This window comes from Thermoactinomyces sp. DSM 45891 (genome assembly GCF_900119485.1).
Taxonomy (GTDB): Bacteria; Bacillota; Bacilli; order Thermoactinomycetales; family Thermoactinomycetaceae; genus Baia.
This window is the reverse complement of the sequence record NZ_FPJZ01000002.1, coordinates 65,368-123,038: the sequence shown is the minus strand read 5'-3', so window position 1 is coordinate 123,038 and position 57,671 is coordinate 65,368. Positions and strand designations below refer to the sequence as shown.

Here is a 57,671-nt window from a genome sequence, read left to right as displayed (position 1 = left end):
GATGGTTCTAGAAGCAGGAAAAAGTTGGGCAGAAGCGGATGCGGATACAGCAGAAGCAATCGATTTCATGGAGTTTTATGGCCGTGAAATGATCCGTATTAGTGAAAGCCAACCTTTAACACGAATCCCAGGTGAGGACAATGAGCTAACTTATATTCCTCTTGGCGTAGGTGTTGTGATCCCGCCTTGGAACTTCCCACTTGCGATTACAGTCGGAATGACCACAGCGGCGATCGTATCAGGTAACACCGTTGTTCTAAAACCAGCAAGCCCAACGAACGTGATTGCGGCTAAATTTATGGAGATCCTCGAAGAAGCTGGTTGTCCATCAGGTGTTGTTAGCTACCTACCAGGTCCTGGTGCTGAAGTGGGCGAGTACTTGGTGACACATCCAAAAACCCGTTTCATCTCCTTCACTGGTTCTCGTGCAGTAGGTCTTCGTATCAACGAGCTCGCGGCGAAAACGGTGCCGGGTCAAAAATGGATTAAGCGTGTGGTTGCAGAGATGGGGGGTAAAGATGCAATCGTCGTAAATAACGATGCAGATCTAGGCCTTGCAGTTGATTCTATCGTGAAAGCAGCGTTTAGCTTTGCTGGACAGAAGTGCTCTGCATGCTCCCGTGCGATTATCCATCAAGACGTATATGATCAAGTTCTAGAAGGTGTTGTAGCGAAAGCGAAGGAACTAAAAGTAGGTAATACGACTGATCTTGGAGTCGATCTAGGTCCAGTAGTAGATGATAAAGCGTATAATAAGATCTTGGAATACATCGAGATTGGGAAGCAAGAAGGTCGTCTTATGGCGGGCGGTGGCAAAGCAGCAGGAAACGGATACTACATCCAACCAACTGTATTTGCAGATGTGGATCCACAAGCCCGTATTTCCCAAGAAGAAATCTTTGGACCGGTTGTTGCATTCCATAAAGCAAACGATTTCGATCATGCGCTTGAAATTGCAAACAACACAGACTACGGTTTAACAGGTGCAGTGCTTACAAGAAGCCGTGCGAACTTAGAAAAAGCTCGTGAAGAGTTTCATGTAGGGAATCTATACTTTAACCGTAAGTGTACAGGAGCTCTTGTAGGGGTTCATCCATTCGGCGGATTTAACATGTCTGGTACAGACTCTAAAGCAGGTGGACGTGACTACTTGTTACTCTTTACGCAAGCGAAAATGGTTTCGGAAGCTTTGTAATGTCTTAGATATTGGCTGTTTAGACCTCTAGTGATGGATTGTTGCTAGAGGTTTTTTCTATACTTTCCCAGTTTATCTACTCGATTTTGTTCTGTGTTATAGAGTAATTTATTCTGTTATGCAATAGAATCCTTGACATGTTTCGGCATTCATCATATATTTACTATAAAATGTTAGTTGAAAATTTGAAGTTTGATTAATACTGAGATTTATGTGTCACTTTCTATTACATACGATGAGGAGCTGGCCTAACGATTTAGGTTTTATGGTAGGAATGTTGTAAGTACTCGTTGATTGGAATAGCTAGGGAGTGGTTAAGATAATTCATTTTTCGAAAGTAAATAAGTGGTATGGAAATTTTCATGTTCTCCAAGAGATAGACTTAGAAATCAAGCAAGGTGAAGTGGTTGTCATCTTAGGACCTTCCGGATCGGGAAAAAGTACTCTCTTGAGATGCATCAACCGATTGGAAACGATTACAAAAGGTGAACTCGTCGTAAATGGTGTCAAGGTGAATGATCGTAAGACGAATATCAATCAACTACGCCAAGAGATCGGAATGGTATTTCAGCACTTTAATTTGTATCCTCATAAGACGGCTCTTGAAAATATTACACTAGCTCCAACGAAGGTTCGTAAACTGGAGCGCGATCAAGCGAAGAGGTTGGCTCTCGAATATTTAGAAAAAGTGGGCATTCCTGAAAAGGCTGACTCCTACCCGAATCAGTTATCTGGCGGGCAACAACAGAGGGTGGCGATTGCTAGAGGGTTGGCGATGAAGCCGCAGATTATGTTGTTTGATGAACCTACTTCTGCTTTAGATCCAGAGATGATTGGTGAAGTACTAGATGTCATGAGAACTCTGGCTAAAGAAGGAATGACGATGGTCGTTGTAACCCATGAGATGGGCTTTGCGAGAGAAGTGGCGGATCGAATCATTTTTATGGATGAAGGAAAGATTCTCGAAGTTGCTGAACCAGATGTATTTTTCAACAATCCAAAAAATGAACGTACCAAGCTTTTTTTGTCCCGTATTTTAAAACACTAAAAATGGAGGCGAATGGAATGAAATTGAAAAAATGGGCGATTGCGGCTCTATCGATTGTTACCGCTGTCTCGTTAGCTGCTTGTAGTAGTGATAAGAGTGCTTCTACAGATGCGAAAGATGTTGGATTTAAAGAAAAGATCGAAAAAAGAGGCAAATTTATTGCTGGTGTAAAATTCGATTCTAATTTATTTGGTTTTAAAGATCCTGCCGACCAGACTGTGAAAGGCTTTGAAGTAGACTTGATGAAAGAGTTTACGAAACGCACCTTTGGAGATGTAAACATGCTTGAACTGAAAGAAGTTACCTCTAAAACACGTGAAAAGATGCTAACTTCTGGTGAGATTGATGTCATTGCGGCCACGATGACGATTACACCTAAGAGAAAAGAGACAGCAGACTTCTCCCGTGTCTACTTCCTTGCAGGTCAAGCACTATTAGTGAAAAAAGGTAGCCCGATCAAGGATGTAAAAGATCTAAATGGAAAACAAGTAGGTACCGCTAAGGGAGCAGTAAGTGGTAAAAACTTGAAGGCGATTAATAAAGATGCGATTGTAAAAGAGTACAGCAACTACGCAGAAGCATTTCAGGCACTTCGTAGCGGGATCATAGATGCAGTTACCACAGATGATGGAATCTTAGCTGGTATGGCAAAGCAAGATCCAAATTATGAGGTAGTCGGAAGTCGTTTTAGTAAAGAACCTTACGGGGTGGCAGTTGATAAAAAGAATAAAGATTTATTGGAAGCGATGAATAAGTTTTTAGATGAGACTATAAAAGATGGAACATACAATCAGTTATATAAGAAGTGGTTTGGACAGGATGCACCAAAGGATCTGCCACAAGATGCAGTACTCGAACTGCAACCAGGTGTTGAGGGCTAATTTCATACCATTTTAGGAAACGGGAGGGATGGATGAGCTATTTGGCACCATCCTTCTTTTTTCATGAGTAAAGGAGCTTGGCGATATGAATTGGGATTTTGGATTTATTCAAGAATATAGAACCGAATTTATCGATGGTTTTTTTCTAACTCTGAAAGTAAGTATGGCAGCACTTATCTTGAGCCTGATTATCGGGACGATTATCGCGATTTTTCGAATATCGAGTAACAAAGCATTACGGGCTTTCGGGACCTCATATGTAGAGTTTTTCCGAAATACACCTTTGATGGTACAAGTCTTCTTCTTCTATTTCGGACTTGCTTCCATTGGCTATAAATTAACTGAGTTTTGGATCGGTGCTTTGGCCCTTTCGATTTATACAGCCGCCTTTATTGCCGAGATCATTCGAGCGGGAATTCAGGCTGTACCGCACGGTCAAACAGAGGCGGCGAGGGCATCTGGATTAAATTTTTTACAGACGATGTTTCATGTTGTACTACCCCAGGCCTTTAAATTGGTTATTCCTCCTATGTGTAATCAATTTATCAATTTAGTTAAGAACTCATCGATTCTATCCGTTATCGCTGCTCAAGACATTTTATATGTGGGTGAGCAAGCCATTGCCGAGTATGATCCGTTTTCTGTAGAGCTATTTGTAGCGGCGCTCTATCTTATTATTACGATTCCGTTATCACAAGGGGTAAACCTGTTGGAGCGTCGTTGGGCGAAACAAGGTACACGTTAGGAGGCGAACCATATGGATTTTAGTAAACTTCTCGAGGGGAATACTTGGGAGATTTTGTTGAAAGGATTGTGGGTAACCCTAGAGGTTGCTGTTGTAGCCATTATCTTAAGCTTTATTATCGGGATTATTTTAGGGATTTTACGTTATTCAAAACTACCTGTACTTTCACAACTAGCTACTTTATATATTGAAATCGTACGGAATATCCCATTACTCGTTATTATCTTCTTTGCCTTTAACACGTTATTGGACAAATTTGACTCCCTTGTCATGATTGTGATTTTCGGTATGACAGTCTTTACATCCGCACTTATCGCGGAGATTGTACGAAGTGGGTTAAACTCTGTTCCGATCGGGCAGATTGAAGCGGCTCGTGCTCAAGGGATGAGTTATGTGCAAACACTTATCCACATTATCTTACCGCAGGCACTCAAGCGTATGATTCCGCCTCTAGTGGGACAATTTGTTACCTTGATTAAAGATACATCTCTGGCGGCGGCGATCACATTGCCGGAGTTACTACATGAAGCGAAGCTTATTTATTCAAACCCAAGCTATGTAAATGCTACGATCCCGATTCTACTAGCAGTAGCTGTAATTTACTTTATAGTGAACTATAGTTTATCTCTATTAAGTCGCAGGCTCGAAAAGAAATTAGCTGGTTAAATGATAGAGAGGAAGCGAAAAGAGGTTGGTCTAGGTTTCCTGGACCAACCTCTACTTTATCTGGGGAAAAGGACTTTGACCATTTTGTTAGAATCTTTTTCACATGAATCGCATATTTGTGTGACAATCAGACTATGGAACTAGACTTACTAGACAATAGATTGGTACGATGAGGTAAACTGGTATACGAAGGTAGGGCAAACATGACAGAAATTATCCATTCCTTTTTAGAGTGGCTTTCGGGATTAGGCTACTTCGGTATTGCACTCGGACTTATGGTTGAAGTAATCCCTAGTGAAATTGTTCTTGCCTACGGTGGTTATCTGATTTCGATTGGTAAAGTCGAACCGATTGGTGCACTTTTAGCAGGTGTGATCGGTGGTGTGCTGGCGCAGTTATTCTTATACTGGGCTGGATATTATGGTGGGCGTCCGTTGATTGAGAAATATGGGAAATATGTGCTCATCAAGCCTTCTCATCTTGACTTGGCAGAGCGTTGGTTTGAGAAGTATGGATCAGGAGTAATATTCGGGGCTCGCTTTATCCCTGTTGTTCGTCATGCTATTTCGATCCCAGCGGGAATTGCGAAGATGTCTTGGAAACGATTTACGATTTTGACAACGCTTGCAGCGATCCCATGGTCGGTTTTTTTCCTCTACTTGGGTTACAAGATTGGAGATAATCAAGAGAAGATCAAGGAAGTAGCAGGCCCTTATATACAGATGGCGATGATTGCAATTGCTATTCTACTTGGTTTATACTTTGGAATTAAATGGTTTATAAATAAGAGAAGGAAAACAAATTAGTCTCGTGTATAATTAGTTTCGATGTTGACTAGTCTCGAAAAGGAGGGATTGCGGATGAATATTTCTGGTTTAGAATGGGTTCTCATCTTTGTAGCAGCATTACTACTGTTTGGACCTAAGAAGCTTCCTGAGCTAGGAAAATCGATTGGTAAGGGAATTCGCGAGTTTAAGAAGGCAACCAGTGGGATGTTAGAGGAGGAAAAGAAATCTGAGGTGTCTCAGTCCTCTCAGACTCCAACCACGCCAGTACAAACACAACCAACTACAACGAATGCAACTCATACAACGAATACAGAGCAGAAATAAGTGAGAAATCTCCTGTCTTTTTAGGCTAGGGGATTTTTTGTTTTTTTTAGATAAGTGTTGTCTCAATTTTTATGATGGATAGGTGTGTATTTAAGATTAATTTAATATATAATTTAAATAGTATATAAAATATATGTAATTAGAAAAATGGGGGAGATCTGAATGTCAACAGGAATGCGTTATGTGGTTCGTCTTTTATCACTATGTGTTTTAGTCGGGGTACTTCTTTTTAGTGGTAGTATGAGTAGCAGTGTTCAAGCAGCAAGTGAACACACGTCGGTAAATCATAACAAGAATAATGAAACCGGAACGCTAGAAATCACCTTAAAAGCGATGGAATGGGAGTATTCTGATGAAGAGCCGGGTGGTTTTAAGTATTATCCAGGAAAAGCGTTGCCAGGTGTAGAGTTCACTATCTATAAAGACAACAAAGAATATGCAAAAAAGAGAACAGATAAAGACGGGAAAATCTCCTTTCAACTTCCAGTAGGCGCTAGATTCTCATGCAAGCAAACATCAACATATCCAGCAGAAACAGGCAGTTACCTTCCTGAGACCAGAGCTTTTTCTGGATCATTCTCAACAAAGGGAGAAGTCTATCAACACACTGTATATAATCTCCATAGTATGTATTAAGCTGAAAAACACCGCTCTTTTTCCGAAAGGGCGGTGTTTTTATTTGCAAAAGTAGGTTAGTGGCTTTTTTGAGCACAATTCCATAGATGAGTTAAGTCAATATGACTATCCAGCTCTTTTTGCATTCCCGTACTAAAAAACTCGTTTTCATCAATTTTGTTCAAGTGGCAAATTTTTTGGATTGTTTCTTTAGGTTGTTGTTGCACCCCTGTAATAATGAGCTTATTTCCCTTTTTATGAATATGACTCAGGAGGTGGGAGAATATTTGTTCACCTGTTGTATCCATATAAGGAACTTTATCCATACAAAGGACTAAGATTCCGTTTTCTTGCGACTTGAGTAGTTGGTGAAGTTGCTTGGCTGTTCCAAAAAAGATGGGACCATTTAAAAGGCAAACCTGTACGTTTGACCCTGAATAACTAACCAAGTTTTGTTGTGTTTGCTCAAGATGTGAGCTTTTTAGATGCAACTTTCTAACTCGAAACTCTTTACTCATTCGAATCGTAAATAAAAGGAAGGATAGAGCTAGACCAGTTAATACACCGACAACTAAGTCGAAGATTACGGTAAGGAGAAAAGTAGATAACAATACCCAAGAGTCTTCTGTTTTACTCCTTAACACATGAAGAAACTCCTTACGTTCACTCATATTCCAAGCTACCACCATCAGAATCGGTGCCATGCTAGCCAAGGGAATATGAGAGGCATAGGAGAAGAGTGAGACCAGTACAACTAATACAAATAAACTATGGATCATGCCGGATAAAGGAGAAACCGCTCCACTTTTGATGTTAGTAGCTGTACGTGCAATGGCTCCAGTAGCAGGAATTCCTCCGAATAAAGGAGTAATCATATTGGCTATGCCTTGTCCGATTAACTCCCGATTACTATGGTGTCTGTGGTTTGTCATCCCATCGGCAACTAACGCGGATAACAACGATTCAACCCCTCCGAGCATAGCGATAATACAGGCGGGAATGAGTAGTTCGATGATCTTGGCCCAAGATAGATCGGGAAACTGAAAGGGTGGAAAGTGAGTTGGAATGGAGCCAAAAGTGGAACCAATAGTAGCTACTTCAGTTGGGAAAAAAAGTGTAGGTATAAGAGTAGATAGGACGAGCCCCAGTAATGCCCATGGAATTTTAGGGAGAAAACGAAGTGAGATGAGAATCATTCCGAAGCAAATAGCTGAGGTCAAGAGAGCGTAAAAGTTGATTGAGCCTAGGTTGACTAGAATTTCTTTGAACTTCAATATAAATTCTTCTTGAGGTTTTAAGTTTTGTAGTCCGAGAAACGGAGCGATTTGTCCTACAAAAATGAGCACCGCGATACCCGCGGTAAAACCGATCGTAACAGGACGTGGAATATAATGTATAAAGGAACCGATTTTAAGGAGACCCATGATAACTAAGAGGATACCTGCTAGGAATCCAGCCACTAGCAAATTTTCATAGCCGTATTGCATTACGATACCAAAGAGGATCGGGACAAAGGCTCCAGTAGGACCGCCAATTTGATACCGAGATCCGCCAAAAAATGAAATCAAAAAACCAGCAATGATCGTAGAATAGATTCCGTATTCGGGTCTTACTCCTGATGCGATAGCAAATGCCATAGCTAGAGGTAGTGCAACAATCCCCACAACCATACCTGATGTTACATCCTTCTGGAAACCGCCTAACGTGTAACCGGTAAATCTGCCTGCTCTCATTTCGGTAATTCCCCCTTTAAATTGTCATCACTATTATTTTATCAACTGTAGAATATAAATGTATAGTGACTTTTTTAAATAATATATTTTTTTAATAAATAACAAAATGTTAATTGTTTTCTGACTTAAATAGCAGGAAATAACCTATTTTTTGCTTTAAAGCTTGGAAATGAGGGCTTATTTTGATCCGCATAATCTTGATATACAATTAGATTACTTCTTTTATGAATGTCCGTGTGCATGGAGAATAATCCTTTCTTTTTTCACTATGCTAAGTGAAAAATAGGCCTCTTCTATTGTCTAAGACTTTAGTGTATGAAAACCGTGTTTTTCTGTCGGAATCCATAAAACATTGACAAGAATATAGTAATAATTTATATTATAAGCATGCTTATAATATACTGGAAGTAGGGGCTAATATGAAAAACACCGCAAATCGAGAAATTGCAGAGACTTTGCTAGCTGCATTGGGCAAACAAGATTGGAAACAACTTCAAGATTTGATGAACCCCAGCGTACAATGGACACTTCCTGGTACTGGAGTAATCTCCGGAACCGCAGTAGGTGTCGATGCTGTAATCGACCGTTTTAAGGCAATCGCCAATGGAAACGTGAGCACAAAGCTTCAGCATATACTCGTCGGACAACACGGATTAACGATTACTCTGCATAATACTGCCACTGCACCCGACGGACGAATCCTAGATGAGCATCTAGCGTCGGTCCTTACTGTTGAAGCTGGACTCATTATACAAATCGATACATATATCTCAGATGTACCGATGATGGAACAATTTTTCGCTAAGTAATGTAATCATATATAAATTAAACCTTCTGCAGGTTTCAATCATGATTCATTGAACATGTTTCTCTATTGACATTCATTTTTTTCATCACTTATACTATTAATTAGCTAGGTAAACTAAATTAGAAGGAGCGGGTTTTGTTGGACCGTAAGAATGAATCCATCCTTTTAATGGGCAAGAGAGGAGACTATTGAATATGAAAGCCATTGTACTTGGACAATACGAGGGAGCACAGTATCATCCTTTCACATCTATTGATCACGAACTTCAATCCATTTTTGAAGGTGTTATGGATGTTGAATGTACGGATGATTACGCCGTGCTTCGGGACGATAAGCTTACGAATTATGATTTGTTCATATCATACACGGAATTTTCGGATCTGGAGATAACGGAAGAGCAGGCGCAAGCGCTTATCTCCTATGTGAGAGGCGGCGGAGGGTTGCTAGTTATCCATAACGGTATCTCTCTGCAGCAAAACAAAGAGCTAGAAAAGTTAATCGGCGGCAGGGTTACGGGACATCCGGAATATACATCACTACCTATCCGATATATTCAAGGAAGTCATCCTATTGTAGAGAATTTAAGCGATTTTCTGATAGATGAAGAGCCGTTTCGGTACGAACTGAGTCCACACGAATCGACGGTTATCCTTGCCGAATATGAGCATGATGATAAGCGTTGGCCTGCTGCTTGGGCACATACATATGGTTCTGGTCGCGTGGTGAATCTGATGCCGGGACATCATCTCCCATCTTTCCAAGTAGAGCCCGCGCGTAAGTTGATTCGGAATAGCGGAATGTGGGCTGGCGGGGGATTCGTGGAGTAGAGGGTCACGGTACCGATCTGGGAAAATGGTACGTTTAGATAATCTTAGATATAATGAAGCCGATCTCTTGTACGCTAAGAATTCGGCTTTTCATCTATGCACAAATGGATAAGGAGGTACTTTGTGTGCAGTATCTAGACATTTCCCTCCTTTAATGCAATCCGTAGCAGTAATAATCGAAGATCTTCTTGCTTGTCTTTCAATGTGGAAAAAAAAGACTCATCTATGCTTTCTACAATGGGAACCGCTTCATCCAGCAATCGCTTTCCTTGCAAAGTAAGAGAAACCACTTTTGATCTAGTATCAGTAAGGCAAGCGGTCCGACTAATCAAATTCCCTTTTTGGAGGTTTTTTAGAATGGTTGATACGGTCATAACATCTACATCGGAATGTTTTGCGATCATGACCTGTGTCACTTCTTGATTATATTGAGAAAGATAACCCAAGCTAGTTAGGATAACAAATTGAGGATGTGTAAGGTCTAACTTTTTTAACGCTTGCTTCATATCTCGATGCCATAAATGATAAACCTTGATAAATAGATAGCCTATAGATTGATGAGCGTCTTCAAACTTGGAAGGGAAATGAATCATGGGGCTACTTCCTCCTATATCATAAGTAAACTTATAATATAGGTTGTTATTATATTCTTGTCAACTGTTTAGAGTTCCTTCATATACCTTTTAAGGGGATGAGTAAAAACATCTTATAGATATTCAAGAATTCATTCGAGAGGAGAAGTTGGAAAAAAATTTGCTGTTATGATTAAAAAATTTATCACGCTAAGGAAGGCGGTGAAGATGGATGAATGAAAAAACAAGTTTCATGTGATTCCGCTCCAATCGTTTATGTTGACCTATTTGCTGGTTTAGTAGATAGAAGTCACTGTAAGAACGATTCAATTCATCCAGCACATTTACCTGTGTCCGTATGAGGTTTCGAAGTAACCTTTGACATACCAATTTATTTACGTAAAATTATATTTGACACAACATTTTATTTGAGTAAAATTATAATAGAGTTGTGCATATAAATAATATGTACTCATAATGGATAAATGTAAGTATTGATAATTAGTAATAAAATTCTTTCATGAATTCCGTCGGTAAGACGAAATACATTTCCTAAAAAATGAGGTGTCCCTATGACAAATAAAGAAATAGAGCTTCTTAAAAAAGCAAATGATACCGCTATTCAAAATATAAAAGACAACGGCGGGCCATTTGGTGCAGTTGCAGTTGATGAGTCCGGAAGTAAGCAAGTGGTAGGGTGTAATCGTGTGACAGATCAACTAGACCCGACCGCGCATGCGGAAGTGCAAGCGATTCGAAATCATGAACAGAAATATGGAGTAGGGTCTCTGCAAAATGGAGAGATCTTTACCTCTTGCTACCCATGTCCGATGTGTAACGCTTTAATGGAGGAGAAGGGGATTAGTAGATCTACTTATTCTAGTAGCAAAAAAGATGCCGATAATGCTGGATTTGCCGATGATTTTCTCTATGTACAACAGACCCTGCTAGAAGAGGAAAAAGAACCTTCTGTTCCTGTTTCGCTTTTGCCTGATGATATTCGAGCATCCGTTAATGCGGATCATTTCTACCTTCTGGATGAGGCACATAGAGTCATCGCATCTTGTGAAAGTGATCGCCTTTTTACGGCTATACCGAAATTGACGAAACAGATCAATACGTTTGAAACCCCTAACTGTTTTCTTGTCTCTTCTAAAGAACTAAAAATTCTCGATTATATGGCATCATGCTGGATGGGGATCGAAAAAATTTATGTTCTCCAAAAAGAGCACTTGAAAATAAAGAAAAATATACACAAAGTAGAACATGTTTACGTGAATGTAGAAAATGAAGGTAGTCCATTCCAATTGTGGGGGAATCATAGCGATCGTAAAGAATATGGATTAAAACCCAATGTATAAAAAATGTTGAAGAAAATGAAAGGGTTTACAAACTCTTTTGGAGGCGCATAGATTAGCGAGATGATGCGAACTATATGGAGCTATCCCAAAAGTAAAAAACCAAGCATCCTTCAAAAAGGGAGGCTTGGTTTTTTTCATCAACAACAACGCCTAATACTACCTCCCCCATACTTCTCATCCGTTGCTTGTCGATGAAACTCCTTTTCGCTTAAAGGCTTCTGTTCAGGATGATGCTGGACTAAATGTTCGAGGTAGCGGTTGTAACTGGGAACTCCGGCGATGTCATGGAGAAAGCTGCAAATCTTAGACCACATGTTATTTACCCCCTTAGGGAATGAGAATGTGGAACGTAGGGAGATTCACGAAGCGGGAGCTGTTTGTTGGTAAACAGGATTTTATACCAAACTCTGACCGCATCGAGGATGATCAGGATGACAAGTAGCATAAATAAGCCAGTAACCCATGCATCGATTTGGTTGTTTAGGATGATTTGTTTCATCTGATCGACTGTTTTAGCAGGTGCCAGGAGCTGGCCTGAATTGAGTGCGGCTTGATACTTTTCGGCAGCGGAGAGGAAGCCGATTTTCGGATTCGGATCAAATAGCTTCGCATAGGCGGCTGTCATGGTAACGATGGTTACAAAGAGAAAGGGAATCAATGTAACCCATGTATAAACGGCTTTGCCCATCTTAAAGAGGATGGTGGTTCCGACTACTAGTGCGATTACCGCAAGCATCTGGTTGGCGATTCCGAAGAGAGGCCATAGGGTGTTAATACCACCGAGAGGATCGATCACGCCTTGATAAAGAAAATATCCCCAACCGGCTACGATGAGCGCACTTGCAAGGATATTGGCTGGAAGATAATCGGTACGTTTCCATTTGGGAGCGAAGTTTCCGATTACATCTTGTAAGACAAATCGTCCCACTCTCGTCCCTGCATCAATCGTGGTTAAGATAAAGACGGCTTCAAAGAGGATGGCAAAATGATACCAGAATGCCATCATTGCTTTGCCGCCTAACACACTGGAAAAGATATGAGCCATGCCGATGGCGAGAGTAGGCGCGCCACCTGTCCGAGAGAGGATGCTATTTTCTCCGATGTCTTTTGCAGTGGTTGTTAATTCCTCGGGCGTAACGGTAAAGCCAAAGTTAGAGACAGCAGTGGCCGCACTATTTACATCTACCCCGATTACCGCAGCAGGGCTATTAATCGCAAAATATACCCCTGGGGTTAGGAGGCAGGCGGCGATTAGGGCCATGATAGCGACAAATGATTCGGTAATCATTCCACCATAACCAATCGCCTGAGCATGAGATTCGCGAGCGATCATCTTAGGAGTGGTTCCGGAAGAGACGAGGGAATGAAATCCAGAGATGGCCCCACAAGCGATAGTGATAAAGACAAAAGGAAAAAGATTTCCGGCGAATACAGGGCCTGTCCCATCGATAAACTTCGTTAGTGCGGGCATCTGAAGCTCAGGCGCGACCCAAATAATGCCGAGTGCTAAGGCAAAGATGGTACCGATTTTGAGGAAGGTGCTTAAGTAGTCCCGTGGTGCTAGTAATAGCCATACAGGGATAACGGACGCGATAAAGCCATAGATGATCAAAAGCCAAGCAATGGTCTTTCCTTCTAGGGTGAACAGAGGGGCTAGTGTGGGATGAACGGATACATATTGTCCGAGTACGAGTGAAAGAAGCAGTAACCCAAATCCAATGAGTGAGGCTTCTAATACTTTTCCAGGACGTATGTAACGCATATAGACTCCCATGAAAAGGGCGATTGGGATGGTCATGGCGATCGTAAACATACCCCACGGCGAATCGGCAAGTGCTTTCACCACAACGAGTGCAAGTACAGCTAATAGAATGATCATGATACCAAGTACAGCAATAAGAGCTATAAATCCACCCACAGGTCCGATTTCTTCCCGAGCGATTTCACCGAGTGATTTCCCATTGCGGCGCATCGAACCGAATAAGATGATGAAATCTTGAACAGCTCCTCCTAATACGACTCCAACGATGATCCATAAGGTTCCAGGGAGATAGCCCATCTGTGCAGCTAATATAGGGCCAACTAAAGGGCCAGCTCCTGCAATAGCCGCGAAGTGATGTCCAAAGAGAACCCACTTATTCGTAGGAACAAAATCTTTGCCATCGTTATGAATTTCTGCGGGAGTCTTTCGATTATCGTCTAATTGAAAGACTTTTCTAGCTAGAAATCGGCTATAAAAGCGATAGGCCACGGCATAGGTACAAACGGCCGCTGTTAATAGCCAAATGGAGTTTACTTTTTCCTCACTATTGAGGGCAATCGCGGCAAATCCTGCTGCTCCCAGCATCGAAATGAACATCCAGATTAGAAAAGATCCCATTCGTTTCATTTTGTTCATCCTTCCTATGTGATAAAAGGTAACCATTCGCATAGGGAATAATTACCTTACACTGTATATTCATTATCTTTACTCGTTTTTCCTACTAAGATTATAGATCCTATTAGATTGTGTGAATGGGGGAGAGGTTTTTCTCACCTTTCATTCCGTTTATATGTCGTTCACTCATTTCGAAAAGCTTGTGCTATACTGTGAGATATGAGATTTGGCTAGAATAGTACTAGATTTGATATGTACGGAGGTGTATGGGGTTTGGCTATAACGAAAACAGAGGTAGAGCACGTTGCGAATTTGGCGCGTCTGACATTAACAGAAAAAGAAACGGAACAATTTACGGATCAGTTGAACCGCATTTTACAAATGGCTGAGAAGTTAAATGAGCTAGATACAACGGGAATTGAGCCAACGAGTCATGTGTTGCCGATGGCGAATGTGATGCGAGAAGATGAGGTCCGTCCTTCGCTTCCGCTGGAAAAAGTGCTACTTAATGCGCCGGATCAAAAAGATGGTTTGGTCCGTGTGCCTGCAGTATTTGAGGGTTAGGGGGAATAACTATGTCGCTATTACGTGAATCGTTACAAGAGGTTCATAACCGTCTAGCGAAAAAGGAAATTACTTCAGTTGATCTCGTCACTGAGTCATTGAAGCGGATTGGGGAAGTAGACGGGGATGTTCGCGCCTTCTTGTTGGTTGATGAAGAGGGAGCTTTGAAGCGAGCAAAAGAGTTAGACGAAAAATATAGCAAAGAAGGTACGCGAGGGATCTTAGCCAGCTTACCTGTGGGGATAAAAGATAATATTTGTACAGAAGGTTTAACGACTACTTGTGGGAGTCAGTTACTCTCCAATTATCAACCAGTTTACAATGCAACGGTAGTAGAGAAGTTACATAATGCGGATGCGATATCGATAGGGAAAATGAATATGGACGAGTTTGCGATGGGCTCTTCCAATGAAAATTCGAGTTTTTATCCTGTACATAACCCTTGGGATTTAAGCACAGTACCAGGTGGCTCAAGCGGTGGTTCTGCTGCTGCTGTGGCGGCCGGTGAAGTATATTTTGCGCTTGGCTCGGATACCGGTGGTTCGATTCGTCAACCGGCGGCTTTCACAGGTACCGTTGGCTTGAAGCCTACCTATGGTTTGATTTCTCGTTATGGGCTTGTGGCGTTTGCTTCTTCACTCGATCAAATTGGACCGCTTACGAAAAATGTGGAGGATTCGGCTTATGTACTACAAGCAATTGCGGGACATGACCAGTATGACTCTACTTCGGCTAATGTGGAGGTTCCGGATTATCTTTCTGCTTTGACTGGGGATGTTAAAGGATTACGAGTAGGGGTTCCGAAGGAAATGATGGGTGAAGGCATTGACCCTAAAGTGAAAGCTCTTATACAGAGATCGCTTTCTACACTAGAGAGTTTGGGCGCTACGATTGAAGAGGTATCTTTGCCTCATTCGGAATATGCAGTAGCTACTTATTACTTAATTGCTCCAGCGGAAGCTTCTTCTAACTTGGCCCGATTCGATGGGGTTCGTTATGGAGTTCGGAAATATGGCGAAAACCTGATTGATTTGTATCATGAGACACGTAGCCAAGGGTTTGGGCCTGAGGTGAAACGTCGAATCATGTTGGGTACGTATGCACTCAGTTCTGGTTACTACGATGCATATTATAAAAAAGCACAACAAGTTCGTACCCTAATCGCTCAAGATTTCGAGCAATTATTTGCGAAATATGATGTGATTATCGGGCCAACGACTCCTACAACTGCATTTAAATTGAACGAGAGAATTGATGATCCGATGACAATGTACGCCAATGACATGTGTACCATTCCAGCTAACTTGGCGGGTCTCCCAGGGATTAGTGTGCCTTGTGGATTATCAGACGGTCTCCCTGTGGGACTGCAAATCATTGGTAAGCCGTTTGCCGAAGCAACGCTCCTGCGTGTCGCACATGCTTTTGAGCAAGCAACGGATCGTCTGCCTGAGCCGAAGTTAGGAGGGGGACGCGCATGAGTAAGTATGAGACAGTAATTGGTTTAGAAGTACACGTTGAACTTCATACCAAGAGTAAGATTTTTTGCGGATGCTCTACGACCTTTGGTGTAGCCCCAAATATACAGACCTGTCCGATTTGCTTAGGCCATCCAGGTGTTCTCCCTGTGTTAAATCGGGAAGCGGTAAACTTTGCGATAAAGGCTGCAATGGCTCTAAACTGCGAGATCGCCACCCACTCGAAATTTGATCGTAAAAACTATTTTTATCCTGACTGTCCAAAGGCATATCAGATTTCCCAGTTTGATCAACCGATTGGGGAAAACGGTTGGCTTGATATAGAAGTAGACGGCGCCCGAAAACGGATTGGAATTACACGTCTTCACTTGGAAGAAGATGCAGGGAAGTTAACCCATGATGGTGATGCGACTCTAGTCGACTTTAACCGTGTAGGAATGCCGCTCGTTGAGATTGTTTCAGAGCCAGATCTCCGTTCTCCAGCCGAGGCGAAAGCATACCTAGAAAAGATTAAATCCATTATCCAATATACGGGTGTATCCGATGTGAAGTTGGAAGAAGGATCACTTCGTTGTGATGCCAACATCAGCTTACGCCTTTTCGGGCAAGATGAGTTTGGTACAAAAACCGAGTTGAAAAACTTGAATTCGTTCCGTAACGTAGAGCGTGCTCTTCAATATGAAGAAGTTCGTCAAGCGAAGGACTTAGATGATGGAAAGCGGATTATCCAACAAACTCTGCGTTGGAACGAGGAGACAAACGAGGTAAAAGTGATGCGTAGTAAGGAACAAGCGCATGACTATCGATACTTCCCAGAGCCAGATCTCGTAAGCCTGGTGATTAGTGATGAGTGGAAGGAAGAGATTCGTAGCTCGATCCCAGAGCTTCCTGATTCTCGCAAAGCTCGTTACATCAAGGACTGGGGGCTGTCTAGCTACGATGCGGACCAGTTGACCGGTACACGTAATGTGGCGGATTATTTCGAGCAGACTGTACAAGCTGGGGCTGATGCGAAAATGGCGGCGAACTGGATTACAGGGGATTTGATGGGTTATCTAAATAGCAATAACGTAGAGATTCATCAGTCGAAAATAACGCCTACTTTACTCGCTGGGATGACTGACCTACTGCAAAAAGGAACGATTAGCAGTAAGATCGCGAAAACAGTCTTTAAAGAAATGATTGAAACAGGTAAAGAAGCGGCTAAGATTGTGGAAGAAAAAGGCTTGGTGCAGATTAGTGATGAAGGGGCGATTCGCTCTGAAGTGGTAAAAGTAATCCAAGCAAACCCACAGTCCATTGATGATTTTAAAAATGGAAAAGATCGTGCGTTAGGCTTCTTAGTTGGACAAGTAATGAAAGCGACCAAAGGAAAAGCGAATCCACAGATGGTAAATGAAATGATTCGAGAAGAATTGAGCAAGCTATAATGAGTCTTTGTAAAGAGAGGCTCGTCCCTTTTCCGGGGCGGGCTCCTTTTTCTTATCTATTGGCTAAGGGTGATATGTCTTGTATGTATTGTATGTAGTGATGGGCATCTTTTGTTTAGTGAGTGGGATCAACAACTTATTCTACGGCGATGGATCCCTAGCTGTTCATTATTTTTTGCTTTTGTTGTTTTGTCACATGATTGTATTTGAATTTTTAAAGAAGCCATTTGAACAAAAAATTTACTTGTTAGCGGCTCCATTATTGATGTTGGACGGGATTTACCAATTATTTATTGGGAAAGAAATTTTTGCTGGAATTATAGGTCTTTTCTTTGGTTTTTCGTTATGGCAATCCCGTCATCGTGTAAAAAGATAAGTCCTTTACTGAGGAGAAACAAGGAGAGTTTGAATGAAACGGAAGCCACCCGTCCAAGTAGGACAAGTGATTGAGGTAGAGATTCATGGGCAAGGTCATAATGGATCTGGTGTCGGGAGATATAATGGATTTACTGTATTTGTCTCATTGGTGGTCCCGGGAGAGAAAGTGCTGGCAAAAGTGACACTGGTCAAGAAAAATTATGCCCAAGCGGATCTACTGGAAATCATAGAAGCACATGAGAATCGAACGGAGCCCAAATGTCCGATTTCTCAAGGGTGTGGAGGTTGTCAATCTCAGCATATAAGCTATCCGGAACAGTTGCGCTTAAAGGAGAAACAAGTCCGTGACCAGTTTGAGCGGATTGGCGGTTTTCACGATCTTACGATTCATCCGATTATAGGAATGGAAGAGCCTTGGATCTATCGTAATAAAGCACAAGTTCCTTTTGGACAGGATCCACAGGGGGAGGTCATAGCAGGTTTCTATGCTAATCAATCACATGAAATTATTGACTTAGAATCTTGTTATATTCAACATCCAGATAATGATGCTGTGATTCGTTTTGTGAAACAGGTAGTTGGAGAGCTATCCATTCCTGTTTACCATGAGAAGACACATACAGGGATTCTTCGGCATCTGATGGTGCGGATTGGTGTACATACAAATGAGATCATGGTTGTTTTCGTTACGAATGGCAAAAAGCTACCTCATAAGGAGATACTGATTTCTAAGATTCGAGAAGCATTTCCCCAGTGTCGATCAATCGTGCAAAATGTGAATGATCGCTCGACAAATGTGATTCTAGGAAAAGAGAATATCTTACTCTGGGGGAGAGAAGTGATCTACGATACCATCGGTGATGTGGAGTTTGCGATTTCCCCTCATTCCTTCTTTCAAGTAAACCCAACTCAAACTGAAGTCCTCTATGATCAAGTTCGAACATTTGCGGCTCTTACAGGTGAGGAAACAGTTGTAGATGCGTATTGTGGAATTGGTACGATTGGGATGTATGTGGCGGATCAAGCGAAGCAGGTGTACGGAGTGGAGATTGTACCAGAGGCAATTGCGGATGCCACGGAGAATGCGAAGCGCAATCAGATGTCGCATGTTCATTTTGAGGTAGGAGCTGCTGAAAAAGTAATGCCCAAGTGGCTGAGTCGAGGAATTCGTCCGGAAGTCGTGATTGTGGACCCACCTCGAAAAGGCTGTGATTCCGAGCTTTTGGATGCAGTTGTAGGGATGAAGCCAGAGAGGGTGGTCTACGTATCCTGTAATCCGGCGACTCTAGCACGGGATGCGAAGTATTTAGCAGATTTAGGGTATGAGATGGTGGAGATTCAACCAGTAGATATGTTTCCGCAGACAGGTCATGTGGAGTGTGTGGCATGGATGAAGAGAGTATGATTCGTGTGGATTTTACTTTCCATGGGCCACTTATTCGTCGAGATAAGAGAGTGGTTTTAGGGGCAATGTGTCTGACCACTGCGAGTGAGTAGAGCCTACTTAGCATAGTCCTTCGAAGCAAGGGCTTTTTGTGGCAATGTCTGAGCGTTTTTGCGAGTTTTGCCACTTGCCCGAAGCTTCGATGGACGAAGCGGACTTGCCTTTCCACATCTTCGCGGGTCTGATATATGCCCCGGAATCTTATGTTACTCCAATCCTGATAAAAGCCATCATCATTCTTGACTATCTACAGCAACTTCAACAGCTTCAATCACTTCCTCGCCTACATCCCGCAGAATTTCAACAAACCCATTGGTACCATCCACACGAATATACTGCCCATCTTTCAACTTCGTTGTCGCATTCTCTACACTGACGACTGCAGGAATTCCATACTCTCTTGCCACAACGGACCCATGAGTCATTAATCCGCCTATCTCGGTTACTAGTGCCTTTGCCGACTGGAAGAGCGGAGTCCAACCCGGATCTGTATAGGGTGCAACGAGAATTTCGCCTTTGTTTAACTGTCCTTCTTCTAAACAACGAACCACTTTTACATACCCCTCTGTTACCCCAGCAGATACAGGGATCCCGATTAGAGCACCGGGGGGAGCATGTTCGTTACTTTGTTCAGGTGCGAAAATTTCTCCATCGCTTGTTATGACATGAGGTGTCGTGCATTTTTTATATCTGGACTCATGTTCTTTTCGTGATTGAACCAGTTCCTTGGCATCGGGTAAGCGATTTTCTAAAAGAGAGATGATTTCGTCTAGAGATAAATAATAGATGTCTTCTACTTGGTCAATATGGCCCTGTTGACATAGAGTAGCGGACTCTCCTACAACCGCTCTTCTGAAAAGATCAAAATATTGCGTCATGATGTATTTGGGGAATTCACGGATACCTACCGTATTTCGAAAGATGCGAATTAATTTAGATGCTTTTTTTGCTTTTCGTGATCCACCCGGAAGTGCTTGCAAACGCGTTAATAAGTTGTCGATTGCTTCATTGGCTTCCTGCTCCCCGCGCTTAAATCTCTCCCAGTGTTCGGCTGGATCATTCGTCTGGATGTGGCCGAGGATAGCTGGAATCAAAATCATCGGAGCTTCTCGATAGCGGGTTCGCGTTATATCGATTTCACCGGGTCCTCTCATTCCATAGATATCCATGAATTGAATCCATGAAGTTAGGAAAGCATCTCCACCTGGGACATCTTGTAAGCCTAAGTAAAATGTATCATGTTCAGCTGTTTTTAAATATTCCATCACTTCAGGAAGGTCTCTTACTACATCAGCTAAGTTGCCCACCATTAAGCCCATTTCACTCGTTACATTGCCAGGCGGAGATTTGTGAATAGAGGGATCTAGCTTTTCATGTAGCCATTTTTCTACTTTCTTTTCTAAGATACCGAGTGTCATAAACCCAGCATATGTGTAAGTCAGAGCTCTTCCAAAGCATTCTGGAGCAAAGAATGTACCTAGTAATTCTTGAATGTATCGAATGCGTTCAGCCCCAGAGCGGAGAGCTATTTCATCTTTATACTTGTTTAGTATAGCTTGGTAGTCGGATTTAGCACGTGTTTGGATCAAATCGGGATTCTCAAAATAGATCACTTTGAGCGAGCGTGGAATCATTTTGGTAAAGAATCTAATCATGGATTTATAGGTTTGGAATGCTTTTCGTAATTTGCCTCGCTTAGGTGCTCGCTTTTCTATTTCTCCATCTAAGATGGCTTTTTTGAGAGCAGAGAGACTTGCATCCTTTGTTTTATTCTGGAGAATTTTTTGGCGAGCTCGTTTGATATAGAGAAATTCGGATATATCCATAAACAATCGACCACCAGCTTCTACTAACACTGAGCTTTCAGTCTGATTTGCTGTTTTTCCGTAGGGAAACATCGTCTTCCATACGGATCTACCAAGTGGTCTCATGTAATCGGTCATCATTTGGCCATGGCCGATTGAGTAAAAAATACGGTATTGTTGATCTCTTCCAACGGGGGCTGGATATAAGGAAGTGATCGGACGGGCTTGAAGGATGTAGAACTGTTCTCCACATAGGCACCATTCGATATCTTGTTCTGAGCCCAAATGTTGCTCAATTTTATGACCTATGTTTGCTAATTCTTTGATTTTTTCATCAGAAAGAGCTTGTGTATCTTGTAATTCCGTAGCTATTTCCCTGAGCTCTGTGCCTCCTTCTTCTCTAGCAAATATTCCTTTATCCTTATTAGAGATTTGTTTGTGGATAATTTGATTGTCTCGTACTTTATAAAGATCAGGGGTTACTATCCCCGAGACAAATGCTTCTCCGAGTCCAAATCCCGCATCAATCGATGTCGTTTTCCGATGTCCCGTAACAGGATCAGCGGTAAAGAGGATGCCTGAAACATCAGGAAACACCATCTTTTGTACGATGATTGATAGAGAGACTGAGTGATGGTCGAAACCATTTTTAGCGCGGTAAATGATGGCTCTGTCTGTAAAAAGAGAAGCCCAACATTGCTTAACTGTATTGAGCAATTGTTCTTTCCCTTTTACATGGAGATAGGTGTCTTGTTGCCCTGCAAAGGAAGCGGTGGGTAAATCCTCTGCTGTTGCACTAGAACGAACAGCATAAGATTCTGTTGTTCCAAGTTGTTCCCAAGCATGGATGATTTCAGATTCAATGATATCATCCATGGGCAGAGTTAAAATATGCCCACGGATCATCTCGGAAAAGAATTGAATAGCATCGAGTTGTTCTGACTTCGTTTTACTGAGAGTCTCAATGAAATCATACATGCGAGTACTTTTGGCCAAGGTTTGCTGGTAGGCGTTTACTGTAATGCAAAAACCAGGAGGAACTGGAAAGCCAGCCTGCGTTAATTCGCACAGATGGGCCCCTTTCCCCCCCACGGTGGATATGCTGTCCCGGTTGGCTTGATCGAAATATGAAATATAGTTCAAACGAATCACCTCATTATTTATTAGGATATTTTTGTCAAATTCATTTTCTTTATTTAATATATTGTCTAAGGCACATAGAAAGACTTCCATAAAGCAAAAGAGTTATCCTTTGATGTGGATAACTCTTTTGCTTTATGGAAGTGGAAGTTGTATTTCATTTTGCTTGAAAAATGAGTGGGTGGCACTATTGATTATGATTCTCAATTTCATTATATGACGAATTGGGAAACTGTCAATAGGGAAATGTAGAAAGTATTAATGTTCAAAGTTTACTTGACCTTTTGACAATATCGTGTTATTTCTAGGGAAAAGCATGATGTAAGCGTTTATTTTTGCAGTCATATAGCTCCTAAAAAATAGAAATAATAGGTTTATCGAAGCTTTATAAAGAGAAAGAATGAGTGTAGATGTAATGACGAATACATTCGACTAGAATACGACACGTAGGTGGTGAATGTAATGGGCGTCCTTATATGCTTGGACCCAGGTCATGGTGGGACAGACAGTGGAATGGTGGGTTCCATGTTTTTAGAGAAGGACGTATGCCTAGATTTAGCTCATCGTATTGAGAGAGAACTGCAGAAGTTTGAAGGGATCGATGTTACTCTCACTCGTCGGTATGATGTGGACCTGACGAATAATGAGAGGGCTGGATGGGCTAACCAAAGGAAGGCTGATTTGTTTGTAAGCCTGCATACGCATGGGATGTTAGATCGAGATCAAAATGGCTTTAGTACGTATGTAAGTGTGGTTGCAGGGTCAAAGGTACGTAGAGTACAGTGCTATTTGCATAATCAAGTTACTCGTTTTTTACGTACGTTTGGAATATGCGATTTAGGCAAGCGAAATGATACAGAATCAAAAGGTGGACAGATTATTGAATTACGTAGTGCTGATATGCCAGCGATTACGTTAGCTCTCTCTTCTTTGCCAAAGGGCCAACATCATGAACTATTTAGTGATTTATCTTTTCGAGACCAGTATGCTAAGTGTATTGCATGTGGTTTGGCCAATATTTATGAATGTCAGACTAAGGATTCCATTTCATCATGAACTTATTCTTTTGCGCCAATTCCCTCCTGTTTTCTTATAGGAGAGTGGATAGGTGCTTTTTTGCTTTATCTTTATACAATCAAGGGAGTGCGAAATTGGCTATTTATGGTACTATAGAATAGTAAGACGAAGGGAGAGGAAAATATGAAAAAGGGTTATGTATTATTAGAGGATGGTAGCAGAATGGAGCTGGAGTTTTACGATGAAGCAGCCCCAAATACTGTAGCTAACTTTGAAAAGTTGGCAAACGAAGGCTTTTATGATGGACTCAATTTCCACCGTGTGATTAAGGGCTTTGTTTCTCAAGGTGGCTGCCCACAAGGAACAGGAATTGGCTCAGCTGGCTACCAGATCAAATGCGAAACAGAAGGAAATCCACATAAACACGTAGCAGGGGCTTTATCTATGGCTCATGCAGGAAAAGATACAGGCTCTTGTCAGTTTTTTGTTGTTCACGATCCACAACCGCACCTAGACGGTGTACATACTGTGTTCGGCCAAGTGACTAGCGGACTCGAACATGCCCAAAACATGAAACAAGGCGCAGGCATTAAAGAAATTCGTGTAGAAGGATAATTTTCAGACATAATAAAAAGCTAAGAGCGAAAGATAGCCGCTCTTAGCTTTTTATTATTTAATGTAAAAGGATTACTAGGTATATATATTGACTTATGATCTCTCCAATATTTGCTTTTGACAAGAACCCATTATCATATTTCCAACTTTATCGCAACTATGTTAAGATAAAGTTGGAAATACTAACAGAGAAGATGGTTTTTGAAAATGGAACCAAACTATCCGGTTCTTTTTTTCATGGCGGTAAATTATATAGGAAAAAGGTATTTTTGTATTTCTGTTGAATTTATGCTTTGAAAAATAAAAGAAAAAATTGTTTCCTTCTACTCTGAGGAGGTTACCCATGCAGTTAAATAAGTTAAAAAAAAGAGAACTTGAGCAACTCTTTCATGCCGTCTTAAAACTGGAGACGATGGAAGAATGTTATCGCCTGTTTAATGATCTATGTACAGTAGGAGAGGTGAAATCCATCGCCCAACGCTTGGAAGTAGCGAGGATGTTGGAAGACGGCTGTACGTATAACCAAATTGAGACTGAGACAGGTGCGAGTACTGCTACGATCTCACGTGTAAAGCGTTGTCTCCATTACGGCACAGAAGGCTATCAGTTGGCGCTGGATCGTCTTCGTCAAGATGGCTTATTAAAGAATGACGACTAAAGAAATAAAGTAAGAGGTCCCGCATTTTTGGCGGGGCTTTTCTTGTGATGGTATAATATGGGATAAGGTGACGGCGGTGGTCATGATATGTTAGTAGAGCAGATGCAAACGTGGCGTCATGTATTTAAGCTGGATCCCAATCGTCCGATTGAAGAAGAAATGATTGACCGTTTACTACAATCGGGTACGGATGGGATTATCATTGGTGGAACGGATGGAATAACCTATCAAAATACCTATGATTTAATGAGGCGTGTCAAACAAACCTCACTACCATGTGTGCAAGAAATTTCAAACGCGAAAGCAGTGGTTCCTGGATTTGACGGTTTTTGTATCCCGGTTGTGTTAAATACAAATGATACGCAGTGGTTGATCGGCGCTCACCAAAATACGATGAAAGAATTTGGTGAGTGGATTCCGTGGAATCGAGTAGCAGTAGAAGGATATGTGGTACTAAATCCCGAAGCAAAAGTAGCACAACTAACTGGGGCAGAGACATCGTTAACACATGAGGATATCTTGGCGTACGCGCAGATAGCGGAGCACCTATTTCGCCTTCCTTTTCTTTATCTAGAGTATAGTGGAATCTATGGAGATGCTCGGGTGGTACAAGCTACGGTAGATAAGCTTAGGCATACGAAACTTATCTATGGAGGAGGAATCCGCTTAGAAAAGCAGGCGAGGGAAATGGCTCAATTTGCCGATATCGTAGTGGTAGGGAATCTTATTTATGATGATATAGAAGTGGCGCTTGAAACAGTATCTTGGGTCAAAGAGACGAAACTCATTCGGTAAGCGGAAGGGGGATAGCGTTTACTTATTTACGGTAGGCGCGAACATACATGAAATCATATACTTCATCTATACATACACTTTTAACTGGATTAAATCCCACACAAAAGCAGGCAGTGGAAACAACAGAGGGGCCTGTTCAACTAATCGCAGGAGCAGGAAGTGGGAAGACAAGGGTTCTTACTCATCGTGTGGCTTATCTCTTGGCCGAGAAAAGCATCCATCCTTGGAATATCCTAGCGATCACATTTACCAACAAAGCGGCACGGGAGATGAAGGAGCGAATTGGAAAACTGGTAGGTTCCGTAGCGGAAGATATTTGGATTTCTACATTTCATTCTATGTGTGTGCGGATTTTACGTCGAGATATCGACCGCATTGGCTATTCAAGGAATTTTACGATTTTAGATACATCGGACCAGTTGACGGTTTTGAAACAGGTGCTAAAAGAGGAGAACTTAGACCCGAAGAAATTTGAACCAAGAACGATTCTTCATAAGATAAGCTCTGCTAAAAATGCTCTGCGAACACCTGCACAAATGCAACTTCATGCGTCTACTTTTTTAGATGAAGTGGCAGGACAAATCTATGAAAAGTATCAACATAAGCTTAAGACAAATGAATCTCTCGATTTCGATGATTTACTCATGAAAGCAGTGGAATTGCTTTCGACCGTTCCAGAAGTGAGGGAGTTTTATCAACGCAAATTTCAGTATATCCATGTGGACGAATACCAAGATACCAACCATGTACAGTATACATTGGTCAAATTATTGGCCGAACATCATCAAAATGTGTGTGTAGTCGGAGATAGCGACCAGTCCATCTATCGTTTCCGAGGTGCAGATATCAGTAATATTTTGAACTTCGAACGTGATTATCCACAAGCGACGATGATCAAGCTGGAGCAGAATTATCGGTCTACCCAAAAAATCCTAGAAGCGGCGAACGTTTTGATTGCGAATAATACCGAGCGGAAACCGAAGAATCTGTGGACGGATAATGATGCTGGAAAGCCGATTATCGTGATGGAAGCTGGAAATGAGCACGAAGAAGCTTATTATGTAGCGGAACAAATTTTACAAGGATATCGTGAGGGAGTTCCATACCGAGATTTTGCGATTTTGTATCGGACGAATGCGCAATCCCGTGTTCTAGAGGAAGTGATGTTAAAGGCAAATATTCCTTATCAAGTAGTAGGAGGAATTAAGTTCTACGAACGAAAGGAAATCAAGGACCTTTTAGCCTATCTACGTCTCGTTGTAAACCCTGATGATGATTTAAGCCTTACACGTGTAATCAATGTGCCTAAAAGAGGGATCGGCACGGCAACCATGGAGAAAATCGCTCAGTATGCTTCTTCGCAAGGGGTATCCCTATTCCGCTCGATTTTAGAAGCAGAGCAGATCGGACTTACGAAGCGAGCCATAACGACATTGCAGGAATTTGCTTCCTTGATTCAACAAATGCATGCCATGATCGAGTATTTGTCAGCAGTAGAGTTGACTGAGGAGATCCTTCAACGATCAGGCTATCGTGAAGAGTTGAAACGTGAGAAAACCATTGAAGCGGCCAGTCGTCTAGAAAACATCGATGAGTTTGTTTCTGTTGCACAGGAGTTTGAGAAGCGGAGCGAGGATAAGTCGCTCATCACGTTCTTAAGTGATTTAGCACTTGTTTCAGATGTAGATCAATTAGATGAAAATGGCATGGTAGATGAGAGTACAAAAGGGGACCAAGTCGGGATGATGACCCTGCATAGTGCAAAGGGGTTAGAGTTCCCACATGTTTTCTTAGTTGGGATGGAGGAAGGTATTTTTCCGCATTCTCGCTCGTTAGATGACGAATCCGAGATGCAGGAAGAGCGACGTCTTGCTTATGTAGGCATTACGCGTGCGGAAAAAGAATTGCACCTAACGTATGCCCGAGCTCGCTCTATCTACGGACGTACTAGTATGAACCTTCCATCTCGTTTTTTGAAGGAGCTTCCAGCAGACATCTTAGAGAGAATTGGCAATCAACGTGGTAGTACGACAACTTTGGTACAACGCCGCCCTATGGGTACGAAGGTTCAACCAGTGGGGACTTGGGTTGTGGGTGATAAAGCGGAACATCAAAAATGGGGAACGGGGACTGTGGTTCAAGTTTCGGGTGAGGGAGAAAATATGGAGCTAAATATTGCCTTTCCTACACCAGTGGGTGTGAAAAAACTACTTGCTAAGTTTGCCCCTATTACCAAAGCTGAATAATCAGGAGGTCTGAACTGTTGACGATTCAAGAAGCGGGCCAGCGTGTGGAGGAGCTTCATCGTTTACTCCATCGTTATAACTATGAATACCATGTGTTAGATCAACCAACGATTGAGGATTTCGAGTATGACCAGTTGTTGCGTGAATTAGTAGAGATCGAAAATCGCTTCCCAGAGCTATTAACTTCTGACTCTCCTTCTCAGCGAGTAGGGGGGACTCCGCTTGCTCATTTCGAAAAAGTAGATCACCTCAGTCCGATGCTAAGTCTAGGAAATGCATTTGATGAGCAAGGGCTACGTGATTTCGATGAGCGGATTCGGAGAATGACGGGCGAAGCTAATATTGGTTATGTTTGCGAATTAAAAATCGATGGTTTAGCTGTTTCTCTACGTTATGAGGACGGGCGCTTTGAATTGGGTGCAACTCGTGGAGACGGAGAAGTCGGAGAAAATATTACCCGAAATCTGAAAACGATTCGTTCGATCCCTCTTCGTTTGACCGAGCCACTATCGATCGAGGTGCGCGGGGAAGCATATTTGCCTAAAAAAGAGTTTCAACGTATTAATCAGCAAAAAAGAGAGCGCGGAGAACCCCTTTTTGCCAACCCTCGAAATGCGGCGGCTGGCTCACTTCGGCAATTAGATCCGAAGCTGGCGGCAAAGCGTGCGCTAGATATCTTTTTGTACGGAATGGGTGACTTATCAGGGCTTGATATCCATACTCATTCGGAGTCTCTCAACTTTTTGACCCATCTTGGATTTAAAGTAAATCCAGAGTTCCGTAGAGTAGATAATATGGATGGTGTGATCGAGTATATCGAGAACTGGCAGTCAAAGCGTCCCGATCTCGGTTATGAGATTGATGGAATCGTAATTAAAGTTGACGATCTTGCGCTACGGGAAAAGTTAGGGTTTACTGCAAAAAGTCCTCGCTGGGCAATTGCCTACAAGTTTCCGGCTGAGGAATCTGTCACGATTTTAGAGGGAATTGAGATTAATGTAGGTCGTACTGGTGTTGTGACTCCAACTGCATTGTTAGCCCCTGTAAGTTTGGCGGGAACCACTGTAAAACGGGCTTCTCTTCACAATGAGGATTTCATACGGGGAAAAGGGGTCATGATGGGTGACCATGTCATCGTGAAAAAAGCAGGGGATATTATTCCAGAAGTAGTAGCGGTTTTAACTGATAAACGGACCGGAAACGAATTCCCGTACACGATGCCTACCCATTGTCCAGAGTGCCAAAGTGACCTTGTACGGTTAGAGGGAGAAGTGGCTCTTCGTTGTGTGAATCCACAATGTCCTGCCCAAACTAGGGAAGGAATCATTCACTTTGTCTCCCGTGGTGCGATGAATATCGATGGCTTAGGGGAACGAGTTGTCACTCAGTTATTTGAAGCCAGGTTGATTCGAGGGGTAGCTGATTTATATGCTCTGACTCGGGAGCAGCTTCTTACCTTAGAACGGATGGGAGAGAAATCAGTCCAAAAACTGCTTGAAGCAATCGAGGCTAGTAAAAAGAACTCTCTAGAGAAGCTACTATTTGGTTTGGGTATTCGTTTTGTTGGAGCAAAGGGAGCGAAGATCTTAGCCCAGCACTATTTGAATCTAGATGCCATCATGGCTGCTACGGAAGAAGAGTTAATTGAACTAGAAGAGATTGGAGTTAAGATGTCAGGGAGTATTGTGGCCTATTTTGCCAACCCAGAAGTGCGTCAAACCATCGAACAGTTGCGTCAAGCAGGTGTAAACTTCACCTATATAGGTGGGATGATCCGTGCAGCAGAAGTAGCAGAAAGTCCCTTTAGCGGGAAAATAGTGGTGATTACAGGTACCCTTGAAACACTCTCTCGTAGTGAGGCTGGAGAATTGCTCGAAACGCTGGGGGCGACTGTTACGGGAAGTGTTAGCAAAAAGACAGATTATCTGATAGCGGGTGAAAAAGCGGGTTCCAAACGAGATAAGGCAGAAAAACTAGAGATCCCTATTTTAGATGAAGCCACTTTCTTATCAATGACAAAGAAATAAAACAGAAAAACATCAAAAATATTTATTAACTATTAATATCTATTTTAGTGTATGATGATAATGCTTTAATAGGCATTTGGAATTGAAATGAGCTTGTCATTGTTATTAATTTTTAACGGGAATTGCCAAGCGGTAATTCTCTTTTTTTACTAGAATAGAGATATAGTAATGGATTAGATGAAATGATAGAGGTGAATGATGGTTGAGAAAACTTGCAATCATTTTAAGTTTTTGCTTACTGGGTAGTACCTTAACTTCGTGTGCTTTACCCAACGCAGTATCCAACTTTGTAGATTCCATTGAAAATGAAGGTAGTAAGAAGATTGAATACACAGATGAGGCGAAAAAGAGTGGATTTTCACTGGAACAACCTACTACGGGAATAGTGGTAGGGAAAGAAGAAGTCCTCATTCAAGGATCACTAGGGGAAACAAAAGCGGGAGACCAAATAGTAGTTCGGATTTCCAAAGATGGACAATCTGGGGAAAAGATTATTTCGATCAAGGATAAAAAATTTCGTCAAGCAGTGCCTTTGTTTTATGGGAAGGGGAAGCATGAGGTTCAAATCCTGATCCCGGATCATTCTAGGGAGGATTACTATTACCCTGCTACTCGATTTACCGTAGAGAATACTTCCTCTCTACAACAAATCCCCATGGGGTATAACAGTAGTTTTTATAAGCAATACGGGGTCACATTAGAACAACCCATTGCAGGCGGAAAAACCTATGATGGAAAAGTATTATTGCAAGGATCAGTCGAGCCTCCTGCTAAAGGTGCGAAACAAGTAGAATATCTAGTGGTTCGAGCGGATAAAAGGGAAGATAAAGCAAATTATTACATCCCAGTTAAAGATAAAAAGTTCTCCCAATGGATTCCGCTGCGCTTTGGAGCTGGGGACTATAAAGTACAACTCACTGTAGGCGATTTGCATTATTCGCCGGTTGTAGAACTTAAGGTAAAGAATTCAGTAACAGCTGACTTACGTGATCTACTTCCGGGAAGCGGCATGGAATCCGATGATCCTGAAATCATCTCCCTTAGTAAAAAAATTACGGCCAATGAAAACTCGCCAATGGAAAAAGCGCGAGCGATCTACAAGTATGTGGCTACGAATGTATCATATGATATGAAAAAGAAGCAAAATTATTGGGATGATGGTGCGCTAAAGACATTGCGCGAGAGGAAAGGCATCTGTCACGATTATGCCCTTACCACAATTGCTCTTCTGCGAGCGAGTGAAATTCCGGCACGTTATATCGGGGGAGATGCAGGTGAGCCACATGCATGGGTGGAAGCGAAGATAGGCGATAAATGGATTACGATGGACCCAACATGGGGTTCAGGTTATTCGACGGGTAAAAAGTTTGTAAAGGAATATAACCCATCTTATTTTAATCCAAATCCTGCTTCTTTTAAGAAAACTCACAAGAGGTCTGAGGTTATCTATTAAAAAGTTAGAAATAAGAAGAGATAAAGGGTGAATAATGGTTGAGAAAGCTTGTTATTTTGTTAGGTCTTTGCTTGTTAGGTAGTACTTTAACTTCATGTGCTCTGCCTATAGCCGTATACAACTATGTGGATTCGATGGAAAATGAAGTGGATAGTAAGAAGATTGAATACACAGATGAGGCGAAAAAAAGTGGATTTACACTAGAAAAACCTGCTACGGGAGCGGTTGAAGGGAAAGGTGAGTTCTTCATTCAAGGCTCTCTTGCAGAATCTAAGGCGGGAGATATACTATCTGTTTGGGTTACAAAGGATGGTCTATCTGGAGAAAAGCAAGTTGTGATAAAGGATAAAAAGTTTCATGGCGCGATTCCTCTTTTCTATGGTAAGGGACAGCATCAGGTGGAGATCCTGATTGAAAAAAGCGGTATTCGAGTGACTGTGGCTAAGTTTACAGTAGATAATACTTCTACGGTGGAACAAACACCTATTAAACAGAGACAGCCTTATAAAGAGAATGGAATTACACTAAGTCAACCGATTGCGGGTGGAAAATGGTACGATGGAAAAATATTATTGGAAGGCACTGTTGAGCCACTTTCTAAAGACCTAAAACTGATAAAATATTTAGTGGTTCATGCAGATAAAGGCGATGATACATCGATGTACTATATCCCAGTTGTGGATCAAAAATTTTCCCAATGGATTCCGTTGCGCTTTGGAGCTGGAGATTATAGTGTAAGTCTCTCAGTAGATGGAGAAGGTGAATATTTTACTCCCGTTGCTGACATGGATGTAAAAAACACAGTAACTGCTGATTTACGCGACTTACTTCCAGGAAGTGGTATTGAGTCGGACGATCCCGAAATCATTTCTCTTAGTAAAAAAATTACGGCCAGTGCAAGTTCACCTATGGAGAAAGCACGGGCGATCTATAAGCATGTGGCTACGAATGTATCCTATGATATGAAAAAGAAGGATAACTATTGGAATGATGGTGCACTGAAGACATTACACGAGCGTAAAGGAATCTGCCATGATTATGCCCTAACCACGATTGCCCTTCTGCGAGCGATTGAGATACCCGCACGATATATCGGTGGGGATGCAGGAGAGCCCCATGCTTGGGTTGAGGCGAAAATCGGTGGCAAGTGGATTACTATGGATCCAACATGGGGTTCAGGCTATTCGGTTGGGAAAAAGTTTGTAAAGGCATACGACTCTTCTTATTTTAATCCAAATCCATCTTCTTTTAAGAAAACCCACAAGAAGCCCGAAGTTGTTTACTAAAACGATCAGCCATATTACTACCATTCATCAAGTTTGGTAGTAATATGGTTTTTTTGTATAAACCGACCTTGGAATATAACAAAGAAGTAAGGTTGTTGTAAGATAAAACGGTAGATCAGATGTATGATCTCTTTTAGGATAGAGTAGGGACCCTTTCTTTAGCGAGGATTTCGTGCGTTCCACCCATTCCTTTGGTATACTACACGAGTTGACGGATACCGTCATATTCGGAGGTGTACAAGGATGTCTAAGACCACCCTATTTCAACATGTTGTCACTCCTGAAGAAGATGGGGAGTTGCTCGAAACCGTTTTACGAAAGCAATTTCGGTTTTCGAGGCGGATGATGCGTATGCTCAAACATGAGAAGCGAGTTTGGGTAAATGGAGAGTGGATTTTTTTTCGAAGTCGGGTAAAAGAGATGGACCTGATTCGAATTGAGTTGAATATTGCGGAGGACGTGGAGTATATTTCTCCTGAAGAGGTGCCTTTTACGGTGGTGGATGAAGATGAGGATCTCATCGTGGTGAATAAGCCACCAAATACAGTTGTTCATCCCACTGGCTCTCATCAACACGGAACACTTGCAAATGGGTTAATTTATTATTGGCAACAGCGGGGAGAAAATCATAAAATCCGTCCTGTTACGCGATTAGATAAAGATACATCGGGCTTGATGGTGCTAGCGAAACATGCCTATGGTCATGCCTTTCTAGCGGACCAAATGGCAAAAAAACGATACGAGCGGAGTTACTTTGCGATGGTTCACGGGAATCTCATTCACGATAGAGGAACGATTGACCTTCCTATCGGAAAAGTTCCGGATGTACCTCTGCTTCGATTTATTGACTTTAGTGAGGAAGGAAGTAGAGCGATTACCCATTATGAAGTAATTGAACGCTTTCCGCATGCATCTGTCTTGCGTCTGTGGTTAGAAACAGGTAGAACCCATCAGATCCGAGTTCATCTCTCTTCCATTGGACATCCCATTATTGGGGATGATCTTTATGGAAATGGAGAGAAAGAGAAGCATCTGATCGGTAGGCAAGCACTACATGCGAAATCGCTTAAAATCTACCATCTGCGAAAGAGGGACTGGGTTGCATGGGAAGCACCGATCCCCGAAGATATGAAGCAATTACTCGACCTACTGCGTAGGGATTTATAAAAGGGTACCCTGACAGGCAAGTTTTAGGGGATATATAGTCGGGTAAGAGTAGATTGCGATATAATAAAAATTAGTTCTTATTTTCCTTATTCGGTCTCTTAAAGTACCAAGATAGGCAAAACCAGAAAGCAGAAAAGAGAATACCATAGAAAAATAGGTCCCATCCGCTAGTAAACCCTAAAAAGATAGACAGTAAGATCCCTGCGATTCCTGTAAAACGACATGCAAAAACAGCAGCATCCATATTCATATATTCTTCACCTCATCCCCTATCATAAGTGCTTTTTAAATGGATAACAAGCTAGTAGGTGTAGGTTCGATATGGTTTGCAAGTAGGATGTGGGAGTCAATAGGGCATTTATTAAGGAGGTTTGAATCTATGAATCTATTTAGGAGGAGTAAAGACACTAGTCAGAGCTCTAGATCATCGGGATCCGCGCCATTGGTTCAATCTCAAACAAAACATACTCCCAGTTCTCGTATTGCGAGACGAAAAGCAACGGGCGGAAGCTCGACTGGCAAAACGGGTTTTCAAAAATTGTTCACACTGAAATGGATGGGGATCGTATTTGCTACTTCCATGCTTTTAGTAGTAGGGATGTATGTTACGATTTCAGCGATGGGCGTAGTGTATCCGATTAGTAAATTAGATCAAATCTTAGCCTCATCCGTACTTGAAGATGTGGATGGGAAAAAGATTCCGGTTAGTGATGATGAGTATCGTGATTATATTTCGTTAGAAGATATAAAGAAGATAAACCCACTTTTGCCACAAGCATTTGTGAAGGTGGAAGATAACCGATTTTATGAGCACAAAGGTGTCGATTACTGGAGTATGGGTCGTGCGATGGTGACGAACATCGTTGCGATGGAAAAAAGGCAAGGTGGTAGTACCCTCACGATGCAGGTTGCGGGAAATGTAATCTTAAATGACCGGAAGAAGACATTTTCACGGAAATTAATGGAAATTGGTACGGCGTGGAACTTAGAGTTAGAAGCAGGGAAAGATAAAATCCTTGAAGCTTACCTCAACTATATTAGTTTTGGTGGCAAAGCTCGTGGAATCAAAGCAGCTGCCCTTTTCTATTTTGATAAGGATATTAGTAAAGACAAGCTCGAAGTCGCAGAGATCGCCTATTTAGCAGGATTGCCCAAGGCTCCAACCCGATATTGTGGTTTTTGTGGAAAGGATAATGCTCAAAAAGGCGAAGAGCGTGCTAAGACGACTCTATATGTAATGTCACATGATGATGATGGTGCAAAGCCGATTATTACCATGGATCAATATGAAAAAGCAAAGAAGCACAAATTTAAATGGACGACCAATTATCGGGATAAATACCTAGCTGGTAAAAACTCACAATTAAACTCTGCTTTTATCGCTCAAGTGAAAGAAGAGTTAAAAGAAGACTATGGATATAGTGAAGAAGATGTTGAAAATTTAAGTACATTAGGGCTTCAAATTAAAACCCGCCTGAATCAAAGTGTGCAGAAGGAAACACAAGAAGCTCTTAATAATCTTGACCGAACCAGCTCCCAACTTCAGGGAGGAACGGTTACGCTAGATAAGGATGGTTATATTGTAGCCATCGGTGGTGGGAAAAACTATAAGCCAGGTGATCTAAACAAAGCATTTAGTGATCCGAAACAACCAGGTTCATCGATTAAGCCGTTAACGGTATTTGCTCCTGCGATGGATTTAAACAAGGATAAAGTGAGTCCTTACACGATGATAGAAGACCGTAAGAAGGACTTTGGCGGTGGATATTCGCCAGATAACGCGGATGGACGAGAGCATGGTACGGTTACCCTACAAGAAGTGACAAAGAAATCATACAACTTAGGTACGCTGGAAACCTTGCAAAAGTACGTGGGAGTTAGTAAAGCGTTTCAATATACGGAAAAATTGGAGCTTGGACTCGACTCTAAAACGGATAAAAATCTAGGTGCTCTCGGCTTAGGTGGTGTTGGTAAAGGGGTAACACCTCTACAAATGGCTCAAGCTTACACTGCATTCCCGAACAATGGCGTTATGAAGCATGCTCGGACGATTGTGGAAGTCCAAGAGCCTGTAGATGGGAAGCTAAAAAAGAAATCATTACAAGATAAGGCGAAAAAGAGGTTGGAAGATAAGAAAGTGTATGAACCTCAAGCAGCTTACTATACCCATAAGATGCTACAAGAAGTAGTGAAATCAGGAACAGCGACGGGTGTGAAATCAGGAAACCAGCCGGTTGCCGGTAAAACAGGTACTACCAACGAAAATAAGGTAGCTTGGTTTGTCGGTTATACCCCACGATATGTAACGGCTGTGATGGTATATAACACGAAGCCGGAAAAGAAAGTAACCGCGCTATCAGGCGGAAAAGTTCCTGTTACGGTATTTAACGACATTATTCAAGCGGCCGAAAAAGGACAAAAGGTTCTCGATTTTACCCGCCCAGATGGAGTAAAAGACCCAGAACCACCATTTGAGCTGGGTCAGGTAAATCTGAATGGTAACTTTGATTCCGTCAAGAACGAAGCCATTCTCAACTGGTCTGTACCAAGAGATATGCAAACCCCTCGGATTCGTTATGAGATTTATCGTACAGACGGTGGCGAGAAGAAAGTCCAAGATGCTGCCTTTAGTGATACCTCGATTCGAATCCCACTAGATGGGGAGTCAGGAAGCAGCTTCCAGTTTAAAGTGAAGGTGATTGATGGAGAGACAGGACAGTCAGTAGACTCGAATATAGTTACTGTGACACCATCAGGACCAGGGGATCAGAATGAAAGCAAAAAAGAGAAAGGCTTCTTTGATTGGTTAACAGATTGGTAGAGAAAAACGAAGAAAAAGCTAGGATTCCTTTGAGGTCCTAGCTTTTTTATCATTGTTCAAGGAAATGTCACCGCATATTTAGAATTTGCCTACAGAATGGGTAATTCTTCAGTTGCATCTCAGAGCGGTCTAATGTAGTCTAATGAAGAAAATAAGGGGTGTAATGATGAAGGATTTTCTACCAGATCATATGTTTTTTGTAAATGTTAAAAATAGGAAAAAGATTACGTTTATTTACATAGGAGGTTGAAGAAATGAGTGATTATCCACGCAAATCGCGTAGCCATAACCATCAAGGCTCCAACTTCCAAGAGTCATCTCGATCAGGTGCGAGTCGTTCCGGAGGACGGATGAGTCGTCTTCAAGCGATAAATGGTTCTCGTCAAGGCGACGATGAGGTATCATCTCGTTCTGAGCGGGGTGCGCGGAGTCGTGCAGGAGCAAGCGGAAGACGTTCCCAACAGGGGGGAGGCAAGAAGGGGCGTAGCGGCTGGAGAAAGTATATTAATTTGAAGACGATCGGCGCTACCTTCGGCCTTCTATTTCTCATCGGTACCGGAGTTCTTACATACTTTTTCATGTCAGTGCCAAAGATGGGGATAGATAAGATAAAAGATGCCAACAAGAGTTCCAGTGTCGTAGCCGACAAGGATGGAAAGGCAATCGGGAGTATCGGGGATCGAAAACAACAATTCGTCTCGCTTAAAGATTTGAAGGCACATAATCCGATGTTAGTCGAAACCCTTGTGAAAACGGAGGACGCTCGTTTCTATAACCATGGTGGTGTTGACTATCAAGGTCTGGGCCGGGCTGTATACCTTAATATTTTAAACCCGGGTAAAGGTGGCGGTGGTGGAACGCTTGCGATGCAGCTTGCGCGGAACATCATCTTAAAGAATAAAGAGAAAACGGCTAACCGTAAGGTTGCGGAGATGAAGGTTGCTTGGGACTTAATCGATGATTCGAAAGTAGGGAAAGACGGAGTCTTGGAAGGTTATCTAAACTATATTGACTTTGGAACGACGATCCAAGGGGTGCAGGCGGCTTCCAAAATTTACTTCGGGAAAGATTTAACCAAGGATACGCTTGAACCTGAAGAAGTGGCCACATTAATTGCGATTCCAAACAATCCAAACCTATATAATCCACTTCAAGAGGGCCGTCATGCGAAGTTAAAAGAACGTCGAGACTGGATTTTGAAGAATAAAATGACCGATTCCGAGTACTCACCTGCCCTCCTTACGAAGGAAAAAGCGGATCAGGCAGCTGCGAAACCGGTAGAATCGACATTAGTCATGGGTGACGCTAATGAATATGCAGATGAGTTTCAAAAGAAAACGCAGCATGCCGCTTATATAGATTATGTACAAAAGGAATTGCAAGAGCGCTATGGTATTAATCCTCAAAGACTAAATAGTGAAGGCTATAAAATTACAGTGGCTATTGATACCAAGATGAATGATATTGTAGAACAAGAAGTAAACAAAGATGCGAACTATGTGAATAAACACTCTCCGAAGAAGTCAGCAAAGGCTCTAAAGGCATCGTTTGCTATTTCGGATCCACGGACAGGGGAAATCAAGGCGTTATCAGGTGGTAGAGGCTATAAAGTGGGTATGTTTAACTATGCAACCACTCCTCTTTATCCGGGTTCCTCGATTAAGCCGATCGCTGCATACGCTCCTTACCTTGATCTGAATAAAAAATTAAATATGTATTCACCAGTCAGTACATCACAGTTCGAGTACAGGGGTTGGAAGCCTAAGAACTACAATGGATTACCTAGCACTTCGTCTATGCAGATGGTGGATGCAGTGAAGAAATCAGATAACCAAGCAGCGGCTAGAATCGTGGTTGAAAAGGTTACCCTTCCAAAATCGGAAGAATATCTTCGGAAAATGGGTTTAAATGTAAATAATGAAACCCCCTCTGCTTTGGCATTGGGAAGTGGCTTTAAGAGCAGAGGCTTTACAGCTGCTGATATGACGCAGGCATACTCGATCTTCGTAAATGAAGGGAAAGCTGTACAGGCCCATACCGTTTTAGAAGTACTTGATATGCAAGGGAAAAAGATTGATCCGAAGGAACCAGAAGGTTTCAAAGTAGGAGCGGAAGTAGTCTCGAAAAAAGCAGCCTATAATACATTATTGATGATGAAAGAGGTTGCGAAGGCGAAGGAAAACATTAAAATTCCAAACCATGACGTAGCAGGAAAAACAGGTACCAACGATGATGATAAATCAGGATCATTTGTTGGATTTACCAATGAGTTGGTGGGCGCTTCCTTTGTTGTGAACGACTATAAATACAAGAAAACGGACCCTGAGTTTGTTCCGATCTCGGGTTCGATTCAACCAACCGTCCTTTGGAATTCCATTATGAGTAGGGTAATGAAAGACATACCAGCAAGTAAATTTAGTAAGCCAGATGGTGTCGAAGAACCGCAACCTCAGGAAGAAATAAAAGGATTTGACTTCTCGCTCTCTTCCCAAGGTCAAGGGGTTAAGATCAACATCAAGGGTGGTTCATCCAATGCAGTCTACAAAGTAGAGAGAAAAGACGCTTCAGGTTATGTGACGGTAGTTGAAGAAGGACATGCGGGTTCTCTAGTGGATGCAAACGCACCTATCGACGTAAACAATCCGAACCAGAAGTTTACTTACAAAGTGACTGCAACAGTAAAAGGTGACGATGGAGAGAACAGCACCAAGACGGTGGAAAAAACACTGTCAGTCTCAGGTCTGAAACCGAAACCGGAAGAGCCAACAAAATGTGATCCAACTGTGGATCCGAATTGTATACCAAACCCGGATAATGGCAACGGCGGCGGAGATAACGGCGGCGGAGGCAACGGTGGCGGAGGCAACGGCGGCGGAGGCAACGGCGGTGGAGGCAACGGCGGCGGAGATAACGGCGGCGGAGGCAACGGCGGCGGAGGCAACGGCGGCGGAGGCAACGACGGCGGAGGCAACGGCGGCGGAGGCAACGGCGGCGGAGGCAACGGCGGCGGAGATAACGGCGGCGGAGGCAACCGGCCTTAAATGAATCAAAGAGAAAAACCTCAGACTCATTCGTGAGCTGGGGTTTTCTCTTTGTGTTCTAATCCAACGACCTGTCCCATATAGTAGTCCTAGCCATGTTTATCAGGAAGGTTGTGGAGACTTGTGCGAGGTCGTCTTTCCTTAGCGATTCGAGTGGGATTTACGTATTGTGGGACGATTGTGGGGGCAGGATTTGCTTCTGGACAAGAGATTTTGCAATTTTTCTCCATGTATGGTCGATACGCGATGGGCGCGATATTGATTAGTACCTTTCTATTTTCATGGTTTGGAACTCGCATGTTGATCTTTGGATCGAGGCTTCGGGCTCACTCTTTTGAGGAGTTTAATCTATATGTATTTGGACCTCGTTTTGGACCCGTGATGAGTGCGATGATTAGCATTGTTTTGTTCGGAGTGACGGCTTCGATGTTATCAGGAGTAGGTTCTCTGTTTCAGGAGCAATTGGGGCTTTCATTTCACCTAGGTGCGATGATCACGATTGCATTAACGTATTTTGTCTGTAAGAAGGGAATCAACGGGATTATGTCGGTAAACTCATTTGTGGTTCCTTTGATGTTTTCATTCTTGATCGTGATTGGTTTGTATTCTTGGTATTACGGAGATTGGCAAGTGATCGCCGTGCAAGAATCGAGCGGAGAGCATGGACACTGGCTTATCTCGGCGATTACCTATGTTGCTTTTAATATTGTGATGGCTCAAGCTGTGTTGGTACCGCTCGGTGCAGAGATTCAAGATGAAAGGATATTACGGCTAGGTAGTTGGATTGGGGGCCTCGGCCTTGGATTTATGCTACTAGCTAGTAACTATGCACTACAACTTCATATGGATGAAGTGAAACTATATGACTTACCGATGGCGTGGATGGTCTCACAATTAGGAGAGTGGATGCAAGGTTTCTTCTTAATCGTGATCTGGGCGGAGATCTTTACCACTCTAGTAAGTAATGTATATGGTTTAACAACGAATCTACAGCGAGTTTTCCCCGTACGTCAGACCTATATAATGTTGGCTATCTTTGGGATTGCGTATATTTGTTCTTTAGCTGGTTTCTCTACATTGGTGCACTTTTTATATCCATTGTTTGGTTATTGTGGATTCATTATTATGTTTCAATTGCTATATCGATTTACACCCAAACAAAAAGTTGGATAAGGGAAAGGATGAACGAAATTGAGTTTCCTTTTTAGTGCCATTATGGCATATCTAATTGGTAGTTTATCTCCGAAGTGGTGTATCCAAATTTGCTCCGTTCGCTATCCCACTCGTGTAGTATGGATTTTGTTGGATGTAGTGAGGGGACTCGTAGCAGTAGGGATTGGACTCATATTTGCTGGATGGATGGGGGCGTGGGCAGCACTCATTTTCGCTGTTTTAGGAACATGGTATCCCTTTTACCCCTCCATTCGGCCTGGAGAGGGAATTTGGATTTGTGTAGGCGGCTTAATCGTGTTAAGTCCGTTTCTCCTCATAGTTGGGGGCTTGATCTTTATAGTAAGCCTCGTTCTCACCCGTTTTACCTTTCTATCTACATGGCTCGCTATTGCAGGAATTTGCTTATTATCGTTATTTTTCGTCTCGCAAATCTCAGTATGGCTCATCTTGTTTGGGCTAGGAGCAGGCTGTATCTATCAGCAAAAGGATCATTGGATCCGATTCCAAAAAGGAATGGAACCGAAAATCAAGCCCCCTTATAAGTTGTTCTAGATTCCGGATGCTTCCCAAGATACATAGTATCCAGAGTGATTACGTACTTGAAGAACGCCTTGATCGAGAATGATATATTGCCCTTTCACTCCTAGTAGATTTCCTGTTACATCCGACTGCTTTAGTAGATTGATCGATTTTACCTTCTCTGGGATTTCTACTTGTGGATAGTGAAAATGACGAATTTCCTCGTCCGATAATAGAAAAGGATGATAAAGTTCTGGTATGTATCCGAGCGCTTCCTCGCGTACAATCGTTAAATCTACATCACTACCTTGACTTGTGAGCATACGTCGCCAATTCGTCTTATCTGGTAGATGATTACTTAATAGAGCCTCGATTTCTCCTGCATCCTTACGAGTTGGCGCGCAAGCAATCGGGACAGCCGAAACAGCCCCTTGATCAATCCAGCGCCTCGTTTCGTTCCCGGCCCTCGTTATCCCTACCTTAACCCCACTGCTGATTGCTAAGTATACAAAATGTGGTGTCATACAATAGGCTAGTCCGAATTCAGGGTCACGACAAGTTCCCTCATGAAAATGACAACGATCCGGCCGCACGAAGCACAGATCCGTTTGTGGAAGGGAAGCAAAGCATGGATAACAGTAACCATTGCCATATGTTTTCTTAATCCGCTTATCACAGTGAATACAGCGAATCTCCCCAGTAAAGGAGATCGTAATTTCGGTTCCCAGATAATTGTTAAGCGTGATTTCTTCGCCAGAGAGCTGGAGTAGATAGTCGATAGGCTGATCTTGATTCCAAGTATGGACAAGCGGGGCAAGTGTGCCAGTTTGTTTCATGTATAGAGTTTCCTTTCTAGTTATTCTATTTATGTATGTTATGGATAAGCGTGTTATCATTACTATATAATGAATTTGTTTGATTTAGGGGATAAATTGCTTGGTATCATAAATCTTTTTGTAGCACAAAGAGAGGAGTTCACCATAATAGGTGGACTCCTCTTTAAGTATGCTAGTCGGTTATAAAGCTGTGCACGAAAGCTAGATATCTGTGCTGTCTGTGACCAGAATAAAATCCAATCGATTGATGATATTGCCGGTAGACGGATGGAGTTTCTCTATGATAAACAAAATCGTCTTACCAAGATCATAGACGGGATCGATCGAGATAAAAGTTACGATTTAACCCGCTTAGAAACGTATCAATTTGAATATCATCCAACGTTAACATCGCTCATTACGAAAGTGACAGATTCTAGAGGGAATCCAACTAGCTTTGATTATCATACAAGTGGTGACTTAGCTAAAAGTCTCCAAGATGACCAACCGAGCAAATGAAAATATTTTTATCAGTTACAACGCTAATCAGCGGGTTGTGACCGATGCAAATAAAGGTCGACATACCGATAAATCTATAGAAAACTGTTTACAGCATGAAGAGGAGTCCACATTAAGTGAACTCCTCTTCCATATGCCAATCAGTTATAAACTACGGGTTAATCGTATAAGTCGACACGACAGCAGCATGATCTGTCGGCCACTCATTGTCTCTATGCTGACCGTAAGGCTTTGGACTCCCCACCATAAACACCTTCGAATCGGTTGCTTGTGTTCTACCTTTTGAATAGATAAAGTCGATTCGATCTTGAGGCTCCTTCGGATAGTGTGTATCCCAAGGGTGATCATATGTGTAAACGGGAGACCAAGTATTCCCTGGGTCAGCGGCTGGATCGGGATGAATAACGCGATAGGAGTCAATCATGCCTGCCTGTTCGATTTTCTTAGAAACAGGCCAATCTAAGACGTAACCTTGATGGGTGTTCTTGGTTGATTCTACCCAGTCTAGGTGTGAGGGAGCATTAAAGTCGCCGAGTAAGAATACAGGGATATTGGACGAGAGATATGGGTTTAATCGATTTAGGATTTTGGTTGTCTGAACACCCCGGCTTCGTTCTTCGTTGGCGATGATGTCCTTCGGTGCTTTTTTATCGAAATGAGCTAAATAGGGACTGTATACTCGATAGTCTAAGTGTGCGGATGCGACCATAACTTCCTGTCCACTCGGTAAGCGAACACGAGCCGCTGATGCACCGACGCCTTCGAACTCAAATGTTTCAACGATGGGATATTTGCTTATGACACCGCCATCGTGGGATGCTTGATAATAGTACCATCCTAGGCGTTTGGCTATCGCTGTAACAGGCTCTGCTTTTTCTTGAAACCCGACGATATCAGCGCCTGACAATCGTACCGCGTTGACGATCTTTTCAAATCCATTGGCTACATTGGCCCCACCATTCCACGTGTTCATGGACATGATTTTTACGGTTTCAGGAGCTTGTGAGGGAGACTTCTGATTAATTACATGGATGGAGATATCGGGGCTGATCTTGGTATATCCATCATTGGCAAAAAAGCGGATTTCGTAGGCTCCAGCCTCTAGGACCCCGTTTAGAGTTATGGAACCGTTGGTAGCTCCTGAAGTAGCGGTCTTCGATCCGTTGACATACACCCAATCCAACGAAGGAGAGTTTGGTGAGCCCTTACGATAAATGCCAATCCAGTCTTTTGCGCGACCGGGGCCGTTATGAAAGTTGATTTGAATGGCTTCGCCAGTACTATACGCAGGTTTTTTAGTGGAGAGGTAAGGACTTGCAGCAAAACTGATACTCACGATAGATAATGCCATGAAACAGAGACATATCAATAATACAGGGAGGATTAAAATTCTTTTTTTTATGGACATAAAGAAACACCCTTTCCCTTTCATTTTGACCAGATTCCTCCAAATTATAACGTGCAATGGTGAATGTTTTATAAATAGGATATTGAATTATGTTAATTATTTGAATGGAATGTGTGTTGTCAAAAAGTCCTCATTTCTTGCATACAGTTAACAGAGGTGATGATATTGGATGAGGATCGTCGTATTCCACAGCCGATGAGGGCAGATGGCAGTGGATGGTGGGATTTTGGTCCGCGAAATGTGATGCGTGATCGAGAAAATCCAGATATGCTCGTTCCGCCTGTGACGGATGCTGGTACGCTCCCTAATTTAAAGTTTTCTTTTTCTGATACGTACATGCAATTAAATCATGGTGGTTGGTCACGGGAGGTGACGGTTAGACAGCTACCGATTGCAACGACGTTGGCTGGGGTTAATATGGCTCTAACTCCGGGAGGGGTGCGTGAACTACATTGGCACGAGCAGGCAGAGTGGGCGATTATGCTGGTAGGTCGTGCACGCATTACGGCAGTGGATCAGAATGGACGTAACTTTATAGCGGATGTGGGTGTAGGGGATCTGTGGTATTTTCCGCCGGGTATTCCGCATTCGATTCAGGGATTAGAAGAAGGGTGTGAGTTTCTTCTTGTCTTCGATGACGGCACCTTCTCGGATCTGAATACGTTATCGATTTCGGATTGGTTTGCACATACACCCAAGGACGTGTTATCGGCCAATTTTGGTGTGAAAACAGAAAATTTCAACGATATCCCGAATCATCAGAGATATATTTTTCAAGCAGAAGTGCCGGGACCTATAGATAGCCAAAGGGTAATCTCTCCATACGGCACCGTACCAGAAAGCTTCACCCATAGTTTACTAGCCCAGGAGCCGATTACCACTCCGGGTGGGCAAGTACGTATAGCGGATACGACCAATTTCCCTATAGCGGAAAAGGTTGCGGCGGCCTTGGTAGAAGTGAAACCAGGTGGTATGAGGGAGATGCATTGGCATCCAAATGCAGACGAATGGCAGTATTATATTTCTGGAAAGGGCCGAATGACTGTTTTTGCGGGTGAAGGGACAGCGCGTACGTTTGATTACAGTGCTGGTGATGTAGGGTATGTTCCTCGTGCTTTCGGCCACTATGTCCAAAACACAGGTGACCAAAGCCTATGGTTCTTAGAAATATTTAAGAGTAGTCGTTTTGAAGATGTTTCGTTGAATCAGTGGATGGCGCTCACACCTCGCCAATTAGTAGAAGAAAATCTACATGTAGGCCCTTCGTTTATGCATTCGTTACGAAAGAAAAAGTGGCCAGTAGTCAAATATCCAGGGTTTGAATAGGGATTCACGCAGAAGGTTATTTCCTATATAATGAATCCGAACCTAGCGAATAATAGGAATGTTTGTCGGCCGTTGGTGGGGCTAGTAGTCTATCAACTGCTTGAAGTAGTAGATAATGGATCTATATTAGGAGGTACATATGAAAGGGTTTTCAATACGCAAATGGATGTTAGTCTGCTTGTCCCTTTTTCTTGTTTTTAGTGTAGTAGTAGGATGTCAAACGGGGGACAAGCCGCCTGTCTCGACACCAGTTACACCTAGTAAAGTGAAGTACCCGATTACCGTTAAAGATATGGCTGGGAATACGGTGGAATTTAAGAAGCCGGCTGAGCGAATCATCTCTCTTATTCCTAGCAATACGGAGATTGCCTACGCGATCGGCTTAGGAGATAAGATGGTGGGAGGTACCACTAACGATGACTTTCCAGAAGAAGCGAAGAAACTTGAAAAAGTAGGCGATTTCACCATCAACGTAGAAAAAGTAGTTGCTCTCAAACCCGATTTGGTACTTGCTTCTACGATGAATAAAGAGGTTGAAAAGCTTAAATCGTTAGGTATTCCTACCCTTATACTGGACGGAAAATCGATTAAAGAAGTATTTGAGTCGATTACGATTGTTGGTATGGCGACGAATAAAGCACACGAAGCGGATAACTTAGTAGGAACGATGACCAAGGAAAAACTAGCAATCTATCAAAAAGTGACCCCGATTGCGAAGAAGAATCCGAAAAAAGTATGGCTTGAGATTGATCCGACTCCTATGACAGCAGGTGGCGATACGATCTTAAACGAGATGCTCGAAGTTGCGGGAGGTATCAATGTAGCCAAAGAGTTAAAAGGGTGGCCACAAGTAGGTGCAGAAAAAGTAGCAGCTTGGAACCCTGATGTGATATTCTCAACCTACGGAAGTACAAGCCAGATCCAAGCTCGTCCTGCATGGGCAAGTGTCGGCGCAGTTAAGCAAAAACAAGTATTCACTCTTGACTCGAATACAACCAGTCGCCCAGGTCCGCGAATTATAGAAGGTATCAAAGAGATGGCAACCAAGCTGTATCCAGAGGCGATGAAGTAAAAATATATTGGGTTAATATCGAGGCTTATCATGAGACGAAAATCTAACAAAAAACATGTATATATCGGCGGAGGAATGTTCCTCTGCTTTCTTATTACCTTTATTTTAGCTGTAACCGTAGGAAGTCTTAAAATCTCGATTCCAGAGATTTGGAGAGTGATTGGACACCATACCGTCGGGTACCCCAATCAAGTAGACCCGATGTCAGATGCGGTACTCTGGTCTCTTCGCTTCCCACGTGTTTTGTTAGCGATGGTGGTAGGAGCAAGTTTAGCGCTTGCCGGGGTATTATACCAAGGTGTGCTACGAAATCCGTTAGCCGATCCTTACATACTCGGAGTCTCTTCAGGATCCGCTACAGGCGCGATTATCGCGATCCTATCAGGGATTGGAACAGGCATCTGGGGAATGTGGTTTATCTCTCTTTCTGCCTTTATAGGAGCTGCGATAGCCACGGTGAGTGTGTTTTTTATAGCAGGAAGGGAATTAAGAACCAACACTTTAATCCTAGCAGGTGTTGTCATCCATGTCTTGTTTGGAGCGGTTATTACGTTTCTACTCTCGATGTCTGTCGAACAAATGTCCCGAATTCAATATTGGCTGATGGGAAGTTTTTCGCTAAGAGAGTGGGCTCATATTTGGATTCTTATTCCGATTATCGTGGTTGTGATGGCAGTTGCATGGTTTACCCAACGAGAATTAAATCTATTTGCTGTAAATGCTCGTACCGCGGCAAACGTTGGAGTATCGGTGAAGAAAACGAGATTTCTATTATTAATCCTAGCATCTTTTTTAACTGCAATCGTCGTTTCCATATCAGGGATGATCGGCTTTGTAGGGATTGTTATTCCTCATCTGATCCGCATGATCATTGGTGCGAATCATCGTTTTTTGATCCCGTACTCGATTCTAGCAGGCGCCACTTTTATGATGTTAAGTGATTTCTTAGCCAGAACGCTCTTAGAACCTCGTGAACTGCCTGTAGGTGTCATTACTGCTTTTCTAGGAGCCCCTATCTTTTCTTATTTTCTGTACAAATGGAGACGTAATTTATAAGTTGCAAGAGAAGGAGTTATCGTCGTGCTAACCATACAATCGGTTTCCAAACACTATGATACACGCTGTGTGGTAGATAGAATCTCTCTAGAGTTAAAGCGTGGAGAATCCGTTGGTATACTAGGTCCGAACGGAAGCGGCAAAACAACCCTTTTGCGAATGATATCAGGAGAGTTAAAGCCTGATCAGGGAGAGGTTTGGTTAGAAGAACAGAATCTATCGAAACTAAAACCGAAAGCGAGGGCGAGAAGGGTTGCCGTTCTGGCTCAAGAATGGCTTGGAGATGCTCCTTTTACGGTGCGAGAGATGATTGAAATGGGGCGTTACCCGTATTTATCGCGTTTTGAGACGCTATCAGAACAAGATAACGATGTAGTGGACCACATTTTACAACAAACCAACCTAGCGAAGCGCCAGCATACTTGTATTACAGAGTTAAGTGGGGGAGAGCGCCAGAGAGTCGCGATTGCCAGGGCATTGGTACAGGAGCCTGAGATTCTCTTACTCGATGAACCGACCACCTATCTCGATTTAGAGGCACAATGGACCCTGCTAGATATATGCAAACACTGGCAAAAGGAAAAAGGTTTAACACTCGTCATGGTTATTCACGATCTCAATGTAGCCAGTCTCTTTTGCGATCGTGTTCTCTTCTTACAAAATGGAAAATGTATCGCAGAGGGCACCCCAAAAGAAGTAATATCAGCCTCCTTAGTCGAACAAGTATATGGAGTCTCTACTGTGGTTGTTCCGCATCCGGGGACAGGTGTTCCCCAGATGTTACATCAGCCGTTTATGTTTAATCCTCGAAAGGAGCATGATTCATGAAAATCTACACCCGCACAGGAGATGCCGGCAAGACAGCAGTCGTCGGTGGACGTGTTGACAAAGACGATATCCGTGTCGAAGCTTACGGAACCATTGATGAATTAAATTCATTTGTAGGTGCATCGATCACCCGAATGTCCTCTGAAAAACATGCCGATCTAATCAAGGACTTCACAGAGATCCAACATGAGTTATTTGATGCAGGTGGGGACCTAGCTCAGGTAGGAAAAGAAAGACAATACAAAGTGACAGGCGATATGGTAACACGTTTAGAGAAATGGATTGATCAGTATGAATCAGAGCTTTCCCCATTGCGCCGTTTCATTTTACCCGGGGGGACTGCGTTGTCATCCAGCATTCATATCTGTCGTACCATTGCCCGTCGTGCAGAGCGTTGTGTGGTAAGTCTTTGTAAATCAGAAGAAACCAATGAAGAAGTTCGTCGTTACCTGAATCGTTTATCCGATTATTTCTTTACTGTGTCACGTGTGGCTAATACCCGATCAGGTGTATGTGATGTAGAATATAAACGAGGTGGACACGTTTTTCATAAACCTACCGATTCTAGTGAAGCCTAGGTTACATAACGATTCTTTGTAGAAAGAGTGTGATCAACAGATGTCGATTGTCATGTACGAATACCCCAAGTGTGGAACCTGTCGAAACGCTGTGAAATACCTTCAACAACATGGTGTTTCCTTTGAAGATCATCATATTGTCGAAACTCCTCCTTCAATAGAGCAATTACGTCAAATGGTGAACATAAGTGGACTCCCGATCCAAAAGTTCTTTAACGCATCGGGGAAGAAATACCGGGAACTAGGCTTATCGCAGAAGTTAAAAGAGATGACAGATGATGAGAAGTTAGCCCTATTAGCCTCAGATGGGATGTTGATTAAACGCCCTTTGGTAACAGATGGAAAAAAAGTTACCGTTGGTTTTAAAGAGGACGAATTTGAAACGAATTGGGGTTCACAGAAGTAGTAGCTTCGATTAGCTGAGAGCCAGTTACCCAATTGCAATAATTATTTTTACATTATACTTAATATAAATTGATATTGACTATAAATAATGGTCATGTTATCCTAAGTTTGTTCATGATCATGCTACGGTGTTTATCAAGTCCAACTATTGGATAGATTAACAAATGGCATGATTAGAAAATATACTCACCGATAGAGGAGGAAATACTCATGACAGCACGTCTTGTAGGACTTCCAGCTCCAGATTTCGTAATGGAGAGCACTAAAAACCTAGAATCATTGAAAGAGCAAGCAAAGCTAGTTGACTACGAAGGCAAATGGCTTGTAATGTTCTTTTATCCACTTGATTTTACTTTTGTATGCCCAACTGAAATCACAGCACTTTCCGATCGTGCGGATGAATTTACCGATCGTGATTGTGAGATTTTGGGTGTAAGCACAGATAGTGTGTATTCGCACCGTGCATGGATCCATACTTCACGTGATGATAATGGACTAGGCGACATTCAATATCCACTCGCTGCTGATACGAATCACAAAGTAAGCCGTGCCTACGGTGTATTAAAAGAAGACGAAGGAATCGCGTTACGTGGTCTCTTCATCATCGATCCAGAAGGAATCGTTCGTTATCAAGTCGTAACGGATGATAACGTAGGTCGTAGTGTAGACGAAACGCTTCGTGTACTCGATGCCCTTCAAACAGGCGGACTTTGCCCAGCTAACTGGAAACCAGGTCAAAAAACACTGTAATCACGATTCATCACATCCATAAAAGGACCTAACAAAAATCTGTTAGGTCCTTTCTTACAATAGATTCATCTATTCAGAGAAAAGAAATTACGATATTATGAAGGAGGGTTTTCTCGTGGCTATGCGTCTACGTACCGAAATGCCGGAGTTAGCAGGAGTAACAGAATGGGTGAATAGTGAAGCTAGTAAAGAGGCGCTAAAAGGTAAGCCGGTTTTAGTTCATTTTTGGTCCATTAGTTGTTACCTATGCAAGGAGAGCTTCCCAGAATTAAAGAAAATGCGGGAAGAGACCCCAGAGCTCGAGTTTGTAGGAATTCACATGCCTCGCTCTGAAAAAGATACCAACATCAATGAAGTAAAGGCAACCATCGAACAATATGGTTTGCAACATCCGCAAGCGATTGATAATGAACATAAGGTAGTAGATGCGTTTGAAAATGAGTTTGTACCTGCATTCTACTTGTTCGATTCTACAGGGTTGTTACGTCATCGCTCTGCTGGTGAAAAAGCTCTCGCCTTGCTAAAAAAACCACTGGAACGTGTCTTGAACGAAGAGAAGGAAAAACAATCTTAATCCTTGGGAGGGTTCCTGCATGAATTTACCAAAAGAATTGCGTTATACAGAAGAACATGAATGGGTAAAAACCGAATCAGATAACAAGGTACGAGTAGGTATTACCGATTTTGCTCAATCTGAATTGGGAGATATCGTATTTGTTGAACTCCCAGAAGTGGGCGACAAAATCGAATCAGGCCAACCGTTTGGTAGTGTAGAGTCTGTGAAGACTGTTTCGGAACTTTATGCACCTGTAAATGGAACCATCGTGGAAGTAAACGGCTCCCTTGAAGAATCCCCAGAAAACGTAAACGATGCGCCTTACGAAGATGGCTGGATGATTGTAGTACAGCTTGACGATACAGCTCAATTGAAAGAGCTTCTTTCAGACGAGCAGTACAAAGAATCAATCCAATAATGGTCGACGATAGAGTGATAGAGCCCCAGTAGCGTATGCTGGGGTTATTTTGTATTTTTTATGGATTAAATATACGGAAAAAAGTTTGAAAAATAGGTTTAGAGTTTCTACGACCTGGGAATATATCCACTACTCTCTTATTTCCAAATGTTTTGATGAATCAATTTATCAGAGAGGTAGAGGAGGGAATTGCATGATCTACTGCTGCGGTGCAAGTATGATTGGCAAAATCGGAACGATTGTGCGAAAACAGGTTTCGGTTCATCAAGTACCGGTTCTCTATTGTCCTGTCTGCCAGAAGAGACACGTTCATCCTGCTGTGAAAGAACAATTTGAGTTGGTAGTAGAGTATGCTATTGAAGATCGCGTAAAAGAAACCACCCTCTACGATCGTATTGATCCCAAAATGTTAAAGAAGTGGAAAGAATCTAGTTTTAGCTTTGAGGAAGATGATAATCAAGAATCGATCTTACGAGAACAAATCGACCTTGCATTGGATCTGCTACGTATCTGCAAACCAGATTATGATTGGGCTGACCTCCTAAAAATCCGCCTCAAAGTGCTAAGCGAAAAGCTACGAAACTTGGAAATATCAAAAGAGAATAGTTGCTAATGGGGGACCGTTTAGATAAAAACACCTTTGATTCTGCTGAATCAAAGGTGTTTTTCATATGCTATAATCCTTTTTCTTCAATCTCTGCTAACACACCATCCCAGAGTTGGCTTCGTAATTGTAGAGATCGGAGAGCCACTTGCTCAGCTTGCCTCCATTTCTCTGAATCAGATTCGCAGAGAGAATGTAGAAGCTTTTCAGCTAGTGGACCGTGCGTATCTCCATCTAGCTCGATATGACGATTGAGATAGTAACGAATCCGCTCCGTCGATTGGTCGTGATGGTCTAGTTCAGAAAGAAGTTGGGTAAACATCTCTGGTATTAGATCTTCACGTCCAAAGAAAAAGGCGGAAGTGACTTCATGCGACTGTGCTGAAAATGCTAAGTTTAAGCTGTATGTTACAAATTGAACAATCGTGGGTGGAAGAGAACTGTTTTGCAAGACCTCAATCGGATCTTTCCCTGCTTCCAGATCTTGAAGATATGATTCCATCCATGTAGTATCAGCTTGAACCTCTTTCATTGCTTCTACATATAGCTCGAAATGACTGGCATATCCTCCTTGTCCATCTTCATCCGTCTCTTCTCCCAAAACGATTTCATTGATAAAGCGAGCATAATGTGCATTTGGACTGGGAACCCACGGTAATGTAGTGGTTGTGAGTGAGTTCTGCAATCGTTTAGCTAGACTCATAAAATCCCAGACTGCAAATACATGGTGTTTCATAAAGATACGGACTCTGTCTGGAGAGGTCATCGCTTCATAGATGGGATGCTTTAATAGTTGATCGCGTACCGTTTGGATAGATGTTGACTCGATTACGGTGGACATGGTGAATATCTCCTTCGAATTTAGGTGTTAGAATTGGTTACATGAATCCAATTCTTGTAGATACATACGAATTTGATTCATTAAGAGATTAAGAGCTACTACATTTTTCCCGCCTTCAGGCAAGATAATGTCAGCATATCGTTTACTTGGTTCGACAAATTGCATATGCATGGGACGAACCACTTGTAGATATTGTTGAATAACAGATTCCAACGTACGGCCGCGTTCTTTTGTATCACGCTCGATGCGACGTAAAATGCGTACATCAGCATCTGTATCGACGAATACTTTAATATCAAGAAGATCCCGTAAACCCTTATCCTCAAGAATCAAGATTCCCTCCACGATAATAACGTGTTTGGGTTCGACTTGTTTGTACGCGTTTGAACGGGTGGATGCTGTATAATCATAGATTGGCATCTGAACAGATTGATAATCCATTAGTTGCTGTAGGTGTTCGACCAGTAGGTTATTATCAAAAGCTAACGGATGATCGTAATTAATCTTGGTTCGCTCTTCCATGGTCAGGTGAGCTTGGTCTGCATAATAGGAGTCTTGCTCCATTAACAAGACCGAATCAGAGAATTCCTCTACGAGTTTTCGCGCAACGGTGGTCTTACCTGAACCAGTGCCCCCTGCGACACCAATTAATACCGGTCGATTCATAGCTGTGTCGATCCTTTCCATAGTAACGATCCATTTACCATTTATAAATAACTCTTTATCAAATTATCTCATCCGTACGATGGTAACATAAAAAACCTGACAAAGGTACTGTCAGGTTTTAGTGTATGGAATATGAACCATCTCTATTTATTTCGTGGGCCAGCCGATCGAATGTTATCTGCTACACCAGTGAACTTAGTAAAGTTTTGATGAAAACGACTTGCTAGATCCTTTGCTGTTTCATAATATTCTTTAGGCTCTGCCCATGTTGTGAGCGGGTTCAAGATATTACTTGGAACGTCTGGACATGTTGTTGGAATGGAGAGGCCAAACACCTTTTCGGTTACATAATCAACATTGGACAGGGTACCGTTTATGGCTGCGGTTACCATTGCGCGTGTATAGGCAAGGTTCATTCGTTTCCCTACCCCATAAGAGCCACCTGACCAGCCTGTGTTAACGAGAAAAACTTGTGCATTATGTTTTTCAATTTTCTCACCTAGTAACTCTGCGTAGACATGCGCAGGACGTGGTAAAAAAGGTGCGCCAAAGCAAGTGGAGAAAGTAGCCTCAGGTTCTGTCACGCCTCGCTCTGTACCAGCTAGCTTGCTTGTGTAGCCTGATAAAAAATGATACATCGCTTGCTCTTTGTTTAGCTTAGAGATAGGAGGTAGTACGCCAAAAGCATCGGCGGTTAGGAATAAAATGACACTAGGATGCCCTGCTACACTTGGAATAACAGCCCCAGGAATCGAATCGATTGGATAGGCGGCACGTGTGTTTTCAGTAAGAATAGAATTATCATAATCGGGAGTTCTTTTGGAATCTAATGAAACATTTTCTAATACAGAACCAAAGCGGATCGCTTGCCAAATTTGTGGTTCTTTTTCCTGACTAAGCCCGATACACTTTGCATAACAGCCACCTTCAAAGTTGAAAACTCCTTGGTTTGTCCAACCGTGTTCATCATCCCCGATTAACTGGCGCTTCGGATCTGCAGACAAAGTTGTTTTTCCTGTACCAGATAGGCCAAAAAATAGGGCAACATCCTGATCGCCCCCTACGTTTGCCGAACAATGCATCGGCATAACCCCTTGTGCGGGAAGGAGATAATTCATAACACTAAAGATGGATTTTTTCATTTCCCCAGCATACTGTGTGCCGGCAATGATGATCACTTTTTGTTCAAAGCTAAGCGCAATCAATGTTTTAGAGCGAACTCCATCTATTTGAGGATCTACGACAAAGTTAGGGACGCAGATTACGGTAAATTCTGGTTTGTGAGTATGTAGTTCTTGTTCTGTTGGACGAATGAATAATTGATGCACAAATAAGTTATGCCAAGCATATTCATTAATAACACGGATTGGAAGTTGGTATGTGGAATCTGCACCAGCAAATCCATCAAAAATAAAGAGTTCTTTCTCTTTCAAGTAATCTTGAACACGTTTATAAATCTTATGGAATGCTTCTGGTTTGAGTGCTTGATTGACAGATCCCCAGTCGATGGAATCGCTTACACAATCTTCATCCACTATATACTTGTCTTTAGGAGAACGCCCTGTAAATTCCCCCGTTGTTGCGACCAAGGCTCCATTGGAAGATAAAATAGCTTCCCGTCTATTAAGTGCTTGTTCTACTAATTCTGCTACTGGTAAATTTAGATGAAGTTTTCCACGAAGCTCATAATGATTTGATGTAATCGAACGAATCGTCATGCTCATTCCATCCACCTTTTTGATTTATTGTCTATATTATATAAATGAATTTATATATATGTTATAACACTTTGGTAAAAAGTATAACATATATAGGGTTAGGATGGAATATTAATTTCCATTTCACTTCTATTTTCGCAATTCTATATTGATAGAAATTTTGTAATCATTCTATTCCGTGCAGTTGTAGCGTTGACAAAGGTTGAAAATAATGATATGTTCGTACAGAATGAATTTCATTGCGGGAGTGTTACAATGAGTGAATTAAAAGAAGGGGCCATCGTATCTGGAGAAGTTATTTCGACAAAACCCTTTGGAGCCTTCATTAAACTAGAATCTGGGGAAACCGGACTTGTTCATATCTCTCAAGTTTCCAGCAAATATGTTGAGAAAGTTGAAGATGAACTTCAAGTGGGAGCAACTGTGAAAGTGAAAGTCCTTTCCATTGATCCTGCAGGTAAGATCTCTCTTTCCATCAAAGCCCTTCAAGAAGAGCAACGCCCTCCTCGCGAACGTCGTGGGGGAGGAGATCGCCGTGGTGGTGGTCGTGCGAAAAGCCCTGAGAACTTTGAAGACATGATGAAAAAGTGGATGAAGAGCAGTGAAGAGCGTCTTTCGGCACTTACTGCAAAGCAAAAGAAAAACAGATAGTTGTCTCGTGGTTATGAGATAACGCAAAAACATCTCCTAGTCTTCTGGGAGGTGTTTTTGTTTAGAGTGAGTATAATAATAGGAAGAATGATCGATCGATAGATGGGTGAGGTGTAAGAGGTTGAGAGAGAAAAAAAGAGAAACTGTGCTAATTACCTGTGCGACATCGGGTATTGGATACGAGCTTGGACGATTGTTTGCCATGAACGGCTATGATCTTGTTTTAGTGGATGCAGACTCATCTGAATTAAAACAGACTTCCTCCGAATGGATGAAGAAGTATAAGGTACATATTGAAACGTTTTCACAAAACTTAACCGATTCTGATGCAGCAGAGCAAATTTACGAATGGACGATGGAGCGGCAAACTCCCATTCACCTTATGATTAACTACGCTGATTTTCAGTTATCTGGGTCTTTTTTAGAGACGGAGCTTGCTCAAGAACTGGAAATGATTCAAGTTCATATAGCTACTTTTACTGCGATAACAAAGCTATTTATAAAGCAAATGGCTGAGAGACGATATGGCCGAATTTTGCAGGTGGCATCTACAGCCGCTTTTCAACCACGCCCGAAATTAGCTGTGTTTCATGCAACCAATGCATTTATTCTGGCATTCGGCCAAGCGCTTGATAATGAGATGAAGGATTACGGGGTGAGGGTGAATACGTTATGTGCGGGTCCTGAGCTATCTCAAGTCAAATGGAGTACACGTGAGGAAGTTCCGACATGGCTGAGCGAAGTTCCGATGAGCGCGCAAAACATTGCTGAGTTTGCTTTTCGTCGATTTTTAGATGAACAGGATAAGCCGTTGATTATTCCAGGAGTGAAGAATCGATTGTTGGCTCGTTCGGTGCAGCTTATGCCGAGGAAGATGGTAACCAAAGTGGTGAAAAAGATGGATGAGGGGAAGAGTGGGAATTCAGGGTTGTGAAGAATGCTGATGAGCTATAATCCAATAATGCCTATTGGTACGAGAAATAACGAGCAGACAAGTATGTTTGCTCGTGTGATAACTGAGTACTTATGAGATATCTAGTAGGCACGATAGGGTGGATCCAAGCTCTAACACCCTTCTTTTCCTTCGGTATAAAGCTGAAAGGTGACTCCGAATTTATCTGTAACCATTCCGTAGGCAGGGCTAAAAAATGTTTCTGCTAGCGGCATGATGACGGTTCCGCCTTCTTGGAGGGCATCAAAAAATTTCTGCGATTGGGCAATTTCTGCGGAAGAGATGCAGATCTGAACTTGGTTTCCTTGTTCCATAGCATGCCCTGGAAAGGCGTCAGAGAACATTAACTCTGAATCTCCGACCTTGATCATTGCATGAGAGATAAGCTCTTTTGCCGCATCTGGTATTGTAAACTCTGGGCAGTCTGGCATTTCACTGAAGGTTTGGATTCCGTATAGCTCAGCATCGAGTGCTTTTTGATAGAAATCAATCGCTTCTCTAGCGTTTCCATCTAACATAATATAAGAGATTAACTTAGTTCCCATACGGTGGCCACCTATCCTTCATTGGTTGATTATAAAACACCCACTAACATAATTATATCTTTTTATAGAAAATTAAGAAAGATATTTATGTGCAATTCACCCTCTATTTTCCTCCTTCATTTTGGTATTTTTCCAATGTTTACTTAATTTTTTCAATCACAATTAAAGAGGGTGCACTGCTTCGGTTTAGCGTCTGTGTCCATGTAACTTGGAATTGGTTCGAGGGTAATTTGGAAGCAAGGCTGATTACGTGATCCACTTCATCTTTTCCCCCCTCATGTCCAACATAGAGGGCGATGGTGATAATGCCTCTAGGAGCGAGCCACTGACAGGCGTACCTCATGGCTTGAAGGGTTGTTGCAGGACGAGTAATGATGGTTTCATCGCCGTGTGGCAAGTAGCCCAAATTAAACATGACTGCGTTAATTTGATTTTTATATTTATGAGGAATAAAGGCTTCCCAACATTCGTGCCCTGCATGAAAGAGGGTTGCTCGTTCGAGAACCCCTTTTTGCTGGAGACGTTGTGATGTTTTTTCAATGGCCAGTGACTGGATGTCAAAGCCGAAGACCAGGCCTTGTGCGCCAACTTCTTGGGCAAGGAAAATCGTGTCATAACCATTTCCTAAAGTAGCATCTATGGCAATTGGATGAGACTGCTCTTGAATGGCTTGTTTGATGTAGTGTTTGGCACTTTGTAAGGTGGATAAAGTTTTCATCATGATTCGGCTAAACGAGGTTTAGCGTACTTTCCTTGCCACGTATCTCGGTGTGTTAGTTCAGCATCGATCTCGTTTAGTACCTCCCATTTCTTCATGCTCCACATAGGCCCGATCAATTGATCAGGTGGTCCGTCCCCTGTAATGCGATGTATGGAGATATCAGGGGGGAGAATCTCCAACGAATCTACGACTAATTGTACGTAATCTTTCTTAGACATGAACTGGATCAATCCTTGTTCGTATTGCTT

Annotated in this window: 56 protein-coding genes (2 of these 56 only partly in view); 42 read left to right on the top strand and 14 right to left on the bottom strand. The window is 42.4% G+C overall.

All coding sequences use genetic code 11. The annotated features are described in order from the left end of the window. The 8 genes from pruA to BT147_RS15810 form a co-directional block, all read left to right on the top strand. Positions 1–1,195: the 3' portion of an L-glutamate gamma-semialdehyde dehydrogenase gene (gene pruA / locus BT147_RS03720; RefSeq protein WP_072331086.1), read on the top strand. It extends 353 nt beyond the left edge of the window; the window shows 1,195 of its 1,548 coding nt (coding positions 354–1,548); the start codon falls outside the window, past its left edge; the stop codon is at positions 1,193–1,195. A gap of 319 nt (positions 1,196–1,514) precedes the next feature. Then, positions 1,515–2,243, top strand: coding sequence for an amino acid ABC transporter ATP-binding protein (locus BT147_RS03715; RefSeq protein WP_072331512.1), 729 nt, complete (start codon positions 1,515–1,517; stop codon positions 2,241–2,243). A gap of 17 nt (positions 2,244–2,260) precedes the next feature. Beyond that, positions 2,261–3,124 carry a transporter substrate-binding domain-containing protein gene (locus BT147_RS03710; RefSeq protein ID WP_083426350.1) on the top strand — a complete coding sequence of 288 codons (864 nt, stop codon included), beginning with the start codon at positions 2,261–2,263 and terminating at the stop codon, positions 3,122–3,124. Positions 3,125–3,209: 85 nt separating this feature from the next. Next, on the top strand, positions 3,210–3,869 hold the full coding sequence (locus BT147_RS03705; protein WP_072331082.1) for an amino acid ABC transporter permease: 660 nt from the start codon (positions 3,210–3,212) through the stop codon (positions 3,867–3,869). A 12-nt stretch (positions 3,870–3,881) separates the two neighbouring features. Beyond that, positions 3,882–4,535, top strand: a complete 654-nt coding sequence (locus tag BT147_RS03700) for an amino acid ABC transporter permease (RefSeq protein ID WP_072331080.1) — start codon at positions 3,882–3,884, stop codon at positions 4,533–4,535. 203 nt (positions 4,536–4,738) lie between these two features. Continuing rightward, a complete protein-coding gene (gene uptA, locus BT147_RS03695; RefSeq protein ID WP_072331078.1) occupies positions 4,739–5,341 on the top strand; it encodes an undecaprenyl phosphate transporter UptA in 603 nt (200 codons plus the stop codon). Between the two features lie 54 nt (positions 5,342–5,395). After that, positions 5,396–5,647, top strand: a complete 252-nt coding sequence (locus BT147_RS03690; RefSeq protein ID WP_072331076.1) for a twin-arginine translocase TatA/TatE family subunit — start codon at positions 5,396–5,398, stop codon at positions 5,645–5,647. Between the two features lie 162 nt (positions 5,648–5,809). Next, positions 5,810–6,283: a prealbumin-like fold domain-containing protein gene (locus BT147_RS15810; protein WP_072331074.1), complete on the top strand. Its 474-nt coding sequence runs from the start codon at positions 5,810–5,812 to the stop codon at positions 6,281–6,283. Between the two features lie 56 nt (positions 6,284–6,339). On the opposite strand, the gene BT147_RS03680 is transcribed toward BT147_RS15810, so the two are convergent. Next, positions 6,340–7,995: a SulP family inorganic anion transporter gene (locus BT147_RS03680; RefSeq protein ID WP_072331072.1), complete on the bottom strand. Its 1,656-nt coding sequence runs from the start codon at positions 7,993–7,995 to the stop codon at positions 6,340–6,342. A 419-nt stretch (positions 7,996–8,414) separates the two neighbouring features. Here BT147_RS03680 and BT147_RS03675 point away from each other — a divergent pair, with 419 nt between their 5' ends. After that, positions 8,415–8,804, top strand: a complete 390-nt coding sequence (locus BT147_RS03675; RefSeq protein ID WP_072331070.1) for a nuclear transport factor 2 family protein — start codon at positions 8,415–8,417, stop codon at positions 8,802–8,804. A 193-nt stretch (positions 8,805–8,997) separates the two neighbouring features. Further along, complete coding sequence (locus BT147_RS03670; RefSeq protein ID WP_072331068.1) at positions 8,998–9,630, top strand: ThuA domain-containing protein; 633 nt, start codon at positions 8,998–9,000, stop codon at positions 9,628–9,630. A 134-nt stretch (positions 9,631–9,764) separates the two neighbouring features. Here the strand turns inward: BT147_RS03670 and BT147_RS03665 are convergent, their stop codons facing one another. After that, positions 9,765–10,223, bottom strand: coding sequence for a MarR family winged helix-turn-helix transcriptional regulator (locus BT147_RS03665; protein ID WP_072331066.1), 459 nt, complete (start codon positions 10,221–10,223; stop codon positions 9,765–9,767). A gap of 551 nt (positions 10,224–10,774) precedes the next feature. Between BT147_RS03665 and BT147_RS03660 the strand changes: the two genes are divergently transcribed. Next, on the top strand, positions 10,775–11,563 hold the full coding sequence (locus tag BT147_RS03660; RefSeq protein WP_072331064.1) for a deaminase: 789 nt from the start codon (positions 10,775–10,777) through the stop codon (positions 11,561–11,563). A gap of 137 nt (positions 11,564–11,700) precedes the next feature. On the opposite strand, the gene BT147_RS03655 is transcribed toward BT147_RS03660, so the two are convergent. Beyond that, the gene (locus BT147_RS03655) at positions 11,701–11,877 is read right to left on the bottom strand and encodes a YbdD/YjiX family protein (RefSeq protein ID WP_072331056.1); all 177 of its coding nucleotides are present in this window, start codon (positions 11,875–11,877) and stop codon (positions 11,701–11,703) included. Positions 11,878–11,882: 5 nt separating this feature from the next. After that, positions 11,883–13,952, bottom strand: coding sequence for a carbon starvation CstA family protein (locus BT147_RS03650; RefSeq protein ID WP_072331054.1), 2,070 nt, complete (start codon positions 13,950–13,952; stop codon positions 11,883–11,885). A gap of 261 nt (positions 13,953–14,213) precedes the next feature. Here BT147_RS03650 and gatC point away from each other — a divergent pair, with 261 nt between their 5' ends. From gatC to rlmD, 5 genes are all read left to right on the top strand, one after another. Next, positions 14,214–14,504, top strand: coding sequence for an Asp-tRNA(Asn)/Glu-tRNA(Gln) amidotransferase subunit GatC (gene gatC, locus BT147_RS03645; protein WP_072331052.1), 291 nt, complete (start codon positions 14,214–14,216; stop codon positions 14,502–14,504). An 11-nt stretch (positions 14,505–14,515) separates the two neighbouring features. Beyond that, positions 14,516–15,982 carry an Asp-tRNA(Asn)/Glu-tRNA(Gln) amidotransferase subunit GatA gene (gene gatA / locus BT147_RS03640; protein ID WP_072331051.1) on the top strand — a complete coding sequence of 489 codons (1,467 nt, stop codon included), beginning with the start codon at positions 14,516–14,518 and terminating at the stop codon, positions 15,980–15,982. Next, positions 15,979–17,409, top strand: coding sequence for an Asp-tRNA(Asn)/Glu-tRNA(Gln) amidotransferase subunit GatB (gene gatB, locus BT147_RS03635; RefSeq protein ID WP_072331050.1), 1,431 nt, complete (start codon positions 15,979–15,981; stop codon positions 17,407–17,409). Before gatA ends, gatB begins: the two co-directional genes overlap by 4 nt. 79 nt (positions 17,410–17,488) lie before the next feature. Continuing rightward, positions 17,489–17,785, top strand: coding sequence for a hypothetical protein (locus BT147_RS03630; protein ID WP_072331049.1), 297 nt, complete (start codon positions 17,489–17,491; stop codon positions 17,783–17,785). Positions 17,786–17,818: 33 nt separating this feature from the next. Then, entirely contained in the window at positions 17,819–19,192 is a 1,374-nt protein-coding gene (gene rlmD / locus BT147_RS03625; protein ID WP_072331048.1) for a 23S rRNA (uracil(1939)-C(5))-methyltransferase RlmD, read from the top strand. A gap of 272 nt (positions 19,193–19,464) precedes the next feature. On the opposite strand, the gene BT147_RS03620 is transcribed toward rlmD, so the two are convergent. Next, positions 19,465–22,179, bottom strand: coding sequence for a phosphoenolpyruvate synthase (locus BT147_RS03620; RefSeq protein ID WP_072331509.1), 2,715 nt, complete (start codon positions 22,177–22,179; stop codon positions 19,465–19,467). 459 nt (positions 22,180–22,638) lie between these two features. Between BT147_RS03620 and BT147_RS03615 the strand changes: the two genes are divergently transcribed. The 9 genes from BT147_RS03615 to BT147_RS03575 all read left to right on the top strand — a co-directional run bounded on the left by BT147_RS03615 (position 22,639) and on the right by BT147_RS03575 (position 33,440). After that, the gene (locus BT147_RS03615; protein WP_072331047.1) at positions 22,639–23,232 is read left to right on the top strand and encodes an N-acetylmuramoyl-L-alanine amidase family protein; all 594 of its coding nucleotides are present in this window, start codon (positions 22,639–22,641) and stop codon (positions 23,230–23,232) included. 144 nt (positions 23,233–23,376) lie between these two features. Beyond that, positions 23,377–23,808, top strand: a complete 432-nt coding sequence (locus tag BT147_RS03610) for a peptidylprolyl isomerase (RefSeq protein ID WP_072331046.1) — start codon at positions 23,377–23,379, stop codon at positions 23,806–23,808. A gap of 343 nt (positions 23,809–24,151) precedes the next feature. After that, positions 24,152–24,466, top strand: coding sequence for a YerC/YecD family TrpR-related protein (locus BT147_RS03605; protein WP_072331044.1), 315 nt, complete (start codon positions 24,152–24,154; stop codon positions 24,464–24,466). A gap of 87 nt (positions 24,467–24,553) precedes the next feature. Continuing rightward, positions 24,554–25,261, top strand: coding sequence for a heptaprenylglyceryl phosphate synthase (gene pcrB, locus BT147_RS03600; protein WP_072331042.1), 708 nt, complete (start codon positions 24,554–24,556; stop codon positions 25,259–25,261). Positions 25,262–25,308: 47 nt separating this feature from the next. Then, a complete protein-coding gene (gene pcrA / locus BT147_RS03595) occupies positions 25,309–27,507 on the top strand; it encodes a DNA helicase PcrA (protein ID WP_072331040.1) in 2,199 nt (732 codons plus the stop codon). A gap of 17 nt (positions 27,508–27,524) precedes the next feature. After that, entirely contained in the window at positions 27,525–29,534 is a 2,010-nt protein-coding gene (gene ligA / locus BT147_RS03590; RefSeq protein WP_072331038.1) for an NAD-dependent DNA ligase LigA, read from the top strand. A 202-nt stretch (positions 29,535–29,736) separates the two neighbouring features. Next, positions 29,737–30,987: a transglutaminase domain-containing protein gene (locus tag BT147_RS03585; protein WP_072331036.1), complete on the top strand. Its 1,251-nt coding sequence runs from the start codon at positions 29,737–29,739 to the stop codon at positions 30,985–30,987. Between the two features lie 38 nt (positions 30,988–31,025). Next, positions 31,026–32,273 carry a transglutaminase domain-containing protein gene (locus tag BT147_RS03580; protein WP_143187906.1) on the top strand — a complete coding sequence of 416 codons (1,248 nt, stop codon included), beginning with the start codon at positions 31,026–31,028 and terminating at the stop codon, positions 32,271–32,273. A gap of 243 nt (positions 32,274–32,516) precedes the next feature. Further along, positions 32,517–33,440: an RluA family pseudouridine synthase gene (locus BT147_RS03575; protein WP_072331032.1), complete on the top strand. Its 924-nt coding sequence runs from the start codon at positions 32,517–32,519 to the stop codon at positions 33,438–33,440. A gap of 70 nt (positions 33,441–33,510) precedes the next feature. On the opposite strand, the gene BT147_RS03570 is transcribed toward BT147_RS03575, so the two are convergent. Further along, positions 33,511–33,690, bottom strand: a complete 180-nt coding sequence (locus tag BT147_RS03570; RefSeq protein WP_072331030.1) for a hypothetical protein — start codon at positions 33,688–33,690, stop codon at positions 33,511–33,513. A gap of 129 nt (positions 33,691–33,819) precedes the next feature. Here BT147_RS03570 and BT147_RS03565 point away from each other — a divergent pair, with 129 nt between their 5' ends. From BT147_RS03565 to BT147_RS03545, 4 genes are all read left to right on the top strand, one after another. Then, positions 33,820–36,261, top strand: a complete 2,442-nt coding sequence (locus BT147_RS03565) for a transglycosylase domain-containing protein (RefSeq protein WP_072331028.1) — start codon at positions 33,820–33,822, stop codon at positions 36,259–36,261. 254 nt (positions 36,262–36,515) lie between these two features. Next, positions 36,516–39,302, top strand: coding sequence for a transglycosylase domain-containing protein (locus tag BT147_RS14995; RefSeq protein WP_083426347.1), 2,787 nt, complete (start codon positions 36,516–36,518; stop codon positions 39,300–39,302). A 123-nt stretch (positions 39,303–39,425) separates the two neighbouring features. Then, positions 39,426–40,475 carry a YkvI family membrane protein gene (locus BT147_RS03550; protein ID WP_072331026.1) on the top strand — a complete coding sequence of 350 codons (1,050 nt, stop codon included), beginning with the start codon at positions 39,426–39,428 and terminating at the stop codon, positions 40,473–40,475. A gap of 18 nt (positions 40,476–40,493) precedes the next feature. Further along, the gene (locus BT147_RS03545) at positions 40,494–41,027 is read left to right on the top strand and encodes a glycerol-3-phosphate acyltransferase (protein WP_072331024.1); all 534 of its coding nucleotides are present in this window, start codon (positions 40,494–40,496) and stop codon (positions 41,025–41,027) included. Here the strand turns inward: BT147_RS03545 and BT147_RS03540 are convergent. Then, entirely contained in the window at positions 41,024–41,830 is an 807-nt protein-coding gene (locus tag BT147_RS03540; RefSeq protein ID WP_072331022.1) for a DUF2797 domain-containing protein, read from the bottom strand. The genes BT147_RS03545 and BT147_RS03540 overlap by 4 nt on opposite strands. Before the next feature lie 267 nt (positions 41,831–42,097). Between BT147_RS03540 and BT147_RS03535 the strand changes: the two genes are divergently transcribed. Next, positions 42,098–42,328, top strand: coding sequence for a hypothetical protein (locus BT147_RS03535; protein WP_072331019.1), 231 nt, complete (start codon positions 42,098–42,100; stop codon positions 42,326–42,328). Between the two features lie 151 nt (positions 42,329–42,479). On the opposite strand, the gene BT147_RS03530 is transcribed toward BT147_RS03535, so the two are convergent. Then, positions 42,480–43,736: an endonuclease/exonuclease/phosphatase family protein gene (locus tag BT147_RS03530; RefSeq protein ID WP_177239659.1), complete on the bottom strand. Its 1,257-nt coding sequence runs from the start codon at positions 43,734–43,736 to the stop codon at positions 42,480–42,482. Positions 43,737–43,931: 195 nt separating this feature from the next. Here BT147_RS03530 and BT147_RS03525 point away from each other — a divergent pair, with 195 nt between their 5' ends. From BT147_RS03525 to BT147_RS03480, 10 genes are all read left to right on the top strand, one after another. Further along, a complete protein-coding gene (locus BT147_RS03525; RefSeq protein WP_502688555.1) occupies positions 43,932–45,062 on the top strand; it encodes an oxalate decarboxylase family bicupin in 1,131 nt (376 codons plus the stop codon). Positions 45,063–45,201: 139 nt separating this feature from the next. Beyond that, positions 45,202–46,134, top strand: a complete 933-nt coding sequence (locus BT147_RS03520) for an ABC transporter substrate-binding protein (RefSeq protein ID WP_083426346.1) — start codon at positions 45,202–45,204, stop codon at positions 46,132–46,134. 30 nt (positions 46,135–46,164) lie between these two features. After that, entirely contained in the window at positions 46,165–47,190 is a 1,026-nt protein-coding gene (locus BT147_RS03515) for a FecCD family ABC transporter permease (RefSeq protein ID WP_072331013.1), read from the top strand. Between the two features lie 24 nt (positions 47,191–47,214). Further along, the gene (locus BT147_RS03510; protein ID WP_177239657.1) at positions 47,215–48,018 is read left to right on the top strand and encodes an ABC transporter ATP-binding protein; all 804 of its coding nucleotides are present in this window, start codon (positions 47,215–47,217) and stop codon (positions 48,016–48,018) included. After that, positions 48,015–48,596 (top strand): cob(I)yrinic acid a,c-diamide adenosyltransferase, encoded by a 582-nt coding sequence (locus BT147_RS03505; RefSeq protein ID WP_072331009.1) that lies wholly within the window; start codon positions 48,015–48,017, stop codon positions 48,594–48,596. The genes BT147_RS03510 and BT147_RS03505 overlap by 4 nt, the downstream gene beginning before the upstream one ends. A gap of 40 nt (positions 48,597–48,636) precedes the next feature. Further along, positions 48,637–49,002, top strand: coding sequence for an arsenate reductase family protein (locus BT147_RS03500; RefSeq protein ID WP_072331007.1), 366 nt, complete (start codon positions 48,637–48,639; stop codon positions 49,000–49,002). Between the two features lie 209 nt (positions 49,003–49,211). Beyond that, positions 49,212–49,751 (top strand): peroxiredoxin, encoded by a 540-nt coding sequence (locus BT147_RS03495; protein WP_072331005.1) that lies wholly within the window; start codon positions 49,212–49,214, stop codon positions 49,749–49,751. A gap of 121 nt (positions 49,752–49,872) precedes the next feature. Beyond that, a complete protein-coding gene (locus BT147_RS03490) occupies positions 49,873–50,325 on the top strand; it encodes a TlpA family protein disulfide reductase (protein WP_072331502.1) in 453 nt (150 codons plus the stop codon). Between the two features lie 19 nt (positions 50,326–50,344). Continuing rightward, positions 50,345–50,725, top strand: coding sequence for a glycine cleavage system protein GcvH (gene gcvH, locus BT147_RS03485; RefSeq protein WP_072331003.1), 381 nt, complete (start codon positions 50,345–50,347; stop codon positions 50,723–50,725). Between the two features lie 193 nt (positions 50,726–50,918). Beyond that, entirely contained in the window at positions 50,919–51,338 is a 420-nt protein-coding gene (locus tag BT147_RS03480; protein ID WP_072331001.1) for a hypothetical protein, read from the top strand. Between the two features lie 61 nt (positions 51,339–51,399). On the opposite strand, the gene BT147_RS03475 is transcribed toward BT147_RS03480, so the two are convergent. From BT147_RS03475 to pckA, 3 genes are all read right to left on the bottom strand, one after another. After that, positions 51,400–52,170: a DUF3050 domain-containing protein gene (locus tag BT147_RS03475; protein WP_072330999.1), complete on the bottom strand. Its 771-nt coding sequence runs from the start codon at positions 52,168–52,170 to the stop codon at positions 51,400–51,402. Between the two features lie 27 nt (positions 52,171–52,197). Next, the gene (gene udk / locus BT147_RS03470) at positions 52,198–52,836 is read right to left on the bottom strand and encodes a uridine kinase (protein ID WP_072331499.1); all 639 of its coding nucleotides are present in this window, start codon (positions 52,834–52,836) and stop codon (positions 52,198–52,200) included. 143 nt (positions 52,837–52,979) lie between these two features. Further along, positions 52,980–54,554 (bottom strand): phosphoenolpyruvate carboxykinase (ATP), encoded by a 1,575-nt coding sequence (gene pckA, locus BT147_RS03465; RefSeq protein ID WP_072330997.1) that lies wholly within the window; start codon positions 54,552–54,554, stop codon positions 52,980–52,982. Positions 54,555–54,809: 255 nt separating this feature from the next. On the opposite strand from pckA, the gene BT147_RS03460 reads away from it, so the two are divergent. Then, a complete protein-coding gene (locus BT147_RS03460; RefSeq protein WP_072330995.1) occupies positions 54,810–55,205 on the top strand; it encodes a S1 RNA-binding domain-containing protein in 396 nt (131 codons plus the stop codon). A gap of 121 nt (positions 55,206–55,326) precedes the next feature. Next, a complete protein-coding gene (locus BT147_RS03455) occupies positions 55,327–56,139 on the top strand; it encodes an SDR family NAD(P)-dependent oxidoreductase (protein WP_072330993.1) in 813 nt (270 codons plus the stop codon). Positions 56,140–56,270: 131 nt separating this feature from the next. On the opposite strand, the gene BT147_RS03450 is transcribed toward BT147_RS03455, so the two are convergent. The 3 genes from BT147_RS03450 to mnmL form a co-directional block, all read right to left on the bottom strand. Beyond that, entirely contained in the window at positions 56,271–56,702 is a 432-nt protein-coding gene (locus BT147_RS03450) for a VOC family protein (protein WP_072330991.1), read from the bottom strand. 139 nt (positions 56,703–56,841) lie between these two features. Further along, on the bottom strand, positions 56,842–57,423 hold the full coding sequence (mnmM, locus tag BT147_RS03445; protein ID WP_083426344.1) for a tRNA 5-(aminomethyl)-2-thiouridylate-methyltransferase MnmM: 582 nt from the start codon (positions 57,421–57,423) through the stop codon (positions 56,842–56,844). After that, a protein-coding gene (mnmL, locus tag BT147_RS03440; protein WP_072330989.1) for a tRNA modification radical SAM protein MnmL/YtqA crosses the window boundary here: on the bottom strand, positions 57,420–57,671 show its 3' portion. 723 nt of this gene lie beyond the right edge of the window; 252 of the gene's 975 nt are visible here — the last part of the coding sequence; its start codon lies off the right edge, out of view; its stop codon occupies positions 57,420–57,422. The genes mnmM and mnmL overlap by 4 nt, the downstream gene beginning before the upstream one ends.

Coding starts and splice junctions, on each gene's coding strand:
- mnmM (WP_083426344.1), bottom strand. CDS start 57,423: ATGATGAAAACTTTATCCACCTTACAAAGTGCCAAACACTACATCAAA.
- BT147_RS03525 (WP_502688555.1), top strand. CDS start 43,932: ATGAGGGCAGATGGCAGTGGATGGTGGGATTTTGGTCCGCGAAATGTG.
- BT147_RS03540 (WP_072331022.1), bottom strand. CDS start 41,830: ATGAAACAAACTGGCACACTTGCCCCGCTTGTCCATACTTGGAATCAA.
- BT147_RS03710 (WP_083426350.1), top strand. CDS start 2,261: ATGAAATTGAAAAAATGGGCGATTGCGGCTCTATCGATTGTTACCGCT.
- BT147_RS03655 (WP_072331056.1), bottom strand. CDS start 11,877: ATGTGGTCTAAGATTTGCAGCTTTCTCCATGACATCGCCGGAGTTCCC.
- BT147_RS03460 (WP_072330995.1), top strand. CDS start 54,810: ATGAGTGAATTAAAAGAAGGGGCCATCGTATCTGGAGAAGTTATTTCG.
- gatA (WP_072331051.1), top strand. CDS start 14,516: ATGTCGCTATTACGTGAATCGTTACAAGAGGTTCATAACCGTCTAGCG.
- BT147_RS03605 (WP_072331044.1), top strand. CDS start 24,152: ATGCAGTTAAATAAGTTAAAAAAAAGAGAACTTGAGCAACTCTTTCAT.
- BT147_RS15810 (WP_072331074.1), top strand. CDS start 5,810: ATGTCAACAGGAATGCGTTATGTGGTTCGTCTTTTATCACTATGTGTT.
- BT147_RS03520 (WP_083426346.1), top strand. CDS start 45,202: ATGAAAGGGTTTTCAATACGCAAATGGATGTTAGTCTGCTTGTCCCTT.
- BT147_RS03610 (WP_072331046.1), top strand. CDS start 23,377: ATGAAAAAGGGTTATGTATTATTAGAGGATGGTAGCAGAATGGAGCTG.
- pcrB (WP_072331042.1), top strand. CDS start 24,554: ATGTTAGTAGAGCAGATGCAAACGTGGCGTCATGTATTTAAGCTGGAT.
- rlmD (WP_072331048.1), top strand. CDS start 17,819: ATGAAACGGAAGCCACCCGTCCAAGTAGGACAAGTGATTGAGGTAGAG.
- gcvH (WP_072331003.1), top strand. CDS start 50,345: ATGAATTTACCAAAAGAATTGCGTTATACAGAAGAACATGAATGGGTA.
- pcrA (WP_072331040.1), top strand. CDS start 25,309: ATGAAATCATATACTTCATCTATACATACACTTTTAACTGGATTAAAT.
- BT147_RS03615 (WP_072331047.1), top strand. CDS start 22,639: ATGGGCGTCCTTATATGCTTGGACCCAGGTCATGGTGGGACAGACAGT.
- uptA (WP_072331078.1), top strand. CDS start 4,739: ATGACAGAAATTATCCATTCCTTTTTAGAGTGGCTTTCGGGATTAGGC.
- BT147_RS03700 (WP_072331080.1), top strand. CDS start 3,882: ATGGATTTTAGTAAACTTCTCGAGGGGAATACTTGGGAGATTTTGTTG.
- BT147_RS03475 (WP_072330999.1), bottom strand. CDS start 52,170: ATGTCCACCGTAATCGAGTCAACATCTATCCAAACGGTACGCGATCAA.
- BT147_RS03505 (WP_072331009.1), top strand. CDS start 48,015: ATGAAAATCTACACCCGCACAGGAGATGCCGGCAAGACAGCAGTCGTC.
- BT147_RS03490 (WP_072331502.1), top strand. CDS start 49,873: ATGCGTCTACGTACCGAAATGCCGGAGTTAGCAGGAGTAACAGAATGG.
- gatB (WP_072331050.1), top strand. CDS start 15,979: ATGAGTAAGTATGAGACAGTAATTGGTTTAGAAGTACACGTTGAACTT.
- BT147_RS03565 (WP_072331028.1), top strand. CDS start 33,820: ATGAATCTATTTAGGAGGAGTAAAGACACTAGTCAGAGCTCTAGATCA.
- BT147_RS14995 (WP_083426347.1), top strand. CDS start 36,516: ATGAGTGATTATCCACGCAAATCGCGTAGCCATAACCATCAAGGCTCC.
- BT147_RS03530 (WP_177239659.1), bottom strand. CDS start 43,736: ATGTCCATAAAAAAAAGAATTTTAATCCTCCCTGTATTATTGATATGT.
- BT147_RS03495 (WP_072331005.1), top strand. CDS start 49,212: ATGACAGCACGTCTTGTAGGACTTCCAGCTCCAGATTTCGTAATGGAG.
- udk (WP_072331499.1), bottom strand. CDS start 52,836: ATGAATCGACCGGTATTAATTGGTGTCGCAGGGGGCACTGGTTCAGGT.
- BT147_RS03570 (WP_072331030.1), bottom strand. CDS start 33,690: ATGAATATGGATGCTGCTGTTTTTGCATGTCGTTTTACAGGAATCGCA.
- pckA (WP_072330997.1), bottom strand. CDS start 54,554: ATGACGATTCGTTCGATTACATCAAATCATTATGAGCTTCGTGGAAAA.
- BT147_RS03500 (WP_072331007.1), top strand. CDS start 48,637: ATGTCGATTGTCATGTACGAATACCCCAAGTGTGGAACCTGTCGAAAC.
- BT147_RS03650 (WP_072331054.1), bottom strand. CDS start 13,952: ATGAAACGAATGGGATCTTTTCTAATCTGGATGTTCATTTCGATGCTG.
- BT147_RS03675 (WP_072331070.1), top strand. CDS start 8,415: ATGAAAAACACCGCAAATCGAGAAATTGCAGAGACTTTGCTAGCTGCA.
- BT147_RS03665 (WP_072331066.1), bottom strand. CDS start 10,223: ATGATTCATTTCCCTTCCAAGTTTGAAGACGCTCATCAATCTATAGGC.
- BT147_RS03450 (WP_072330991.1), bottom strand. CDS start 56,702: ATGGGAACTAAGTTAATCTCTTATATTATGTTAGATGGAAACGCTAGA.
- BT147_RS03690 (WP_072331076.1), top strand. CDS start 5,396: ATGAATATTTCTGGTTTAGAATGGGTTCTCATCTTTGTAGCAGCATTA.
- BT147_RS03575 (WP_072331032.1), top strand. CDS start 32,517: ATGTCTAAGACCACCCTATTTCAACATGTTGTCACTCCTGAAGAAGAT.
- BT147_RS03670 (WP_072331068.1), top strand. CDS start 8,998: ATGAAAGCCATTGTACTTGGACAATACGAGGGAGCACAGTATCATCCT.
- BT147_RS03680 (WP_072331072.1), bottom strand. CDS start 7,995: ATGAGAGCAGGCAGATTTACCGGTTACACGTTAGGCGGTTTCCAGAAG.
- BT147_RS03535 (WP_072331019.1), top strand. CDS start 42,098: ATGGAGTTTCTCTATGATAAACAAAATCGTCTTACCAAGATCATAGAC.
- BT147_RS03705 (WP_072331082.1), top strand. CDS start 3,210: ATGAATTGGGATTTTGGATTTATTCAAGAATATAGAACCGAATTTATC.
- BT147_RS03480 (WP_072331001.1), top strand. CDS start 50,919: ATGATCTACTGCTGCGGTGCAAGTATGATTGGCAAAATCGGAACGATT.
- BT147_RS03515 (WP_072331013.1), top strand. CDS start 46,165: ATGAGACGAAAATCTAACAAAAAACATGTATATATCGGCGGAGGAATG.
- BT147_RS03660 (WP_072331064.1), top strand. CDS start 10,775: ATGACAAATAAAGAAATAGAGCTTCTTAAAAAAGCAAATGATACCGCT.